General features: G+C 46.4%; 52 protein-coding genes and 1 pseudogene (1 of these 53 running past the window's edge). 21 read left to right on the top strand and 32 right to left on the bottom strand.

The features are described 5' to 3' along the window. Positions 1–2,151, bottom strand: the 5' portion of a protein-coding gene (locus ICN49_RS10460; RefSeq protein ID WP_216168011.1) for a hypothetical protein. The gene continues 1,497 nt to the left of window position 1, outside the view; only the first 2,151 of its 3,648 coding nucleotides appear in the window; its start codon is at positions 2,149–2,151; its stop codon lies off the left edge, out of view. Further along, entirely contained in the window at positions 2,151–5,204 is a 3,054-nt protein-coding gene (locus tag ICN49_RS10455; protein ID WP_216168010.1) for a hypothetical protein, read from the bottom strand. Before ICN49_RS10455 ends, ICN49_RS10460 begins: the two co-directional genes overlap by 1 nt. Positions 5,205–5,784: 580 nt before the next feature. On the opposite strand from ICN49_RS10455, the gene ICN49_RS10450 reads away from it, so the two are divergent. The 3 genes from ICN49_RS10450 to gcvH all read left to right on the top strand — a co-directional run bounded on the left by ICN49_RS10450 (position 5,785) and on the right by gcvH (position 7,679). After that, positions 5,785–6,939, top strand: coding sequence for a fatty acid desaturase (locus ICN49_RS10450; protein ID WP_255535507.1), 1,155 nt, complete (start codon positions 5,785–5,787; stop codon positions 6,937–6,939). Between the two features lie 40 nt (positions 6,940–6,979). After that, entirely contained in the window at positions 6,980–7,165 is a 186-nt protein-coding gene (locus ICN49_RS10445) for a hypothetical protein (protein WP_129560400.1), read from the top strand. A gap of 121 nt (positions 7,166–7,286) precedes the next feature. Continuing rightward, positions 7,287–7,679 carry a glycine cleavage system protein GcvH gene (gcvH, locus tag ICN49_RS10440; RefSeq protein ID WP_216168009.1) on the top strand — a complete coding sequence of 131 codons (393 nt, stop codon included), beginning with the start codon at positions 7,287–7,289 and terminating at the stop codon, positions 7,677–7,679. Positions 7,680–7,683: 4 nt separating this feature from the next. Here the strand turns inward: gcvH and priA are convergent, their stop codons facing one another. The 15 genes from priA to mnmG all read right to left on the bottom strand — a co-directional run bounded on the left by priA (position 7,684) and on the right by mnmG (position 22,660). Beyond that, positions 7,684–9,819 carry a replication restart helicase PriA gene (priA, locus tag ICN49_RS10435; RefSeq protein ID WP_216168008.1) on the bottom strand — a complete coding sequence of 712 codons (2,136 nt, stop codon included), beginning with the start codon at positions 9,817–9,819 and terminating at the stop codon, positions 7,684–7,686. A 263-nt stretch (positions 9,820–10,082) separates the two neighbouring features. Then, complete coding sequence (gene hemE / locus ICN49_RS10430) at positions 10,083–11,201, bottom strand: uroporphyrinogen decarboxylase (RefSeq protein WP_216168018.1); 1,119 nt, start codon at positions 11,199–11,201, stop codon at positions 10,083–10,085. A gap of 9 nt (positions 11,202–11,210) precedes the next feature. Beyond that, positions 11,211–11,627: a F0F1 ATP synthase subunit epsilon gene (locus ICN49_RS10425; protein ID WP_216168007.1), complete on the bottom strand. Its 417-nt coding sequence runs from the start codon at positions 11,625–11,627 to the stop codon at positions 11,211–11,213. Between the two features lie 21 nt (positions 11,628–11,648). Further along, a complete protein-coding gene (gene atpD, locus ICN49_RS10420; RefSeq protein WP_216168006.1) occupies positions 11,649–13,049 on the bottom strand; it encodes a F0F1 ATP synthase subunit beta in 1,401 nt (466 codons plus the stop codon). A gap of 55 nt (positions 13,050–13,104) precedes the next feature. Continuing rightward, complete coding sequence (gene atpG / locus ICN49_RS10415) at positions 13,105–13,974, bottom strand: F0F1 ATP synthase subunit gamma (RefSeq protein ID WP_216168005.1); 870 nt, start codon at positions 13,972–13,974, stop codon at positions 13,105–13,107. 17 nt (positions 13,975–13,991) lie between these two features. After that, on the bottom strand, positions 13,992–15,533 hold the full coding sequence (gene atpA / locus ICN49_RS10410) for a F0F1 ATP synthase subunit alpha (RefSeq protein ID WP_216168004.1): 1,542 nt from the start codon (positions 15,531–15,533) through the stop codon (positions 13,992–13,994). Positions 15,534–15,578: 45 nt separating this feature from the next. Next, positions 15,579–16,115, bottom strand: coding sequence for a F0F1 ATP synthase subunit delta (locus ICN49_RS10405; RefSeq protein ID WP_216168003.1), 537 nt, complete (start codon positions 16,113–16,115; stop codon positions 15,579–15,581). 1 nt (position 16,116) lies between these two features. Next, complete coding sequence (locus tag ICN49_RS10400; RefSeq protein ID WP_216168002.1) at positions 16,117–16,587, bottom strand: F0F1 ATP synthase subunit B; 471 nt, start codon at positions 16,585–16,587, stop codon at positions 16,117–16,119. A gap of 63 nt (positions 16,588–16,650) precedes the next feature. Then, complete coding sequence (atpE, locus tag ICN49_RS10395) at positions 16,651–16,917, bottom strand: F0F1 ATP synthase subunit C (protein ID WP_028818346.1); 267 nt, start codon at positions 16,915–16,917, stop codon at positions 16,651–16,653. 43 nt (positions 16,918–16,960) lie between these two features. Continuing rightward, entirely contained in the window at positions 16,961–17,851 is an 891-nt protein-coding gene (atpB, locus tag ICN49_RS10390) for a F0F1 ATP synthase subunit A (RefSeq protein WP_216168001.1), read from the bottom strand. A gap of 34 nt (positions 17,852–17,885) precedes the next feature. After that, positions 17,886–18,356: an ATP synthase subunit I gene (locus ICN49_RS10385; RefSeq protein WP_216168000.1), complete on the bottom strand. Its 471-nt coding sequence runs from the start codon at positions 18,354–18,356 to the stop codon at positions 17,886–17,888. A 10-nt stretch (positions 18,357–18,366) separates the two neighbouring features. Further along, positions 18,367–19,263 carry a ParB/RepB/Spo0J family partition protein gene (locus tag ICN49_RS10380; RefSeq protein WP_216167999.1) on the bottom strand — a complete coding sequence of 299 codons (897 nt, stop codon included), beginning with the start codon at positions 19,261–19,263 and terminating at the stop codon, positions 18,367–18,369. Positions 19,264–19,287: 24 nt separating this feature from the next. Next, positions 19,288–20,058 (bottom strand): ParA family protein, encoded by a 771-nt coding sequence (locus tag ICN49_RS10375; RefSeq protein WP_216167998.1) that lies wholly within the window; start codon positions 20,056–20,058, stop codon positions 19,288–19,290. 8 nt (positions 20,059–20,066) lie between these two features. Continuing rightward, a complete protein-coding gene (gene rsmG / locus ICN49_RS10370; RefSeq protein WP_216167997.1) occupies positions 20,067–20,744 on the bottom strand; it encodes a 16S rRNA (guanine(527)-N(7))-methyltransferase RsmG in 678 nt (225 codons plus the stop codon). Further along, positions 20,741–22,660: a tRNA uridine-5-carboxymethylaminomethyl(34) synthesis enzyme MnmG gene (gene mnmG / locus ICN49_RS10365; protein WP_216167996.1), complete on the bottom strand. Its 1,920-nt coding sequence runs from the start codon at positions 22,658–22,660 to the stop codon at positions 20,741–20,743. Before mnmG ends, rsmG begins: the two co-directional genes overlap by 4 nt. 207 nt (positions 22,661–22,867) lie before the next feature. Here mnmG and ICN49_RS10360 point away from each other — a divergent pair, with 207 nt between their 5' ends. Genes ICN49_RS10360 through ICN49_RS10350 form a run of 3 tightly spaced genes read left to right on the top strand, consistent with a single transcriptional unit; the run spans position 22,868 to position 25,834 of the window. Then, positions 22,868–24,037: an acyl-CoA dehydrogenase family protein gene (locus ICN49_RS10360; protein WP_216167995.1), complete on the top strand. Its 1,170-nt coding sequence runs from the start codon at positions 22,868–22,870 to the stop codon at positions 24,035–24,037. Further along, positions 24,037–24,807 carry an SDR family NAD(P)-dependent oxidoreductase gene (locus ICN49_RS10355; RefSeq protein WP_216167994.1) on the top strand — a complete coding sequence of 257 codons (771 nt, stop codon included), beginning with the start codon at positions 24,037–24,039 and terminating at the stop codon, positions 24,805–24,807. Before ICN49_RS10360 ends, ICN49_RS10355 begins: the two co-directional genes overlap by 1 nt. A 19-nt stretch (positions 24,808–24,826) precedes the next feature. Then, complete coding sequence (locus tag ICN49_RS10350; RefSeq protein WP_216167993.1) at positions 24,827–25,834, top strand: phosphotransferase family protein; 1,008 nt, start codon at positions 24,827–24,829, stop codon at positions 25,832–25,834. 15 nt (positions 25,835–25,849) lie between these two features. Here ICN49_RS10350 and ICN49_RS10345 read toward each other — a convergent pair whose 3' ends face one another. From ICN49_RS10345 to dnaA, 10 genes are all read right to left on the bottom strand, one after another. After that, positions 25,850–26,806 (bottom strand): branched-chain amino acid ABC transporter permease, encoded by a 957-nt coding sequence (locus ICN49_RS10345; protein WP_216167992.1) that lies wholly within the window; start codon positions 26,804–26,806, stop codon positions 25,850–25,852. Further along, on the bottom strand, positions 26,803–27,687 hold the full coding sequence (locus ICN49_RS10340) for a branched-chain amino acid ABC transporter permease (protein ID WP_216167991.1): 885 nt from the start codon (positions 27,685–27,687) through the stop codon (positions 26,803–26,805). Before ICN49_RS10340 ends, ICN49_RS10345 begins: the two co-directional genes overlap by 4 nt. Positions 27,688–27,690: 3 nt before the next feature. Then, positions 27,691–28,893, bottom strand: a complete 1,203-nt coding sequence (locus tag ICN49_RS10335; RefSeq protein WP_216167990.1) for an ABC transporter substrate-binding protein — start codon at positions 28,891–28,893, stop codon at positions 27,691–27,693. Between the two features lie 29 nt (positions 28,894–28,922). Then, a complete protein-coding gene (locus tag ICN49_RS10330) occupies positions 28,923–29,627 on the bottom strand; it encodes an ABC transporter ATP-binding protein (RefSeq protein WP_216167989.1) in 705 nt (234 codons plus the stop codon). Continuing rightward, positions 29,624–30,385: an ABC transporter ATP-binding protein gene (locus ICN49_RS10325; protein WP_216167988.1), complete on the bottom strand. Its 762-nt coding sequence runs from the start codon at positions 30,383–30,385 to the stop codon at positions 29,624–29,626. Before ICN49_RS10325 ends, ICN49_RS10330 begins: the two co-directional genes overlap by 4 nt. A 112-nt stretch (positions 30,386–30,497) precedes the next feature. Next, on the bottom strand, positions 30,498–30,719 hold the full coding sequence (locus ICN49_RS10320) for a DUF3717 domain-containing protein (RefSeq protein WP_216167987.1): 222 nt from the start codon (positions 30,717–30,719) through the stop codon (positions 30,498–30,500). 14 nt (positions 30,720–30,733) lie between these two features. Then, entirely contained in the window at positions 30,734–31,228 is a 495-nt protein-coding gene (locus tag ICN49_RS10315; protein WP_216167986.1) for an SET domain-containing protein, read from the bottom strand. Positions 31,229–31,231: 3 nt separating this feature from the next. Continuing rightward, the gene (gene gyrB, locus ICN49_RS10310; RefSeq protein WP_216167985.1) at positions 31,232–33,730 is read right to left on the bottom strand and encodes a DNA topoisomerase (ATP-hydrolyzing) subunit B; all 2,499 of its coding nucleotides are present in this window, start codon (positions 33,728–33,730) and stop codon (positions 31,232–31,234) included. A gap of 11 nt (positions 33,731–33,741) precedes the next feature. Next, a complete protein-coding gene (gene dnaN / locus ICN49_RS10305; protein ID WP_216167984.1) occupies positions 33,742–34,857 on the bottom strand; it encodes a DNA polymerase III subunit beta in 1,116 nt (371 codons plus the stop codon). Positions 34,858–35,121: 264 nt separating this feature from the next. After that, positions 35,122–36,561 carry a chromosomal replication initiator protein DnaA gene (gene dnaA, locus ICN49_RS10300; RefSeq protein ID WP_255535506.1) on the bottom strand — a complete coding sequence of 480 codons (1,440 nt, stop codon included), beginning with the start codon at positions 36,559–36,561 and terminating at the stop codon, positions 35,122–35,124. Between the two features lie 223 nt (positions 36,562–36,784). Between dnaA and rpmH the strand changes: the two genes are divergently transcribed. From rpmH to mnmC1, 7 genes and pseudogenes are all read left to right on the top strand, one after another. Further along, on the top strand, positions 36,785–36,919 hold the full coding sequence (gene rpmH / locus ICN49_RS10295; protein WP_114636164.1) for a 50S ribosomal protein L34: 135 nt from the start codon (positions 36,785–36,787) through the stop codon (positions 36,917–36,919). Positions 36,920–36,931: 12 nt separating this feature from the next. After that, positions 36,932–37,252 carry a ribonuclease P protein component gene (gene rnpA / locus ICN49_RS10290; RefSeq protein ID WP_216167983.1) on the top strand — a complete coding sequence of 107 codons (321 nt, stop codon included), beginning with the start codon at positions 36,932–36,934 and terminating at the stop codon, positions 37,250–37,252. A gap of 1 nt (position 37,253) precedes the next feature. Further along, positions 37,254–37,487, top strand: coding sequence for a membrane protein insertion efficiency factor YidD (gene yidD / locus ICN49_RS10285; protein ID WP_216167982.1), 234 nt, complete (start codon positions 37,254–37,256; stop codon positions 37,485–37,487). A gap of 14 nt (positions 37,488–37,501) precedes the next feature. Next, positions 37,502–39,172, top strand: a complete 1,671-nt coding sequence (yidC, locus tag ICN49_RS10280; protein WP_216167981.1) for a membrane protein insertase YidC — start codon at positions 37,502–37,504, stop codon at positions 39,170–39,172. 45 nt (positions 39,173–39,217) lie between these two features. Continuing rightward, a complete protein-coding gene (mnmE, locus tag ICN49_RS10275; RefSeq protein WP_216168016.1) occupies positions 39,218–40,594 on the top strand; it encodes a tRNA uridine-5-carboxymethylaminomethyl(34) synthesis GTPase MnmE in 1,377 nt (458 codons plus the stop codon). An 88-nt stretch (positions 40,595–40,682) separates the two neighbouring features. Beyond that, positions 40,683–42,548 carry a phosphoenolpyruvate carboxykinase (GTP) gene (locus tag ICN49_RS10270; protein ID WP_216167980.1) on the top strand — a complete coding sequence of 622 codons (1,866 nt, stop codon included), beginning with the start codon at positions 40,683–40,685 and terminating at the stop codon, positions 42,546–42,548. A gap of 39 nt (positions 42,549–42,587) precedes the next feature. Next, positions 42,588–43,589 (top strand): annotated as a pseudogene (mnmC1, locus tag ICN49_RS11685) (FAD-dependent 5-carboxymethylaminomethyl-2-thiouridine(34) oxidoreductase MnmC1); the annotation flags it as partial. Positions 43,590–43,648: 59 nt separating this feature from the next. On the opposite strand, the gene ICN49_RS10265 reads toward mnmC1, so the two are convergent. Both ICN49_RS10265 and dprA read right to left on the bottom strand, forming a co-directional pair. Next, positions 43,649–46,321 carry a DNA topoisomerase III gene (locus ICN49_RS10265; protein ID WP_369411532.1) on the bottom strand — a complete coding sequence of 891 codons (2,673 nt, stop codon included), beginning with the start codon at positions 46,319–46,321 and terminating at the stop codon, positions 43,649–43,651. Between the two features lie 158 nt (positions 46,322–46,479). Then, entirely contained in the window at positions 46,480–47,205 is a 726-nt protein-coding gene (gene dprA / locus ICN49_RS10260; protein ID WP_216167979.1) for a DNA-processing protein DprA, read from the bottom strand. Positions 47,206–47,277: 72 nt separating this feature from the next. Here dprA and def point away from each other — a divergent pair, with 72 nt between their 5' ends. The 7 genes from def to ICN49_RS10225 all read left to right on the top strand — a co-directional run bounded on the left by def (position 47,278) and on the right by ICN49_RS10225 (position 55,996). Further along, a complete protein-coding gene (gene def / locus ICN49_RS10255; RefSeq protein ID WP_216167978.1) occupies positions 47,278–47,793 on the top strand; it encodes a peptide deformylase in 516 nt (171 codons plus the stop codon). A 9-nt stretch (positions 47,794–47,802) separates the two neighbouring features. Further along, positions 47,803–48,798 (top strand): methionyl-tRNA formyltransferase, encoded by a 996-nt coding sequence (gene fmt, locus ICN49_RS10250; protein WP_216167977.1) that lies wholly within the window; start codon positions 47,803–47,805, stop codon positions 48,796–48,798. A gap of 1 nt (position 48,799) precedes the next feature. Further along, positions 48,800–50,116 (top strand): 16S rRNA (cytosine(967)-C(5))-methyltransferase RsmB, encoded by a 1,317-nt coding sequence (gene rsmB / locus ICN49_RS10245; RefSeq protein ID WP_216167976.1) that lies wholly within the window; start codon positions 48,800–48,802, stop codon positions 50,114–50,116. Continuing rightward, positions 50,113–50,694 (top strand): DUF4390 domain-containing protein, encoded by a 582-nt coding sequence (locus tag ICN49_RS10240; protein WP_216167975.1) that lies wholly within the window; start codon positions 50,113–50,115, stop codon positions 50,692–50,694. The genes rsmB and ICN49_RS10240 overlap by 4 nt, the downstream gene beginning before the upstream one ends. Continuing rightward, complete coding sequence (locus ICN49_RS10235) at positions 50,691–53,000, top strand: ATP-binding protein (protein WP_216167974.1); 2,310 nt, start codon at positions 50,691–50,693, stop codon at positions 52,998–53,000. The genes ICN49_RS10240 and ICN49_RS10235 overlap by 4 nt, the downstream gene beginning before the upstream one ends. 2 nt (positions 53,001–53,002) lie before the next feature. Beyond that, positions 53,003–53,686, top strand: a complete 684-nt coding sequence (locus ICN49_RS10230; protein WP_216167973.1) for a response regulator — start codon at positions 53,003–53,005, stop codon at positions 53,684–53,686. Positions 53,687–53,791: 105 nt separating this feature from the next. Then, positions 53,792–55,996: an OsmC domain/YcaO domain-containing protein gene (locus ICN49_RS10225; RefSeq protein ID WP_216168014.1), complete on the top strand. Its 2,205-nt coding sequence runs from the start codon at positions 53,792–53,794 to the stop codon at positions 55,994–55,996. Between the two features lie 406 nt (positions 55,997–56,402). Here ICN49_RS10225 and ICN49_RS10220 read toward each other — a convergent pair whose 3' ends face one another. The 3 genes from ICN49_RS10220 to ICN49_RS10210 are packed head-to-tail and all read right to left on the bottom strand — an operon-like array spanning position 56,403 to position 57,240. After that, positions 56,403–56,642 (bottom strand): hypothetical protein, encoded by a 240-nt coding sequence (locus tag ICN49_RS10220; protein ID WP_216167972.1) that lies wholly within the window; start codon positions 56,640–56,642, stop codon positions 56,403–56,405. A gap of 14 nt (positions 56,643–56,656) precedes the next feature. Then, a complete protein-coding gene (locus tag ICN49_RS10215) occupies positions 56,657–56,803 on the bottom strand; it encodes a hypothetical protein (RefSeq protein ID WP_216154265.1) in 147 nt (48 codons plus the stop codon). After that, positions 56,800–57,240, bottom strand: a complete 441-nt coding sequence (locus tag ICN49_RS10210) for a DUF6641 family protein (protein WP_216167971.1) — start codon at positions 57,238–57,240, stop codon at positions 56,800–56,802. The genes ICN49_RS10215 and ICN49_RS10210 overlap by 4 nt, the downstream gene beginning before the upstream one ends. Positions 57,241–57,460: 220 nt before the next feature. Here ICN49_RS10210 and ICN49_RS10205 point away from each other — a divergent pair. Beyond that, the coding region (locus ICN49_RS10205; RefSeq protein WP_216167970.1) for a hypothetical protein at positions 57,461–57,671 on the top strand (211 nt) is incomplete at its 3' end.

Here is a 57,671-nt window from a genome sequence, read left to right as displayed (position 1 = left end):
AGGCTCGAGCAGAGCTTGGGCTGGCAAGATACGAACTGAAGAGTTTGACTTTAAGCGGCGATGTTTCCACCACTGCAAGGAGATTTCAGTGGGCCATTCTGCTTTGATATGGACATGTCCGGTAGCTAGTTTGAGCGCCTCTGATCTACGCATACCCAAGCGATAACCTAAAGTGAAAATTAATAGGCAAGCGTTCTTATATTCAGGCGGCTGATTCCTACAGGCGGTGGTGTAAAGGTCAATTTGCGCCCATCGAAACTCTAGTTCGGTTACATACCCAACATCAACTTCTGATTCAGACCGAATGCCCTTTTCTTCTACTCCCCGCTGGCTTTTACGTAAGCTTTCCCAGGCTGCCCCAAAGGTCTTCTTATCTTTGGGTGCCATCATCTGGGCGTCAAGCTCTACAAATGCTTCTCTCCAATCTTCGGATGTCAGCGCATGTAAATCCTCATCCAAATCCCAATCCGCCATGACTAGTGGCAACACTAACTGGAGTTGGCTCACGAGCATTTCTTGCGAAAGACTTTTGGCTGCCCAGTCTTGCGCAATTAAATGGCGAATCCACCTCAATAAACTAAGAGTGAGCCCTTGCTTGGAAAGTTGATACCGCTTTTCTATTTCCTCAATGACATCCATACACCGCGCTTGACTTGCCGCATCTTCGTGACTTAAATGAGAGATCGCCTCAAGGATTTGCTCAATCCACTGCATCGCTACTGGAGAGGGTTCGCAGCTTTCAAATTGATCCCTTTGCTCTTTAGACTCACCTTCACTTTCGACCCAGGACTCATCAAGATTTTCTTTCGCGATTGTGGCCGTTGGCCTCTGGGCATCTGACATACCTAGCTGCAGCAAGCTCTCTATTTGCAAATCCTGGGTGGTGATTTTTCCTGCCAAGTACCGGGCAATAAAAGTGGGCAAGGTATCCTCTTGCCATGATTGCGTGGCATACATCAATGCCGTGCGCGTAGAGATTTGATCAATTGCTTTAAACAAGGTTTCTTGATCCATCCCCATTTCATTGAATATTTTTTGAATGCGCAGCGCATCCTTCAATGCGCCCATAAATGCGATTAAACACTCGCTATCAAACTGAGGTCCCCGGTCGGTGAAGACCCAATTTTCTCGGTAACGGGCATGTAAGGCAGCCGTCAGCGGATCAGCAATCCAGCGCGATAAATTGGGGCCGTACTCTTTCGTATGCCTAGGCGCCTTATTCTTATTTTTCTTGCGCGCCTTTTCAAGCGCAACATAGGCGGCATCAATTGGGAGCCGAAGATTGCGAGGCAAGAGAAGGCTGGAGTAGGGTGCATCTAACACCTCTTTAGCCAAGCTGAGCTCTACAATTTGCTTAAGTTGCTGGAAATTTTGCACTCCAGAAAAAACGATGGCGCTAAATATATAGCCGCCAAACTGGGCCTTCGGATCTAATGCCTCCCAATCAAACTTGCCAAAGCGCTGATTGGTAAAAGCTGCAATTAAGAGGCGAAGGGCGATTGCCTGCCCAGCTTCTCGCTCCAGTTTTTCTTTTCTGGCTCCCGCCGGCAAACCTTCCCCCGCTTTTTTACTGTCAAAGTGTCGATAGGGATTGGGCTCTGGCAAAACAATATCAATGCTTCCTAGGCCGGGCCACTCTAGTTTTTGCGCAACACATAAGTCAGCAAGATCAGCCTCAAGTACATCAAATAGCCATTTTTTCCAACTCAAAAAACCATCGGCTAAAGTAAAAACGTTATTAAATAGTGTTTGCACACCCTGCATGTAATCGGCGGGATCGACCAATCGCAGCGTGTCCACGCCGCGCAATTGTTGATCCGGCAATAAGACGTCCAGTGATGCCTTCTGCAAAGAATCATTTAAGGCCAACCTGGAAATACCCAAGATAGCGCAGCCAACCTCAAGCAACTCACCTTTGGCTAGATATTCCTTTCCAATACACTCGCGAATCTTGGAGCAAATCATTGCGCCAATCTGCTCTACAGATACGTCCAGCATTTGGCTGGCATCCTGGTGAGGACGAGTGATTTGCGAAATAATTTTTAGTAAGCGAGGATCCGTTGGTTGTGCGCGCAATTGACTGACCAACCGCTCTTGCGCTTCCTTGATAACACGTGCGACCTCTGTATTGGCGCTCGGTTTGGCGGCCACTAAGCCTTATCCTTTGGCCACACCGGCATTGCTAGCGTAATAACTTCAAAACCCAAATCCTGGATTACTTTTTGAAGCGGTATTTCGATCCGCTCGATGTACTCCAAATAGCTATGGGACCCAAATTGATGAAAGGGCGCTGTACCGATTTGCCAGTGTCCGTGCCACGTACTGATATCGGTCTGACTCACTCCGGCATTTTTTAATAGGGCGGGAATGAGCTTACGGTGAAAGTTAGGCTGCGCAACAATCGATGTCGCAATGTATTTTCTAAAGTGCCCCCGCATTTTGTCCTGACTCCATTTTTCAATCATTGGCGGCAAAGCCACAGGGGTGGGCACACTCTTTTTGCTTCCTTTTTGTTTTTTGGATTGTGATGCTGCTTCAAGCCAAATTAATTCTCCATACAAAGCATGCTGAGTAACATCAGGGACTATTTTTCTAAGCAACTTGCGGCGCAATTGCTCATATACCCACATTTGCTTTTGCAATAGCGGGCTTAGCCAAACCACTCGCAAGCGATCCCCTGCACGGTTAGTTTTATCGCCCATGCGCGTGAGTCCCAAACAAGGATCGACTGAGGCAATATCTACATATGGCAGGTGATGTGGACGCTGCGAGGTTTCACAAGCAAACCAAAGGGCGCAATATAAGGTGAGCTGATTAAAGGCTTCACAAAATAGTTCGTGATCTTGAGCTCTGCCGTTAGCTAAGCGCGGTATGTCAATGTGCTGCTTTAACTTTTGCACCTGCTCAATCAAAAGTTGTGGATGCCCTTCTTGACTTATTGCAATCAAACCGGTTGCGCCCAATACACTCGGCCTCATGGTCTTAAATGCAGCGGCTTCACCTTTACTTCCAAGCAATTCTGTTTTGCTTGAAAGTAGGTCGGCGAGGCTTGGCCTGGTTTGTCGAGAGGCAGAGGCCGCTTGAATATCGCCCACATCCACACTCGTTGCCAAATAGCTATCTAGAGAACCTAGTTGTTTTGTTCCTTTATAAACATCGTGGGTGTAGTAATGAGAATCCGATCTAAAGGCCCCCGGAGTATGGGGATCCAAAATATCTAGAAGCTTTGGATCGTATTTTTTTCCAACCATTTGGTGCTTACTCCACTCCCTTAACTTCAAAAAAGTCAGGGGGCGCTTCGCTTTGTATAAATCCATATTTTGATTAAAGTTCGCAAGCAGGCCTTGGCACTGCCTCTCAATTTCAAGATACTCGCCAGGAGGAAATATGGGTGAGGATGCCTCTGATATATGAGCGCTTTCCTTAATTAATTGATCGGCTAACCCGGATTGATCCTGAAAGACGATGGCATTGAGGTGTGGCGCATATTGATCTGCCTTTACATTAACTAGCTCAGACCAAGCGTAATTCGGAACGGACAGCCTCCATAAATAAATATGACTTGTCTTGTCCTCTGGCAATCCCTTGGCTTTTATTAGATGCAAGGTTTGATTGGCCAATGAGGACTTATTGCTTTTGATTGACTCATCCCCAACATCAAAATTCGTATTCCCACTGCGCCAACCCACTCGCTCGCGCAAAATAACCTGGATCGCTAATGCTGTTTTTATATCGATGCCCAAGATATACACCAGTCGCAATACCTGAATTGCTCTTAAGCATGTGGACCGCTCTGACGCATCGGGCTTACTAACTGCCAGCGCACTCTGTAGCTCATCCAAGTAATTTTTAAATTGGTCAATCTCTTTCCACGAGGCCACATTGGCGCCCCAATGCAATCTCTGATTGAGCTTTGCTATAAAACGTTGCGCATAACTAGAGTCTCTTTCAAGCTCTAGCCTGCTTTTACCCACCTGTGGAGCAACCCATTTCAGCTTCGGCGAATCCGAGCGATCATCCTCGATCTCTTCCGCCACATCATCGCCCGGCTCTACCAATTGCTCTATGTACTCATCGGTGATGGTGGCCTCTTCGATTGGAATAATCTCCAATTCATTGCCCCTAAGATCACCCTCACTAAACCAAATCTCTCGATAAAGGCCGCGATATTGAATGCCTAGATTCGTTATTTCTGCCGATCTGCGCTCTTTCTCTTTTTCTTTCCCCAAATCTGGATCGCGACTTAACTTTTCCCTGCGGGCGCTACTAGAAAATGCTCTGCAAACTATTTTGAGGTTTTTTTGATTCTTACTTAATTCATTTTTTACTGTATCTGGCGCGCCTTGTAGGCGCACATACTCCTTGGCGCACTCTTCCTTAAATTTTGGGTAGGGCAGCTTGGTCCAATTTAATAGTTTTTTTGCCGCATTATTGCCATCCCAATTGAGCGACCATCCACGAAAGATCTGCTCGATTTGCTGAAAGTAGAGGTGATAGCGATCCTTGGAAACGTCTTCGCTCTGAAATGACATGGAGTCTGTGAACTTTTGCTGCTCCGCAGTAATCTTGACTGAAATCGACTTGTCCACACCAACAACGGTTTGGTTTGTGCGGGTAATGTCCAGTAGCTCTTGATTTCGAATAATGGAGAATCCAGCCAAGCGACGCATTGCTACCGTATAGGGGTGCATTTGCCTGTCTGCCGAATTTATTGCCCCTGACAACCAAATATCGTTGCTAAGTATTGAATAGAGCGGGTATATCCGTGACCCATGAAAGAGCATTGGATTGGCAAGAGGACTTGTATTTTCATTGTTCAGATCATTTGAGCCTGCCCCATCCAATTCGCCCATATCTTTAAAAAGTAGGGGGCTTGCACGCTGCAATGGAATGGCTAGTCGATAAATCTCATTGGCCACTCGCAAAAGAAGTGGCCAGTCTATTTTTGGGATGTCAGGCTCTGCCTTTTGCATTTCGGTACTAATCGCCGCAAGCCGACTAATCGCTGGTGCTAATGCCCGAAATTTAGGCTCAGGTCTAATTAGCCACAAGAAGTAATTGAGGTCTTTTCGGGAAAGTCCGTCAGCTTGATTGACGGATGGGTTCGCCTCGAGCGGAAAGAGCTCTCTTAAAAGCTTAATTTCAGGGCTGTTGTCATAAACCCGAATGACTGATTTGCTGGTTTTTTCTGCTGCTTTAACCATCCACCATTTAAACCGATAGCAGGGCGTTTGTAAGAATTAATTCAATTTGCCTGGTTTTGATTAATACTCAATTCTGATTTGCGCGCCCTTAGCATTCAATTTTGAAGGCATGGGTCCGAGCCCAGAAACCAAAAATCGCTGTGGCCCGATTGGGGGGTTTATTTCCCGCCAATCAAATCTGAGTTGCTCTGGCTCTTTGATACCCCATTTTTCCAGGGGGTTAGCAAAATATTTACGTGCCCCATTTAACGTAAAATAAGGGGGTTCTCTAGGCAGGCTAGGTATCCAAAAAGTCTATTTTGCGAATTATGTGGGAAATATTTACACATAATTTAATCAGCCTTAAATGATGCTTTAAGTCTTTGTTATAGCCTAATTTACAACATATATCCCTTTGTTTATATAGAGTTATGTCGTTTTAGGCAATCTTTAGTTGTTTAAAGTATTTGTATGTTTTTTGTCGGTTGAGGTCTCCGAAGCGTCGCAGGTTCGATTCCTGCCGGGCGCACCAAAAGCAAAGGGTTTTTGACCTACGTCATGCGACAAAACGCAAAAACCGCTATCATTTGCACCTAACTTATTGATTCTTATCGTGTCTAATTCTCTAAATACAGCGCTCCCCGAGCCATCCATTACCAATCCTTTGGCGCCAGATGCGCCATTACCTCACCGAAAAATCATCCGTAGCTGGCTTGTTCCAATGGCTCAGGGTGAGACCGGTCGAGCATTATTACTTTTGGCAATTGATGCCGCTTTATGGCTTGGCTGTATTGCTGGCACCGTTTTTGTAGAAAGCGTCCTGCTGAAAGTCATATTTGGCCTGCTTGCAGGTTTTGTGACTGGTCGCATCTTCATTCTTGGTCATGATGCCTGCCACCAAAGCTTTACCCCAAACCGTGAATTGAATAAGGTTTTGGGTCGAATTGCTTTTCTGCCATCGCTGACCCCATACAGTCTTTGGGATGTAGGTCATAACGTAGTTCACCATGGCCAGACTAATCTCAAAGGGTTTGACTTCGTCTGGGCGCCTTTATCCAAAGCAGAATTTGATGCCTTGCCTTCATGGCGAAAAGGCCTTGAGCGCCTTTACCGTAGTGGCTGGGGTCCTGTTTTCTATTACTTAATTGAAATTTGGTGGAGACGCGAGTACTTCCCAAATGCCAAAAATAAACCCGGTAATCGTCCAATATTTCTTAAAGACAACCTCTTGGTCACTGGCTTTGCCATTCTTTGGATTGGCTGTTTAGTCGCCGGCGCTCTAGCGACTGGCCAATCCATCTGCATTGGCCTGCTTACTGGCTTTGCAGTGCCATTCCTATTCTGGAACGGCATGATCGGCTTTGTGGTCTATGTTCATCACACACACCCATCTGTTTCTTGGTATGACAAGAAATCTGAGTGGCTACGCGCCCAGCCCTTCGTATCAACCACCGTGCACCTCACTTTCAACTGGATTTGGGGCTCCCTGATGCATCACATCATGGAACACACGGCTCATCACGTTGATATGAGTGTTCCCCTGTATCGCCTCCAAGAGGCCCAAAATACCCTAGAAACCATCCTTCCAGAGCGTATTTTTATCCAAAAGTTCTCCTGGACCTGGTATTTCGACACTGCCCGCAAATGCAAGCTCTACGACTTTGAAAACAAGGCTTGGCTTGATTTTGATGGCAATAAAACGGCTGATTCTGTCAGAGTTGTCCTAACCCCAGCCCCAGCGGGACAAAACGGGTAAAATAGATCTTCTGTTTAGATTTGGCTTACCCGGATTGCCCATGACTACCTCGACTCCAGCTGCAACCCAAGACACTTCCCAGAGCCTGAAATTTTGCTCTTCTTGCAGTCGCGAAAAGCGTCTAGAAGGCGGCACCTGGATTCCCACAAGCAATCGTAAGCAACGCTGGATTTGCGCTAGCTGTCTGTACAACCGCACACATCGCACTGGCTCAGCAAAAACCTAATTTGCGTTTTCGTTGTACGCACTGCTTTTAAGTTCCACCCACAACGTACGGATTTGTTTGGCGCTCATTACCAAAAGCAGCAATTGGTCCGCGCCTTAGTACAAATTGCACATTAGCGAACATGAATACTCAAGACACATTTAAATTTGCACAAACTCATGAATGGGCCAACCTTGAGAACGATGGACTTATTTGGGTTGGCATCAGCAATCATGCGCAAGAGGCCTTGGGTGATGTGATGTTTTTTCAGGCACCAAAGATAGGACAACAGGTGAAACAAGGCGAAGCAATCGCTGCGATTGAGTCTGTTAAGGCTGCAAGTGATATTCATGCGCCGGTCAGCGGTGAAATTGTTGCACTCAATGAGGAAGTAGATTTGGCACCAGAGCTTGTAAACGAAAAACCATACGCTGTTTGGCTTTTTAAAATCAAGCCTGTGTCTACTGCAAGCCTGGCGGCCGAGCTAGAACATTTAATGGGCTTAGATCAGTACAACTCCACTGTAGGCGCCTAAGCTATTAGATGGCAATTGGGTCGCGCTCTATTAACCAGCGAATGCGTGATGTTTTACTAATGCGTCCTTGAGAGTCAGCTCTCAAATCCTGATCAATGAGCTCGAGCACTTCTTGCAATAGTTTCCGACTTTCGGATTCAATCACCAATTGAGCTCGCTCCGATCCCGCCACTCGCATTACGGCCTTTGGCACGGGATCATAGACTCGCAACTCTTTGCTCAGCAATCCTTTATTTTTTAGGCGCCCCTTAAGGCCACTTAAAAACTGAATAGCCTTATCCAAAGTTTTTCCTTCTGCATGAATCAGCCCTTGATAAGAGTAGGGCGGCAATTGCGCCTCTTCTCTTTCTCTAGCGGTGTGGGATAGAAATCCATCAACATCATGTCGAAGTAAATATTGGTAGACCGCTGCTTCTGGATATTGTGTTTCGATATAAATATCGCCGCCTTCTTGCCCGTCTGTCCCAGATCTTCCGGCGCGCCCTGCCACTTGAACCAGTTGGGCAAATAGTCTTTCCGCAGCCCTAAAGTCCGGCGAATACAACCTACTATCTGCATCGAGCACAGCAACCAAACCAATATTCTGATAATCGTGCCCCTTGGCAATCATTTGGGTGCCCACGACGATATCTACTTTTCCATCATGTATTTCTTGAAAGAGTGTTTCTGCACCTTTGCTTTTTCTGCTGGAGTCCGTGTCTACACGAAGCACTCTAGCGTTCGGCCACATCTCCTCTATGGCATCCTCTAGCTTCTGGGTTCCCTGCCCCAAAGTTTTCAGATCTGCGTTTCCACAATCTGGGCAAAAGCTTGGTATAGGCTTAACAAGTCCGCAATGATGGCAACTGAGTACTGATTTTTTACCAAGAGCTCCTGCCTTGTGCATCACCATATGAGAAGAGCATTGCGTGCACACCGACAACCAGGTGCAAGCATTGCAGCTCAACACCGGTGCATAACCCCTGCGATTTATTAATATCAAACTCTGCTTACCAACTTCTAGATTTTTACTAATGGCATTAGCCAATGTTTTAGTAATTAAGCTCTTGGTCTTCGGGCTGTTTTTGTCGCCAGGGCTAAATTGGTTTTGAGGATCTCGTGAGTTCACAAGGTGTACTTTAGGTAGTAGGGCGCCTTGAGCTCGCTGATCGAGGCGCAGGTATTCATATCGACCGGCCTTAGCTGCCATCCAAGTTTCTAACGATGGTGTTGCTGAAGAAAGCAATATCGGAATTTTCTGGTCATGGGCGCGCCAAATAGCCAGGTCTCTTGCAGAGTATCTTGTGCCTTCTTGCTGTTTGTATGAAGGATCATGCTCTTCATCCACTACGATCGCTCGTAAGTTTGGGATAGGAGTTAGGGCGGCTAAACGCGTTCCCAATATGATGCGGGCCTTTCCTGTCATGGCCTCATACCAGGCAACACCTCTCTCTTTTTCCGTTACTCCACTATGCAGCACGGCCAATATTTCATTTGGGAAATATGCGCGCACCCTGCGCTCTAATTGCGGGGTCAAATTAATTTCAGGCACGAGCAATAAAACCTGGGCTGTCTCATCTTGCAGAATGCTCGCTAGCCAATTTAAAAATACTGCCGTCTTGCCGCTTCCGGTTTGACCTTGCATCAAAATTGCCCGGAAGCCATTCTTTTGCTTATTTGCCTCGCCTACCAAGGACTCCAATGCATTGGATTGCTCTTGATTCAATTGATCTGCAGTGATGTACCCCTCTACGAATTCACCATTTTTTTCTTTTGCTTTTTTCTTTGCCGCACTTTCTAATTTTTTGGGGATTTTGTCCCAGTCCTCTGACTTCCGCCACATCTTGGGAATGCTAGGCATGATAGTTTCGCCAAGCGCGTGTACGTAATATTGGCTTGCAAAGTTCATCAGCTTCAGTAGCGCCCCATCCAATAGCGGTAGGGGGGCTATTTTTTCAATAGACCTTAATTTATCGAACTCATATTCAGAGTGAGCGCTCACCTTTGTGACGATGCCCACTTCTTTGCCCCTGCCGAAAGGTATTTCAACAATATGGCCAATCTGTGGCAAACAACCTAACCTAGCCTCATCCCATAAATAGTCAAAGCCCTGGGGTAAGGGCTTATCGACGACTATTTGGACCACGATGGGGGTTGTCATGATTTACTTCTATTTTCTTATTAGCCTGTGGATAAGTCTGTGGATATCATCTGATCATTCTGATTTCTAAGCTAATTTACCAGCATCTAATCAATGCCCAGTTTTTAGTCATTATGTATAAAAACTAATATAATCAATAACTTATAATGCTTTCTAGAAGTTAAAGATGACTTTCGTTCTCAATCCCACTGAATTTAGCCCTATACCCATAACTGTGCATAACTTTCGTCAAAAATTAAGACTAAGTTAGCAATTACTTTGATTTATGACTTAGATCTAAGAGTGCGCGAGGTTTTTATTACAGACTCTGCCAAAGCGGTGACGCTCTCGGGCGGGGTGAATTGAGAAATTCCATGGCCTAAATTGAAGATATGGCCATCTAGCGGATGAAGGCCTGCTTTTAAGGCAGGCGCCTGAGCGAGATCCTCTAAAAGGGTGCTTGCTGCTTTGGCAATCTGCTGCGGCTCAGAAAACAAAATGAGAGGGTCAAGATTGCCCTGCAGAGCCAAGGGTTTGTTAATGCCCAGCAATTGCTTTCGCGCGCGACTTAATGACATCGTCCAATCGAGCGCTATGACATCAGCGCCAACTTGCGCCATATCGTTTAGCCAAATACTGCCACCCTTGGTGAACATAATGACGGGAATTTTTTTACCCTCATACTCACGAGGTAGGCGTGCAATCACTTTTTGCATGGCAGCTAAAGACATTGTTTGATACCAACCATCTGGGAGTAAACCACCCCAAGTATCAAAGATCATTAGTGCTTGTGCGCCTGCTTTTACTTGCTCCGTTAAGTAGGTCGCAACGGATTCAACATTGACATCCAAAATATGTTGCAACAAATCTGGCCTACTAAACATCATTGTTTTGGCGTGACGGAAATCATCAGAACCAGAACCGTCAATCATGTAACAAGCCAAGGTCCATGGGCTTCCAGAGAAACCAATCAATGGAACGCGTTGCTTGCCATCCTGAATCAGCGCTTTACGGATTTCTGAGACAGCATCGAAAACATATTGCAGCTGAGACATGTCGGCTACACGTAATTTTTTAACAGCCTCTTCTGTGCGCAAAGGGTGCTCAAAACTAGGGCCTTCACCTGTGGTGAATTTCAAGCCCAATCCCATTGCGTCTGGAATAGTCAAAATATCTGAAAATAAGATAGCCGCGTCCAGTGGATAGCGGTCCAAAGGTTGCAGCGTTACTTCAGTTGCATACGCGGGATTTTTAGCAAGGCCGAGAAAACTGCCAGCTCTTGCTCTGGTTGCGTTGTATTCAGGAAGATAGCGCCCAGCTTGGCGCATGAGCCAAAGCGGTGTTTGATCAACCGCTTCACCCAAGCAGGCTTTTATAAACCGGTCATTTAACAGCAAGGAGATGGCCGACTTTTACTTTTTACGACGGAAGCGAGCAATTGCAGCCAATTGAGCTGCTGCCATCGCAAACTCAGACTGGGCCAAGGCCAAATCAAAGTCGGTGCCACGATTTTGCATTGCTTCTTCAGCACGCTTCTTAGCTTCGGTGGCTTTGGCCTCATCCAAATCATGGCCACGAATAGCGGTATCCGCTAAAACAGTAACACGATCAGGTTGAACTTCTAAATACCCACCAGCAACGAAAACAAACTCTTCATCACCATCAGCCTTTTCAATACGAACTGAACCTGGGCGGATGCGCGTAATTAAAGGTGTGTGGCCGTGCAAAATACCGAGCTCACCACTTTCACCGGGGAGAGCAACAAACTTGGCTTCCCCGCTGAAAATAGATTTTTCGGCACTGACTACGTCGACGTAAATGGTTGACATAATTTCCCTAGATGAATTCGATTAAAGCTTCTTAGCTTTCTCAATGGCTTCATCAATTGAACCCACCATGTAGAACGCTTGCTCAGGCAAGTGATCTAACTCACCGCTACAAATCATCTTGAAGCCACGAATGGTTTCTTTCAATGTGACGTATTTACCTGGTGATCCAGTAAACACTTCAGCAACGTGGAATGGCTGGGACAAGAAACGTTGAATCTTACGTGCACGTGATACAGCCAATTTGTCTTCTGGAGACAATTCGTCCATACCCAAAATAGCAATAATGTCGCGCAATTCTTTATAGCGTTGCAATGTCATCTGTACATCACGGGCTACGTCATAGTGCTCTTGACCAACCACTTGTGGGTCGAGCTGACGGCTGGTTGAATCCAGTGGATCAACCGCTGGGTAAATACCCAAAGCAGCAATATCACGTGACAACACAACTGTGGAGTCCAAATGCAAGAAGGTAGTTGCTGGTGATGGATCGGTCAAGTCATCCGCAGGAACGTAAACGGCCTGAATAGAAGTAACAGAACCAGTCTTAGTAGAAGTAATACGCTCTTGCAACTTACCCATCTCTTCAGCCAATGTAGGCTGGTAACCCACAGCGGAAGGCATACGTCCGAGCAAGGCAGAAACTTCGGTACCTGCCAATGTGTAGCGGTAGATGTTGTCAACGAAAAACAAAATATCACGGCCTTCGTCACGGAATGCTTCAGCCATTGTCAAACCTGTCAACGCAACGCGCAAACGGTTTCCAGGAGGCTCATTCATCTGACCGAACACCATCGCCACTTTGTCAATAACGTTTGATTCTTTCATCTCGTGATAGAAGTCATTACCTTCACGAGTACGCTCACCAACACCGGCAAACACAGATAAACCTGCGTGTTGCTTAGCGATGTTGTTAATCAATTCCATCATGTTCACGGTCTTACCAACACCCGCACCGCCGAACAAGCCAACCTTACCGCCTTTAGCGAATGGGCAAACTAAGTCAATAACCTTAATACCGGTTTCGAGCAAGTCAACAGAAGGAGAAAGTTCATCAAACTTAGGCGCTGGCTGGTGAATGGCGCGACGCTCTTCAGTTGCGATTGGACCTGCATCATCAATTGGGCGGCCCAAAACATCCATGATTCGACCAAGTGTTGCTGGTCCAACAGGAACAGAAATTGGCTTTCCTGTAGATTTAACTTCCATGCCACGACGCAAACCATCGCTTGCGCCCATAGCAATCGCGCGGACTACGCCGTCGCCGATCTGTTGCTGAACTTCAAAGGTCAAACCTTTTTCAGCAAATGATTTTTCACCGCTATCAACTAATGTCAATGCATCATAAATGTTTGGCATTTTGTCGCGTGGAAACTGAATATCCACCACTGGACCAATACACTGTACAATATTTCCGTTACTCATCGCATTTCTCCGCTTTTAATTCCTGAATTCTGTCGTATTCCTAAACGCTGGCCGCTTAAACAGCAGCTGCTCCGCCAACAATCTCTGACAACTCTTTGGTAATAGCAGCTTGTCGTGTTTTGTTGTATTCCAATTGCAATTCGCCAATCACATTCTTCGCATTATCTGAAGCGGCCTTCATTGAGACCATGCGTGCAGATTGCTCGGATGCCATATTTTCAGCAACAGACTGGTAAATCATTGCCTCAACATAACGCTTAAGCAGGCCATTCAAAATGGACTCTGCATCAGGCTCGTAGATGTAATCCCAAGATGGGCCTGCTTTTTCTTCTGGAGTTAAAGCGGCTGGCTCTAAAGGCAGGAGCTTTTCTAAAATCGGCTCTTGTTTCATCGCGTTCACAAAGCGGGTATATGCCAAATAAACAGCATCAATCTCACCGCGCTCAAACGCCTCTAATTGGGCAACAATCGCACCAATCAAGACATCCATATGTGGTGTGTCGCCAATATGGGTTATTTGAGAAATCAACTTTGCTTTTGAACGATTCAAAAACTGCAAACCCTTTGAACCAATTGCGGTGTACGCAATCTCAACATTTTTTTCTTGCAGATCGCGCACTTGGTTTGTAATCAGACGCAAAACGTTGGTATTTAAACCGCCGCACAGGCCTTTGTCTGTTGTAACCACGATAGTGCCGACTTTCTTAAGCTCGCGAGTTGCCATGTAAGCAGGGCGAAACTCAGGATTAGCTTTTGAAAGGTTGGCAACAATCTCACGAATTTTTTCAGCATATGGACGCGCATTACGCATGCGCTCCTGGGCGCGACGCATCTTGGATGCGGCGACCATTTCCATTGCCTTCGTGATCTTGCGCGTGTTTTGCACGCTCTTGATCTTTGATCGTATCTCTTTTGTGCTTGCCATGATTTATGCGAGCCCTCTTAGAAAGAGGCTGAACGCTTGTAATCCTCAATTGCAGCGCGCAAAGCAGCTTCGTCATCTTTGCTCAAATCTTTGGTGTCTTCAATACGTGCAACTAAGTCAGCGTATTTAGATTTCAAATGATCTTGCAAACCTTTTTCGAATGGCAATACGTTTTTCACTTCGAGGTCATCAAAGTAACCGTTATTTACGGCGAAAAGTGAAGCGGCCATTTCCCAAACCTGGAGTGGCTTGTACTGCGCTTGCTTACATAATTCAGTAACGCGACGGCCACGCTCTAACTGCTTACGTGTGGCTTCGTCAAGGTCAGAAGCGAACTGAGCAAACGCTGCCAATTCACGATATTGCGCCAAGTCAGTACGAATACCGCCAGACAATTTCTTAATGACTTTAGTTTGAGCTGCACCACCAACGCGTGAAACAGAAATACCCGCGTTAATAGCAGGGCGCACACCGGCGTTGAACAAGTCAGTTTCCAAGAAGATCTGACCGTCAGTAATCGAAATCACGTTAGTTGGCACGAATGCAGAAACGTCACCAGCTTGAGTTTCAATAATTGGCAACGCAGTTAAAGAACCTGTTTTACCTTTTACTGAACCATTTGTAAATTTCTCTACGTATTCAGCATTTACACGAGCAGCGCGCTCAAGCAAACGTGAGTGGAGGTAGAACACGTCGCCAGGGTAAGCTTCGCGGCCTGGTGGGCGACGCAAGAGCAATGAAATCTGACGGTATGCAACCGCTTGTTTTGTTAAATCGTCATAAACGATCAAAGCGTCTTCACCGCGGTCGCGGAAGTATTCGCCCATGGTGCAACCAGCGTATGCAGAGAGGTACTGCATTGCTGCAGATTCAGATGCACTCGCTGCAACAACAATGGTGTAATCCATTGCGCCGTTTTCTGAGAGCTTGCGTACAACGTTAGCAATCGTGGAAGCTTTTTGACCAATCGCAACATAGACGCAATAAACGCCTTTGCCTTTTTGGTTAATGATCGCATCAACCGCAACAGCTGTCTTACCAGTTTGACGGTCACCAATGATCAACTCGCGCTGACCACGGCCAATTGGAACCATTGCATCAATCGCCTTCAAACCAGTTTGAACTGGCTGACTTACTGATTGACGTGCAATAACGCCTGGAGCAACTTTTTCAATAAAGTCAGTTAATTTTGCGTTGACTGGACCTTTGCCATCAATTGGCTGACCCAATGCATTCACTACGCGACCAAGCAATTCTGGGCCAACTGGAACTTCCAAGATGCGGCCAGTACATTTCACTGGATCGCCTTCTTTAATGTGGGTGTATTCGCCCAAAACCACGGAACCAACTGAATCGCGCTCAAGGTTCAATGCTAAGCCGATAGTGTTGCCAGGAAATTCCAACATTTCCCCCTGCATCACACCAGACAAGCCATGAACGCGGCAAATACCGTCGGTCACTGAAATTACAGTGCCTTCATTGCGACTCTGGGTATCAACACCCATTTCGCTAATTCGGCTTTTGATCAGCTCGCTGATCTCGGAAGGGTTGAGTTGCATTACTTACTCCTGGGTCTTATTTCGTATGTTCTTAATTGGGATAACTTATGCGCCAAGACTTACTTGCATTTGAGCCAACTGTGCCTTAACTGAACTATCCAAGACTTCATCACCAACTTGAATGCGTACTCCGCCAATCAATGCTGGATCAACTTGAATAGTTGGGCGCAATTCTTTACCCCCAAAACGCTTCTTCAAACTTGACAACAAATCATTTAATGCGCTTCCCTCAAGAGGAAAGGCACTGGTAATCATTACTTCTGCTGCACCTTCGCTTTTGTTCTTCATTGCCTCAAATTGACGTGCAATTTCAGGAACGGCAGCCAAACGATGGTTTTGATTCACAAGACTCAAAAAGCTAGCGATCTTGCCGGCCAGCTTTGTTTTCACCATGCCAGAAAGAAGCTTCGTCAAATCATCCGCAGATACTTTTGGATTATTTGATAAGACGGCAATCTCTGGCTGCTCGGCAAGCTGAGCCAGCTCACTTAACTGCTCCAAAATGGTAGCAAGTTCAGCAGGCTTGGCGCTTTGAAAAAGCGCTTCAGCGTAAGGGCGGGCAATCGTGGCTAACTCAGCCATATCAAAGCTCTGCCTTTAATTGATCGAGCAAAGCGCCATGCGCTTTTGCATCAACCTCGCGGCGCAAAATTTGCTCAGCGCCTTTAACAGCCAAAACAGCAACCTCAGCACGCAAGACTTCGCGAGCACGAGTAACTTGTTGATCAGCATCTTCTTTGGCTTGCGAAATAATCCGGGTAGCCTCAACTTGCGCATTGGCTCGGATTTCTTCTGCAGACATTTGCGCACGCTTTTCAGCGTCAGCAACACGAAGCGCACCTTCTTGGCGTGCCTTAGACAGCTCTTGTTCCGCAGCATTATTTGCGAGAACTAATTCTTCTTTTCCGCGCTCGGCCGCAGCCAAACCATCAGCAATTTTGGTTGAGCGTTCGTCCAATGCCTTAACTAGCGGTGGCCACACAAAACGTGCAACAACCCACCATAAGACAAAGAAAACGATCATTTGCGCGAATAGGGTCGCGTTCAGATTCACGATATTCCTTTCAGTATTGTTGAGAACGGTTGGATGACTGGATAGTCATCCACGCCAAAACAATTACTTAATAACTGCTAGCAGTGGGTTTGCGAAAGCAAACAACATTGCAACACCAACGCCGATCAAAAACGCAGCGTCGATCAAACCAGCCAAAAGGAACATCTTGGTTTGCAATTCATTGATCAATTCTGGTTGACGGGCAGCGCCCTCAATGAACTTACCACCCATTAGGCCAATGCCCAAACAGGCTCCTAATGCGCCGAGGCCGATGATGAGGCCAATACCGATAGCGGTTAGTCCTTGAATGTTGGCTAAGAATGCTTGCATGTTTACTCCTAAGTATTGAAGGTGAGGTTAAAAATAAAAAAGGTTAATGGTGACTATGGGCTTGCCCAATGTAAACCAAGGTCAACATCATGAAAATAAATGCTTGTAACAAAATAACTAAGATGTGGAAGATCGCCCAAGCTGAGCCAGCAATAACGTTGCCCACGAAACCAAGCATGTACAAATCTAAGTTAAAGGTCCACATACTACCCAAAAGGGCGATGAGCAAAAAGAGTAATTCGCCTGCGTACATATTGCCGAAAAGTCGCATACCGAGCGAAACGCCTTTAGCAATATATTCAATGATATTCAAAATGAGGTTGAAAGGTGCTAGGTACCACTTCGCACCAAACGGGGCCGAAACCAGCTCATGCATAAAGCCCCCTAAGCCCTTCACTTTGAAGCTATAGAAGAACACTAATAGGAGAACTGAAAACGATAGGCCGAAGGTGGCATTCAAATCAGTAGTAGGCACTATCTTGTGATGGGGAACGTGAACACCGAAACTACCAATAAATTGATTTACGCCAAAGATCCAATCTACAGGCACTAAGTCCAAGGTATTTAAAAGAATGATCCAGCAAAAAACAAACAGGGCTAGTGGCGCAATGAAGCTGCGATCGCCATGAACAATGCTCTTGGTTTGGTTATCTACCATCTCAACGAGCATCTCAACTAAACATTGAAAACGGCCAGGAACCCCAGGGGATGCTTTACGAGCAGCTAGAACCAACAGAAAAACAGTGATCAACCCCATTAAGGAGGTCCAAAAGATGGTGTCTAGATTAATGATGCTGAAATCAATAACTGAGGTTTGCGCCCCGCCAATGTTATTGAGGTTTTGCAAGTGCTCAGCAATATAAGCAGTGGGTGTAAGCGGTTCGCTAGCCACATGATGGGCTACCTCTGCTGCTGCGTTGACTTCGCTAGACATCTCTGAACTTGTCCTTATCTATATTGACTGCTTGTTACTTCCAAAACCACCCCAATAAATAACATTTGAGCGTGGCTAAATAAGTGACAAGCAATGGAATCCATTTCAAATCAGGTTGCTTTAGAGCAAAGCCAATAAACAGGAGGATGGTTGCTAGAATTTTAATAAATTCGCCAGAAACCACTGCTGTTAAATAACCGCCAGGACTTGATTTGACATTCTTTTTTGCTGCCTCTAATCGCAGTAAAAACAACGCAGAAGGCAAAAACCCAATCAAACCGCCCACTAAAGCCGAGTAAGTATAAACGTTTCTCTCTGTCAATTCGCCAAAAAGGTAACAAAAGCTGGCGATTATCAGGGTAAGCACCACCTGAATACCGACAATGAGCCACCCATTAATTGAAGAAAAGCTTTTGGGCTTTGCTTTACGCAAAGCATCCATCTCTGCTTTGCTAAGGGCCTTGTATGAGTCATCTTCCTTCTCATCCCAATTGCCAGTATTCATTGGTCGATCTTTAATCAAGCCCAATACCCAACTTTTTTAGTAAAGAATCGAGCTCATCAAATTGGCTAAAGCGAATTCTGAGCTCGCCCCCCTTGCCCTTGAACTTAAATTCAGCGCTTAAACCAATTAAATCTGCGATTTCCTGCGTTAAACGACGCATATCCGGGTCTCGGCCCGTACCAGCAGCTAATTCACTCTTGCCTTTGCTCTTTTTGTCGCCAATCTGCCCGCCTGCCCGCGCCAAGGCTGTAGACATTCTTTCCGCCTCGCGCACCGATAGTCCTTGTGCAGCAATTCGTTGCGCCAAAGCCACCTGGCTTGCGCCAGGCAGAGGGAGTAGGGCACGTGCGTGGCCCATATCAATATCACCAGCCAACAACATGGCCTGTACAGGTTTTGCCAACTGGCTCAATCGCAACAGGTTGGTAATGGCGCTACGCGATTTGCCAACTGCTTTGGCTGCTTGCTCATGCGTGAAACCAAACTCTTCAATTAAACGCGCCAAACCCTGTGATTCTTCGAGAGGGTTTAAATCCTCACGTTGCATATTTTCGATTAAGGCCATCGCTGCCGCGGCCTGATCATTCGCGCCAGAAACCAGAACGGGAACCTCTGTAAGACCCGCTAATGTGGCCGCACGAAAACGGCGCTCTCCCGCAATAATTTCATACTTGCCGGCAGAAACTAAGCGCACCAACAATGGCTGCATCACACCTTGCTCGCGAATGCTTTCGGCCAGCTCTTGCAATGCACCGGCCTCCATTTTTTGGCGGGGCTGATATTTGCCTGCCTGCAATGCTGTCAATGGCAAACGATTAATCTCGGCTGGCGAACTTTCCTTCTGGGCCTTTTCACCAAGCAGTGCATCGAGCCCGCGACCTAAACCTTTTTTCTTAATGGCAACCATGATTTCCTAAACTGTTTCCAGTAATTACATTTGTTTAATACGTTCGACCATTTCAGCACCGAACTCTAAATACGCCTTTGCTCCTCGTGAGGTCTTATCAAAAGCAACCCCAGGAAGCCCGTAGGACGGGGCTTCAGCAAGTCTTACATTACGCGGAATAATTGTTTTAAACACCTTGTCGCCAAAATGCTCTAGCAACTGATCTGATACTTGCTGCTGAAGTGTCATACGCGGATCAAACATCACGCGCAACAAACCAATAATCACAAGATCTGGGTTTAGGTTTGCGTGAACTTGTTTAATCGTATTCACTAGATCAGATAAGCCTTCTAGTGCAAAGTATTCACACTGCATCGGTACTATCACGCCATTAGCAGCACACAAGCCATTTAATGTGAGTAGCGATAGGGCCGGCGGACAATCGATCAAAATAAAATCATAATCATTGGCTACCTCAGCCAGCGCATCTTTTAAGCGCTGCTCACGTGAATCTAAATCAACCAATTCAATTTCAGCGCCGGCTAAATCTCGATTTGCAGGTAGCACATCAAAGCCAGAACTCTCACAACGTTGTACGCTATCTTTAACGGCGGCCAACCCAATCAGCACTTGGTATACGCTGTTGTTGAGATTCGCTTTTTCTATGCCCGAACCCATCGTTGCATTGCCTTGTGGATCCAAGTCCACCAATAAAACACGCTGCTTATGACCAGCCAAGCCCGCAGCTAAATTAACAGCCGTAGTTGTTTTACCAACTCCGCCTTTTTGATTTGCAATACAGAATATTTTTGCCATAGCTAGTCTTAATGGTCCTGCTCTAAAGGGGTAATTTTCTCACGGGGGCTTAGTACTAAAAGCCGTCTTTCTGCTGCCAAATGGGGTATTTGCAAAGGCGCATCCAAGACTAGGCGCCAAGCATCCAAGCAAACCTCTTGCATTTCTTCGTCGGCCTTCTTGCCCTTCATGGCAAAAACAAGACCGCCGGGCTTCAATAGGGGTAATGACAGCTCTAAAAAGCGCGCCAAACTCGTAAATGCGCGCGAAATGACGGCATCAAACTGAGCTGGTTGCTGCACTGCAACAACTTCCACGCGCTCACTCAGCACTTCAATGTTTTTTAATTTCAACCTGCCGCGTACATGCTGCAAAAAAGCAGTCTTTTTGCGTACAGCCTCAATTAAGGTTAAACGCCACTCTGGTTGCAATATTGCGATGGGAATAGCCGGCAGCCCACCACCCGATCCCAGATCAGCAATTTGGGGTGATGTGCCCTGCAAAAATTCTCTCATAACTGGCAAAACTGCAATAGAATCAATTAGATGCAGTCGTATTGATTCTTGCTCGCCCTCAATGGCTGTGAGGTTGTGGACCTGATTCCAGCGGGCCATTTCATGCAAAAACAAATCTAAATTAGCAATATTTTCCCGGCTTAAATCCAAGCCCAATTCCTCAATACCCAGTGCCAGCAAATCCTGGCTCACGCGATCTCCTGAGAACGGCCCAAGCCTTTTTTAAGGTGTACTAGCAGTAGTGATAATGCGGCCGGCGTAACGCCGGATATTCGTCCAGCCTGACCCAATGTTTCTGGCTTATGCAAATTTAACTTCTGCTGGACTTCTTTGGATAGTCCCACCACTTGTGAATAGTCCAAAATTTCCGGCAAAGGAAAGCTCTCGTTATGTTCTTGACGTGCGATTTCCACCGCCTGCCTATCTATATAGCCCTGGTACTTCACTGAAATCTCAACCTGATCTGCAATCTGGCTAGCTATACCTGAATCCTCGTCCAACGCCCCAGGTGACCACATGCCATGTGAAAGACCAGTAATAGCTTGATAGGTGACTCCAGGGCGCCTCAAAATATCTGCCAAACTGCATTCGTGGGATAAATCTTGGCCCAATAAGCCTGAAACTGCCTTTGCAGACTCGTGCTTTGGTCCTATCCAAATATCCTGCAAACGAGATGTTTCACGTGAAACAGCCTCTTGTTTCCTGCAGAAGATATTCCAGCGATGGTCGTCTACCAAGCCTAAATCGCGGCCTATCTGAGTTAAGCGCATATCTGCGTTGTCTTCCCTCAGGCTTAAACGGTATTCTGCGCGACTGGTAAACATTCGGTATGGCTCTTGAACGCCCCTTGTAATGAGGTCGTCCACTAGCACGCCAATATAGGCCTCGCTACGTTTGGGCAACCATGGCTCTTTACCTTGAGCAGCAAGGCCGGCATTAATTCCGGCGAGCATGCCTTGGGCGGCCGCCTCTTCGTAGCCGGTTGTGCCATTAATCTGACCCGCAAAGTAGAGCCCAGCTATGGCTCTGGTCTCTAGGCTATGGCGCAATTGGCGCGGATCAAAAAAGTCATACTCAATTGCATATCCTGGGCGGACGATAACGGCAGCCTCCATCCCCCGAATACTTCGCACTAAATCCCATTGAACATCGAAGGGCAGGCTAGTGGAAATACCGTTTGGATAGAACTCATTCGTTGTCAGGCCCTCTGGCTCCAAAAAGATTTGGTGGCTATTTCTAGAGGCAAAACGATGAATCTTGTCTTCAATCGAGGGGCAGTAGCGTGGACCAACACCTTCAATCACACCGGTATACATCGGGGAGCGATCTAAACCGCCCCGAATAATGTCGTGTGTTTTTTCATTGGTATGAGAAATCCAGCAGGGAACCTGTCTAGGGTGTTGTTCCGGACGGCCTAAATAGGAAAAAACGGGTACCGGATCTAGGTCTCCAGGCTGCTCAAGCATTACTGAAAAATCAATAGTACGGCCATCAATTCGGGGTGGGGTACCAGTCTTAAGTCTGCCCTGGGGTAGCTTTAACTCTTTCAGGCGCGCCGACAAAGAGACCGCAGCTGGATCGCCAGCACGACCGCCAGCATAATTATTGAGGCCCACATGAATTTTGCCGTCTAAAAAGGTGCCTGCCGTGAGGACAACCTTCCTGGCCGTAAACTCCAAACCCATTTGGGTAACAACGCCTTGGACCTCATCACCCCTCACCAGCAAGTCATCAACAGCAGCCTGAAATAGGGTGAGGTTTTCTTGGTTCTCTAGGCGGCGGCGAATGGCCGCTTTGTATAAAATTCGGTCGCCTTGAGCGCGCGTAGCCTGAACCGCAGGCCCCTTGCTAGAATTTAAAGTCCTAAACTGGATACCGGCTTCGTCTGTTGCTGCAGCCATGGCGCCGCCCATGGCATCAATTTCTTTTACCAGGTGACCTTTGCCTATGCCACCAATAGATGGGTTGCAGCTCATGGCCCCCAAGTTTTCAATACTATGGGTAATTAATAGGGTGTCGCAACCCATGCGAGCTGAAGCAAGGGCGGCTTCAGTCCCAGCGTGACCACCTCCAACCACAATGACATCGAAACTCTTGGAATAACGCATGATTTGCCTCTGATAGGGCGATGATCATAGCATTTTGTTTGTTTCACGTGAAACAAAACCACATGATAAGTCTGTATAAAAATTATTATTCATCATAAGTTATTGATTTTATTATATAAAAGTCTTTTAAGGCCCTAAAGCTTACAACATTCAAAGCCCGCACAGACGCTTAGATATGACATCTTTATCAGCTATTACAATGAATAAATGGACCTATCTTTATCAGCAAAACTATTAGAGCTACAAGAGCGGACACGATCGTTCATACGCGATCAAATCATTCCTCTTGAAAACGACCCACGCCAAAATGAACATGGTCCATCAGAGGAGCTCAGAAAAGAACTCATAGAGCTTGCTCGCACTGCCGGTCTTTTAACGCCTCACGCTTCGATAGAGATGGGGGGGCTAGGGCTTAGCCATTCTGAAAAAGCCATTGTTTTTGAAGAGGCTGGCTATTCTTGGCTGGGGCCAACCGCGATGAATATTCATGCGCCTGACGAAGGCAATATTCACCTGCTAGAAGAAATTGCAACGCCAGAACAAAAGGAGCGCTGGCTCAGGCCATTGGTGGCAGGCAAAACACGTTCTTGTTTTGCAATGACTGAGCCCGACCCAGGCGCTGGATCCGACCCATCAATGCTCATGACAACCGCCACCAAAGATGGCGATGACTACATCATCAATGGCGTGAAGTGGTTTATTACTGGTGCCGACGGAGCAGATTTTGTCATCATCATGGCACGGGGTGAAGATGGATCCGCAACGATGTTTCTCTCGGATATGAAAGAGAAGGGTATCGAGCTCGTGCGCAATATGGACGCGCTTGATAGCTGCTTCACTGGGGGTCACGGTGTTCTTCAATTTAATAAGCTACGCGTACCAGCAAATCAGATATTGGGCGAGCTTGGTAAAGGGTTTAAGAATGCGCAGGTCCGATTGGCGCCTGCTCGACTTACACATTGCATGCGTTGGCTTGGACAAGCCCGACGAGCTCAAGATATTGCCATTGCTTATGCAAAACAAAGACAGGCTTTTGGTAAATCTTTGGGCGAGCACGAAGGTGTTGGTTTTATGATTGCAGACAATGATATGGATCTGCAAACTTCTCGACTCCATATTTGGCACACTGCATCGGTTTTGGATCAAGGTCAACGCGGTAACTTTGAGTCCAGTCGTGCCAAAGTAATTTGTTCTGAAGCTGAGTGGCGCGTTGTGGATCGATGCGTACAAATTTTAGGTGGCCAAGGCGTCACTGGCGAAACACAGCTCATGAGAATATTTAAAGATATGCGCGGCTTTCGTATCTATGATGGGCCAAGTGAAGTGCATCGTTGGAGCATGGCACGCAAACTCATTGGCAATAAAGAAACAAAGTAATGGGACTCGATCAGCTTTTTAGCCTAGACAATAAAACGGCCCTAATTACTGGGGCTTCGAGCGGCATCGGAAAGCATTGCGCATTACTACTTGCTACAGCGGGGGCTAAAGTAGCCCTTGCATCTAGACGTGTTGCCCAACTGCAATCCACCGTCGATGAAATTACAAAACTTGGTGGGCATGCAAAAGCTTTTGAATTAGATGTCACCAATAAAAAAAGTGTTGTTAAATGTTTTGATCAAGTTCTTGAGTGGTCGACCCCAACGATCATTATCAATAATGCGGGTGTCAGCACCAATGGAAAGTTACTTGACCACAGTGAAGAAGATTGGGATCAAGTAATTGATACCAATCTAAAAGGCTCTTGGTTGGTAGCCACCGAGGCTGCAAGGCGATTAATCGCAACGAGCAACTCAGGAAGCATTGTCAATATTGCCTCCATACTCGGGGAGCGTGTGATTGGTGGTGCGGCGCCTTATGTCATCTCTAAAGCAGGGGTGATACAAAGCACTAAGGTCATGGCTCTTGAACTTGCGCGCCACCAAATTAGAGTGAATGCGCTATTGCCAGGCTACGTAATTACCGATCTCAATCGTGAATTTTTACTGAGCGATGCCGGCCAAAAAATTCTGACGCGGATACCCTCGCGGCGCTTTAATGATTTAGAAGATTTAAATGGCCCCTTATTGTTGCTGGCCTCTGATGCCAGCAAAGCCATGACTGGCGCAACCATAGCGGTAGATGGCGGCCACCTTGTTAGTGGCCTGTAAGTCGGCGTAAATAAACGCAATGCCCAACCCCTCATTTAAAGAACCGCTTGCTCAATATTTAAAAGGGCTTGGCCTTGTCAAAGGTCCGATACAACTCAGCCAATTAACTGGCGGCCAATCCAATCCCACCTTCAAAATCAGCTGCAGCAATGAACACTTTGTCCTCAGAAAAAAACCAGCTGGGATCTTATTACCTTCTGCGCATGCTGTTGATAGAGAGCATCGAGTGATGAGGGCGCTAGCCAATACAAATGTTCCCGTTCCTCGAATGTTGGCCTATTGTGAAGATGAAAACATTGTTGGTACCGCATTTTTTATCATGGAGTATCTTGATGGGCGAGTCTTTGTTGACCAAACCTTGCCGGAATTACCAGCTAGCGAACGACATGTCATTTATGAGCAAATGAATAACACCATCGCCGCAATACATCGCCTTGACTACACCTCACTTGGATTAGAAAGTTTTGGTAAGCCCGGCAATTATTTTTCTAGGCAAATCACACGCTGGTCTCGTCAAGTTCGCGAGGCAAACATTCCCATTCCTAATTCGCTCAACAAGTTGATGGACTGGCTTCCAGAGAACATCCCCAACGAAGATGAAACCTCACTGATTCATGGTGATTTTCGGATGGATAATCTCATTTTTCACAAGACCGAACCGCGCGTTATTGGGGTCTTAGATTGGGAGCTCTCAACCCTTGGCAACCCCTTGGCTGATTTTGCGTATCAATGCATGGCTTGGAGAATTGCTCCGAGTTTGTGGCGAGGAATACAAGGGGTGGATTTAATGGGTCTAGGAATACCGAGCGAAGCTGAATATATCGCCCTGTATGAAAAAAAGATTGGGCGCCCAATTGCAGAGCACTGGCCATTTCTGATGGCCTACAACCTATTTAGAATTTCAGCAATTTTGCATGGCATTAGCAAGCGTGCTATTGATGGCAATGCAAATGCCAGCGATGCAATTGAAAACGGAGAAAAGGCGGGGGCTCTGGCTGACCTAGGTTGGGCTTGCGCGTCAAACTAAATTCGCAAGACTTTATTACTTCTTAATAAAGATTCCAACCAGGCCGCGACGAAAAGCCATCACACAAAGGACGAAGATTAATCCGGTAACGATGGTAACCGACTCGCCCAAAGAGTTAAACCAAGACACCCCTGTTATTTGAGCTAAGAAAGTTCCAATTTCACCAACGCGGTGCTCAAGCAGAACAATCACTAATGCGCCCACAAAGGGGCCCGCAAAAGTACCAACCCCACCAACTAAGGTCATTAATATGACTAAGCCAGACATTGTCCAGTGAACATCTGTAAGGGTTTCAAAGCCCAACACCAAGGCCTGAACGCCACCAGCTAAACCGGCAAGCGCTGCAGACAATACAAATACTAAAAATTTAAAGCGATTTACTTTGTACCCCAAGGAAATCGCACGTGGCTCGTTCTCTTTAATGGCTTTAAGTACTTGTCCAAAGGGAGAAGAAATGATTCTCTGAATAAATAAAAATCCACCAAGCACAACTACTAAAACAAAATAATAAAGATTCAAATCGTTTTGAAGATCAATCAAACCGAATAGCTCGCCTCTTGGGATGCTCTGAAAACCATCCTCACCACCTGAGGCTGGGGCTTGCAGGCAAATAAAATAAAACATCTGCGCCAACGCCAAAGTAATCATGGAAAAATAAATGCCTTGACGACGAATGGCTAGTCCTCCGATAAGCGCACCTAAAGCCGCAGCAAAAACCACGCCGAGCAGGATACCAAGCGCTGGACCGGCGCCCATGTCGCGCATGAAATAACCAGCGCAGTAACCGGCGCCACCAAAAAAGGCGGCATGGCCAAAAGACAAAAGGCCAGTAAAACCAAGTAATAAATTAAATGCTGCGGCAAAAAGCGCAAAACATAAAATTTTCATTAGAAAGATTGGGTAGGCCGTAAATGGAGCTGCTATTGCAAGCACAATCATCACCATCAAAAACCAATGCTTAGGTAGCCTCATTTTTCACGCCCAAACAAGCCTGCCGGCCTAAACAACAAAACAATCACCATGATGGCAAACACCACAGTGCTTGAGGCTTGGGGATAAAACACTTTTGTTAAACCCTCAATCAAACCTAAGCCAAGGCCGGTGATGATTGAGCCCATGATTGAGCCCATACCGCCAATAACCACAACAGCAAAAACAACAATGATCAGGTTGGACCCCATCAAAGGAGAAACTTGAATAATCGGCGCAGCAAGCACGCCAGAAAATGCAGCAAGCGCAACCCCGAACCCATAAGTTAAGGTTGTCATCAGCGGGAAGTTCACACCAAACGCCTGAACTAATTTAGGGTTTTCAGTGCCAGCTCGCAAATAAGCGCCGATGCTGGTTTTTTCTATTACGTACCAAGTTGCAAAACAGACTGTTAGCGAAGAAAACACCACCCAGGCGCGGTAGTTTGGCAAGACCATGAACCCCAGATCAGTAGAGCCACTTAATAACTCTGGAGCGCTGTAAGCGAGACCAGATGCTCCATAAATAGAGCGAAGCACGCCCTCAATAAATAAAGTTAAACCAAAGGTCAGCAAGAGGCCGTACAAATGATCGAGCTGATACAGATGCCTCAGCAGTAGGCGCTCAATCACAATTCCAACTAAGCCGACGACTATTGGTGACAACAACAGCATTACCCAATAATTAATTCCAAAATACTGCCCCGCCATCCAAGTCACAATGGCGCCCAGCATAAACATCGCGCCATGTGAAAAGTTGATCACATTTAAAAGGCCAAAAATGACCGCCAACCCCAAACTGAGGATGGCGTAAAAGCTGCCGTTAACCAGCCCCAAAAGGAGCTGGCTTAACAGAGCGGAACTAGAAAGGCCGAAGATTTCCAAGATTTACTTATTCAACAAAGCACACTTGGAATCAGGTGGAATGGTGAAGGCTTTTTCCCCTGACAAGGTAGACACTAGCTTGTAATAGTCCCATGGGCTTTTAACTTCGCTTGGGGTTTTAACCTCAAAGAGATACATGTCATGCACCATGGTTCCATCTTTACGAATGTAGCCATTTTTTGTAAACATATCGTTAATTTTGGTTTTACGCATCTGAGCCATCACTTTGTCTGAGTCATCAGTGCCGGCAGCTTTAACCGCATTGAGGTAAGTCATGGTGGATGAGTAGTTACCCGCCTGAACCATGCTAGGCATACGCTTCATTTTTTCCATAAAGCGGCCAGCGAACTTACGCGATTGATCGCTCTGATCCCAATACCAAGCCTCTGTTGCTAACAGCCCTTGCGCATTCTTAATGCCAATAGCATGAACATCGGTGATAAACACTAGCAAGCCGGCAATCTTCATGGTCTTGGTGATGCCAAATTCGTTAGCAGCTTTCACGGAGTTGATTGTGTCGCCACCCGCATTAGCCAGCCCAAGAACTTGGGCTTTTGAATTTTGTGCCTGAAGCAAGTAAGAAGAAAAATCGCTGGCGTTTAATGGGTGCTTAGAGGTTCCTAAGACCTTTCCGCCGCTAGCATTAATCACGTTGGTTGCGTCCTTCTCAAGCGCATAACCAAACGCATAGTCAGCAGTTAAAAAGTACCAAGTCTTAAGGCCCTTGTCCATCATTCCCTTGGCAGATCCATTTGCTAAGGCAATAGTGTCGTAGGTGTAATGAATTGTGTAAGGGCTGCACTGTTCGTTCGTTAATGCAGAGGTGCCCGCACCATTATTAATATAGATACGTTTTTTCTCTGCGGCTACTTTAGCGGTTGCTAATGCAGTGCCAGAGTTCGTGCCGCCAAAAATCACAGTGACGCCATCTTGATCAACCCACTCTCGTGTTTTAGAGGCTGCAATATCCGCTTTGTTTTGGTGGTCTGCTGAAACAATTTCAATTTTCTTACCTAAAACAGTGCCACCAAAATCTGCGACTGCCATTTTGATCGCCTCTAATCCCCCCTGACCATCAATGTCGGCGTACAAACCAGACATGTCAGTAATAAAACCAATTTTTACTGGGGCTTGATCAGCCGCGCCAACGCCACCAGAAACCGCAGCCAGAGCTGCTACCGCCAAAGAAATTAAAGTCCGCTTCATGATTTATCCTTTAAAAAATAAAAACCCAATCAAACCCCTAAATACCCATTCAACAATTCCGCTTTAGCTTTTAGCTCAGAACGTTCAACCACTTCAACTATCAAGCCACCCTCTACAACATAATGCCTATCTGCAAGTCCTGCTGCAAATCTGAAATTCTGTTCGACTAGAACAATCGTAAAACCTTTGTTTCTTAATTTAGTAACGACTTCGCCCAGTTTTTGAACAATAACGGGCGCAAGACCTTCGGTAATCTCGTCTAGCAATAAAAGTTTGGCGCCAGTTCTCAAAATTCTAGCCATCGCCAACATTTGCTGCTCGCCGCCAGATAGCCTTGTACCCGGACTATTGCGACGCTCATACAGGTTGGGGAACATCTCATAGATTTCTTCTAAACCCATACCACCTGAAGATATTTTTGGCGGCAGCAATAGGTTTTCTTCGGCACTTAAACTCGCGAAGATTCCCCGCTCTTCAGGGCAATACCCAATCCCAAGACGCGCAATTTGATAGGTAGGGAGAGAGGTGGTCTCCGTTCCAAATACAGAAATTGAGCCCTTCCTCTTACTAGTAAGGCCCAGTATGGTTTTCAGAATGGTGCTTCTGCCGGCGCCATTTCGGCCCAAAAGAGTCACAACTTCACCGTCTCGCACGGCAAAATTAACGCCGTGCAAAATATGCGATTCGCCATACCAAGACTCTAGATTTTTGACTTCGAGCGCCATATTACTCATAAGGACTCGCCCCCGTGGCTGCCCATATAGGCCTCGACCACCAAAGGATTATTGGACACCTCTTGGTAAGAGCCTTCCGCCAAAACTGCTCCACGCTGTAGCACGGTAATACAGTCAGCAATCGAAGAGACGACCTTCATGTTGTGCTCAACCATTAGGACAGTGCGCCCCTTAGCTACTCGGCTAATCAGCTCTGTGACCCGCTCCACGTCCTCATGACCCATTCCTTGGGTTGGCTCATCTAAAAGCATTAACTCTGGCTCCATGGCCAGGGTGGTTGCAATTTCTAGAGCCCTTTTCCGGCCATAGGCCAAATTGAGAGTTTCTTCATTTGCAAACTCTTCTAAGCCAACCTCATGCAAAAGCTCTAAGGCGCGGTCATTCAGAATGTTTAGAGAATCAATAGATTTCCAAAAGTGGAATTCTGTTCCTAGTCCTCGCTGCAGCGCAACACGAACATTTTCCATGACGGTCAAATGTGGAAAAACAGCAGAAATTTGAAAAGAACGAATAATCCCGCGTCTTGCAATTTGAGCGGGCTCCTCATTGGTGATATCAAAACCATTAAATAGGATTTGGCCGCTACTTGGCTCTAAAAATTTTGTCAGCAAGTTAAAGCAGGTTGTTTTCCCTGCGCCATTGGGGCCAATCAGGGCGTGAATGCTGCCTCGAGCAACCTTTAGGTTGACATCGTTGACCGCAGAAAATCCCTTGAAGGACTTTCCCAACCCTATTGTCTCTAGTATTGTTTCTTGCAAACTAAGCCCTTAATCGTGCGCCAAGGTAAGAAATTGAGAATACCTTAAGATGAGCTTGCCATATATAGCGATAACCCTAGCGATAACCCTAAACTAAACAGGGAGAATTCACCTAGTTTGTGTGAACTGTTTTTAGATAGCCTTGCATTGCAACCCTGGCCGCCTCGTCCATAACATCGGCTGGAATACGTTGGGCCCCCTGCACAATCATGAGTGCATATGGTTTAGCAAGCGTTGTGACTTCAAGACATAGGCGCAGCTCTTCGCCAAACGCGGGAGACTGTCCACGCCAAAAGTTGATGGCCGCCTCAATCTCTTGAATAGTAAAAAACATGGGGTTGAATTTAATTACTTGTTGTCAAGCGCCAGCATTGTGCCGCGACATTTTTTAGCACCACAACGACATTCGTAATCTTTTTTCAGCTGTTTGGTAACTTTTCCCTCTACATCAAGAGAGTAGTCGTAGAAAAGCTCTTCACCTAACTTCAAGCTTCGCTTTGCGTAAACGAAAACACGGGGTTTACCATCAAATGAGTCTTCTTTCGTTTCACAGTTTGGCTTGCATGAATGGTTAATCCAACGCGCAGCATTACCGCCGTACTTAGCATCAATCACGCGACCATCTTCTAATGAAAAATAGAAAGTGTGATTTGGGTCTTTGGGGTCGTGGGGGTGGCGCTTTTCTGCCAACTTCCAGCTAATGCGCTCGCCTTTGTATTCAATTAGGGCGTCGCCTTTTTTAACGGGCTTAGCAGCGAAAACACCTTTCCCATGGATGGGGGAGGATTTCACGACAATATTAGAGCGATCCACCTTCGGTGGTTTTAATTTCTTGTTCTTCATAATTTAAACGTCTAGGTTGCGGGCAATCAACGCATTCTTTTCAATGAATGCTCGGCGCGGCTCTACTTCATCACCCATCAACGTTGTAAACACTTGATCAGCAGTAATGGCGTCCTCGATCTTTACTTGCAACAGGGTGCGAGAATTTGCATCCATAGTGGTTTCCCACAACTGTGATGGGTTCATCTCACCCAAACCTTTATATCGTTGACGACTAAGCACTCGCTCTGCTTCTGATAACAGCCAGGAAAACGCGGCGCGGAAGTCTTGTATGGATTGTTCTTTTTGGTTTTTGTCTGGATCACCCCGACGCACCTTGGTGCCCGGTAAAACCTTTCCAGATAAAACTGCTGCAGCATTGGACAGGCTTTGGTAATCATCGCCATGAACAAAATCTGAGTTAATGGAAGAGAGTTTTAGGTTTCCATGAATGCGGCGTGATAGCAATAACTTAAAGCGCTCGGTCCGCTCATCTTTTTGCACAATGATTTCTGGCGGCAGAGCCAAAGGATTTGTGGATTTCGCTAAGACGGTACGTAAACGATCGGCAGACTCGTTTGCTGACGCCTCAGTATCAAGGTTGAGCTGTGTTCCATCGGCAATAGCGCGCAAAGCGTCTTCGTCGATTGTTCTGGATAGGCGATCAACAATGGATTGAATCACTTGGTAGTGTTTAGCTAGGTCTGCTAAGTCAGCCCCCTCTATTAACTCGCCAGATGGCGTCTGCAGCGAAGCGGACTCCAGTGCGATTTTTAGTAGAAGCTGGTTTAGCTCTGCATCATCTTTAATATATTGCTCGTTTTTACCAAACTTCACTTTATAAAGAGGTGGTTGGGCGATATAAATGTGTCCACGCTCAATAAGCTCTGGCATCTGTCTATAGAAGAAGGTAAGCAATAGCGTTCTAATGTGGCTTCCATCAACGTCGGCATCGGTCATGATGATGATGCGGTGGTAGCGCAACTTATCCGCCTTGTACTCTTCGATACCAATACCGGTTCCCAACACCGTGATGAGCGTGACAACCTCTTGACTAGCAAGCATTTTGTCGAAGCGCGCTTTCTCAACGTTTAAGATTTTTCCTTTTAAAGGAAGAATTGCTTGGAAACGCCTATCGCGGCCCTGCTTAGCAGAGCCCCCCGCTGAGTCGCCCTCGACAATAAACAATTCAGATTTTGTGGGGTCTTTCTCTTGGCAGTCCGCCAATTTACCAGGCAAACCTAAACCATCAAGCACGCCCTTGCGGCGCGTCATATCGCGCGCCTTGCGAGCTGCCTCGCGAGCACGCGCAGCGTCTACGATTTTTCCACAAAGTATTTTCGCGTCCGCCGGCCGCTCTTGGAGATAAGCGCTTAAAGCCTCAGCAACAATTTCTTCTACGGGCCCACGAACCTCGCTGGAAACTAATTTATCTTTTGTTTGACTAGAAAATTTTGGCTCAGGCACTTTTACAGATAGGACGCAAGCTAGACCCTCGCGCATATCGTCACCGGAGATTTCTACTTTAGCTTTTTTGGCAACCTCATGCTCATCAATATATTTGTTGATGACGCGCGTCATTGCCGCGCGCAAACCAGTTAAGTGAGTTCCGCCATCTCGCTGTGGAATGTTGTTGGTAAAACAAAGCACTTGTTCACTAAAACTATCATTCCACTGCATTGAGACTTCGGCAGTAATGTTGCCACCCAAGTCTGAAGGCCGCATACCTTCTGCATAAAAAATATTTGGGTGTAAAACGTTTTTAGTTTGGTTGATGTACTCAACAAAACCCTTAACGCCGCCAGAAAAAGCAAAATCTTCTTCTTGGCCAGAGCGCTGATCAATTAACTTGATGTGTACGCCATTATTTAAGAATGAGAGTTCCCGGATGCGCTTAACCAAAATCTCATAATGAAATTCCACATTTCCAAAAACGGTTTCGTCGGCTAAGAAATGAACTTCTGTTCCTGAATGCTCGGTATCGCCTATTACAGAAATTGGCGAAACACTAACGCCGTTCTCTTCTTCAATATTCCGATTTTGAATAACGCCACGTGCAAACTCCATATAGTGAGCTTTGCCATCACGACGAATAGTTAGCTTTAACCATTTTGATAGCGCATTGACACAACTAACGCCAACGCCGTGGAGACCGCCAGAAACTTTATAGCTGTTTTGGTCAAACTTACCACCAGCGTGCAACTCGGTCATAACGATTTCAGCGGCACTTCTTTTGGGCTCGTGTTTGTCGTCGTACTTAATGCCTGTAGGTACACCGCGGCCATTATCAACAATAGAAATTGAGTTATCAGTCTGAATGACAACGGTGATCTCAGAGCAGTGTCCGGCTAAGGCCTCATCAATAGAGTTATCAAGAACTTCAAATACAAGGTGGTGTAGGCCGGTGCCATCAGATGTATCACCGATATACATACCAGGGCGTTTACGAACCGCCTCAAGGCCCTCTAGAATTTGAATCGATGATGCGCCGTATTGCTCTACTACTTTTTTTTCTTCAGTCATTTTTTTCTAAATTAAATGCGCATTGGCATCACAACATACTTAAAGTCTTCGGAGCCGGGTAGTGTTACAACAGCACTACTATTTGCATCACCTAAACTGATTTGAATATTTTCATTTTTTAGATTAGATAAAACATCTAACAAATAGCTGACATTAAAACCAATTTCAACAGAGTCACCGCTGTATTCAGTTTCAATTTCTTCTTGAGCCTCTTCCTGCTCAGCATTGGTAGATTGCACAGTAATGCGATTTGGTGATAAAGAAAAACGTACACCTTTGAATTTGTCTGTAGTTAAAATCGCCGCGCGCTGAAGTGCTGCTTGTAAAAGATCCCTACCAACAATTAATGAATTTTTGTGGCCCTTAGGAATAACGCGCTGAAAATCTGGGAACTTACCCTCGACCAACTTTGAAATAAGCTCAATATCTCCAAATGAAAATTTCACCTGGTTGGAAGTTAGACTAATTTCAAGTGGCTCCTCAGAGTCTTCAAGTAGGTGTTGACACTCTAAAATAGTTTTACGGGGAATAATAATTTCTTGTTTTTGTCCAGATCCAGATGGTGCCTCTGCCAGCTCAACTTGTGAGTAAGCTAAACGATGACCATCGGTTGCAACAGCAATTACTTGCTTTCCCTCAACAACCAACAACATTCCGTTTAAGTAATAACGAATATCTTGCTGCGCCATTGCAAAATGCACTTGGCTAATGAGTTGGCGAAAGCTCTTTTGCGACATCTTCCAGGTTGCCGTAACCTCTCCAACACTTTGCATCACCGGAAATTCATTGGCAGATAAAGTTTGTAGGGAGAAGCGACTCTTCCCACTCTGCACAACCATTTTGTTGTCTTTGAGATTAAGCGCTACAGGACCCTCTGGTAGTGCGCGCAAAATATCTAATAATTTTCTTGCTGCAACCGTTGTAGTTACATCCTCAGACCCAACACCAAAGTTTGCATTGGTCGTTATTTGAATCTCAATGTCTGTAGAAATAAAAGAAACCTTGTCACCCTGTTTTTTAAAAAGCAGGTTTGCCAAAATTGGCAGAGTGTGGCGACGTTCAACAATTCCACTAACGACCTGAAGGGGTTTTAGTAAGCTGTCACGCGAAGTGTTAACGAGTTGCATTGCTTTTAAATCCTTGTATATATCTTATTAGTAGTAGTAATAAGGCTTGTGATTTCAGTGGATAACTCAAAAACCTTATATAAAACAACACATTAAAGACCAAAAAACCTGTGGAAAACTTTTGTATAAACGCTGGATAGATCTTGGATAACTTTCTATCAATACCCTATTTTTGCATGAAGCGGACACTTTCCACAATTTATCCACACACAATCCCCAAAGTTATTCATTGAGCTGTCCACAACCTTATCCACAGGAAAAGAACTAAGCTTTTAGGGTTTGCTCTATAACGTGAATCTCATGGTTAAGTTGCCCATCATGTGAGCGCTCCTCACCAATCTTACGAACGGCATGTAAAACGGTTGTGTGATCACGCCCCCCAAACAACTCCCCAATTTCTGGAAGGCTTTTTTGGGTTAACTCTTTAGCCATAAACATCGCAATTTGCCTTGGGCGAGCAATATTTGCAGGGCGCTTTTTGGAGTACATGTCCGCCACCTTAATACTATAAAAATCCGCAACAGCCTTTTGGATATTCTCCACAGAAATTTGCCGATTTTGGATGGAAAGCAGGTCTTTAAGCGCGGTGCGAGCTACCTCAATCGTTACTTCTCGACCGTGGAAGCGCACATAAGCCAAAATTTTGCGCAACGCCCCTTCGAGCTCTCTCACGTTTGAGCGCAGGTGTTTGGCCACAAAAAATGCCACATCCTCACTCATGGGGATGCCTTCGCTGATTGCTTTTTTCATCAAAATGGCAACCCGCATCTCTAGCTCTGGCGGCTCGATCGCCACAGTTAGACCTGAGTCAAAGCGGGAGATCAGTCGATCATCAATTCCCGCCATCTCTTTGGGGTAGGTGTCACTAGTAATAATCACCTGGGCTTTATTGCTTAATAAAGCCTCAAAAGCGTAGAAAAACTCTTCTTGTGTCCGGGATTTACCGCTAAAAAACTGAATATCGTCAATTAATAGGAGGTCTAGGGAGTGGTAATAGCGCTTAAAACGGTCAAATGCCTTTTGTTGGTATGCACGAACCACATCCGAAACATACTGCTCAGCATGAATATATCGAATCCGCGCATTTGGTTTTTCCTTCAAAAGGTGGTTGCCAATTGCGTGGATCAGGTGTGTTTTGCCTAGCCCCACCCCACCATATAAAAACATGGGGTTGTAGGATGTGCCTGGATTGTGGGCCACTTGAATGGAAGCGGCCCGAGCAAGTTGATTTGCTTTACCAGTTACAAAGGTGTCGAAAGTGAGGTTAGGGTTTAGTTTTGAGTGGTCTTCAATCTCAAACGAACGCTCTTCCGTTAATACTTCGTCTTCTTGGCTGGCTTGGGTTAAATCAGGCTCTGAATTGATTGGGCTTAGGGCTAGAACGGGGGCCGTCAAACCCAAATCTGGGGCGCCCGCCTCAACATCCAAAACAAAGCTTAGGTTTACAGGAAAGCCAAAATAGTGCTCAGCCAATTCTTGAAAACGATCGGCAAAAGTTTTTTTGATCCAATCAAGTTTGAATCTATTTGGTGCTCCAATTGTAAGTGATTGATCACTTACATCAAATGAAATCAACCTCAAAGGTTGAATCCAAGTTTTAAACTGTTGGGGAGACAGCTCGCGGGACAGGATGCCAATAGCACCATCCCAAAAACCCAGGGGGTTTAGTGAATTCAAGGCGGGGGGATTGTTTAAGTTGCTCATATTTTTAGAGGATCCATTGTAGCGAGGCTACAAAGTTATCCACAAGCTAGAAAATCGTGGAAAACCTGTGGATAACTTGTGTACAAAATCAAAAAAACCTTACAAATTAGGTATTTGTAGGAAAAACCCATAAAAAATATAGAAAAACACCTATATATCAATAAGGATAGGTTGACCTTTTGCTCTGCAACAAGGAAAATACATGGCTTCCTTAGGATCTATCATGAAAAGAACATACCAACCCTCAGTAGTACGTCGTAAACGCACCCATGGATTTCGTATTCGTATGAAAACCAAGAGTGGCCGCGCAGTTTTAAATGCACGCCGCGCAAAAGGCCGTAAACGCTTAGCTGTTTAATTGATTTAGCTTTTGAATAGCGCCAGGATTTCTGAATTACTCAAAACACGCCCCAAGACAAGTTTGTATTGGGGTTTGTATTTGGCTTCGACAGAGGCTGGTGCGCAAGCTGATTTAGGAATTGCTGTAGCCAAAAAACTGGCAAAACGCGCTGTTGATCGCAACAGAATAAAGCGCATGATTCGTGAATTGGTTTGGACGGCACAAACAACCCATCTCAATAGCAGCGATGTGGTTGTTAAGTTGAAAAAACCGATTGGTCGCGATACGCGTGGCAGACTACGAAAAAAAGAAAAAATACTACTGCGCTCACAGTTTGCAGGGTTGATCTAGCGTGCACGTCCTAAATAAAGTGGCGATTAAATTGCTCAGGCTGTATCAGTTGCTGTTAAGCCCCTATATGGGGATGCAATGCAAGTTTGTACCAAGCTGCTCCGAGTATGCTTGCGAGTGTTTTAATCATTATGGTTTTGTAAAAAGCCTTGGCTTAACAATTTGGCGCATTGCACGCTGCAATCCATGGTCACAAGGTGGTCATGATCCCGTAGTAAAACAAACAACTCATTAAGTAAACAAATGCAAATGGACTTTAAAAAAACAATTCTTTGGGCTGTGTTTTCCTTGTCGGGGTTGATGCTTTATAACAATTGGATGGTCCATGAGGGCAAGCCTTCTTTATTTGGGGGCGCTCCAGCAACAACCCAGCAAGCAACAAGCCCTACCGCTGGTAAAGCAGACGTACCAACACAGATGTCGGGAGCAGCGCCAAAGGCAAATACAGTGGCGCCTATGGCAGCCGGAGCCACGTCAGATGCTGGCGAAAGATTCGTATTGCAAAACGATGTATTGGCGCTAGAAATTAGTGGCAACGGCGCAAATGTGGTCGATGCAAAACTATTAAAAGAATTAACAGCAGACAAAAAGCCGGTTGAGCTCTTTCAGCAGACAGCAACACATACCTATATTGCCCGTTCAGGCTTAATTTCTATGGGTAATACTGAGTTGCCAAACCATACCAGCGTATTTAAGGCGACCCAGTCTGGTAAAGATGGGTCTGGCAGGCCATTCATTGTCTTGTCGAGCGAGCGAAATGGCGTAAAGCTAGAGAAAACTTTTGTGCTCACCCAAGGCAGCTATGTGGTGGATGTTGGGCACCGCGTAACACAGAGCAGTGCAAGCACAACGCCGTTGGTGTTGTATACCGAAATTTTGCGCGATGGTAGCCAAGAACAAAAAATTGGACCATTTGGCGGCGCGTTTTCTGCGAGCACTTTTACTGGTCCAGCGGTTTACACCGGCGTCGAAAAATTCAACAAGCTTGAATTTACCGCCATGGATAAAAACAAAATTACTATCCCAACCCAGGTTCCTGCTGGTGACCCAGCGTGGGTTGCAATGGTGCAGCATTACTTCGCATCAGCTTGGATCCCTGGGGATAAGCTTGCTAGAGATATTTACGCTGGCAAGGTTGATTTAAATCTCTATCGCATTGGTATTCAAACCCCGCTTGGTGTTGTTGCTCCCGGTACCACTGTCGTAGAAAAAACAAAACTATTTGTAGGCCCTCAGGAAGAGCGCCTCTTGGAGGGCATTGCTCCAGGCTTGGAGTTGCTCAAGGACTATGGTTACCTCACCATTTTGGCTAAACCCATTTTTTGGTTGTTAGAGAAGATTCACTCTTATGTTGGTAACTGGGGTTGGGCAATCATTCTTTTGACAATCTTTATTAAATTGGTTTTCTTCCCACTATCTGCTGCCAGCTATAAGTCTATGGCGAGAATGAAGGAGGTCCAACCACGCTTGGCTCTCATGAAAGAGCAGTTTAAGGGCGAGCCACAAAAGCTAAATCAAGCGATGATGGAGATGTATCGCAAGGAAAAAATTAATCCACTGGGCGGATGTTTACCTGTGGTGATTCAGATTCCCGTGTTCATTTCTTTGTACTGGGTATTACTCTCATCTGTTGAGATGCGTGGCGCGCCTTGGGTGTTGTGGATTCAAGATTTATCAATCCCTGATCCGTACTACATCTTGCCAATCATTATGGCGATCTCGATGTTTGTACAAACTAAATTAAACCCAACACCACCAGACCCTATTCAGGCAAAAGTGATGATGTACATGCCGATTGTTTTTTCGATCATGTTCTTCTTCTTCCCCGCCGGCTTGGTTTTATATTGGGTAACAAACAACCTTCTATCTATTGCGCAACAGTGGCAAATTAATCGATTGTTTGGAAAAAAAGCTGCCTAATAATTTAGGCGCTGCCATTTATTTTATATAAAGCGCATAGCAATGATGACGAGAAAAGTGCCCATCATTGCTGTAGCTACCGCCCCCGGTAGGGCCGGGGTTGGCGTCATTCGCATCAGCGGCGCCGACTTATCGCCAATTACCAAAGCACTTTTTCAAAAAGTACTCAAGCCTCGTGAGGCACATTTACTGACCCTGCGGGATGCTGTTGGTGCACCCATCGATCAGCTTATCGCGATTCACTTTATTAGCCCAGCATCCTTTACAGGCGAGGATGTTTTGGAGCTTCAGTGTCATGGTGGCCCCCAACTGCTCGAGTTGGTGATGAAGCGTTGCCTAGAGCTTGGTAAAGATAGTGGCCTAGTGATTGCTGAGCCGGGGGAGTTCACCCTCCGCGCCTACTTGAATGACAAAATTGATTTGGCCCAAGCTGAAGCCATCGCTGATTTAATTGATGCGCAAAGTGAGGCGGCGGTAAGGGGTGCTGCCAGATCGTTGCAGGGCTCATTCTCTGACGACATTAATGATTTGATTGAGGAAATTACGCAACTCAGAATTTTGGTTGAGTCGACTCTAGATTTTCCAGAAGAAGAAATTGAGTTTTTGGAAAATGCGCATGCGCGTGAACGGTTAAAAAAAGTGAGTGATAAATTGCTGGCGCTGCGCAGCAGTGCAAAGCAAGGCAAGATTTTGCGTGACGGCATTCAGCTGGTTTTGGCTGGTGCGCCCAATGTCGGCAAGAGCTCTCTACTAAATCGACTGGCTGGCGAAGAGGTTGCTATTGTTACGCCAATCGCTGGGACGACGCGTGATCGAGTGAAGGAAAGCATCAGCCTTGATGGCGTGCCCATGCACATCATTGACACCGCAGGGCTTCGAGAGACGGATGATTTGGTCGAAGCCAAGGGCATCGAAAGATCGTGGGATGCCATCCGACTGGCTGATGTGGTGATCTTTCTGAAGGACTTCAATTCAGAAGCGTCTCCAGAAGCCGCCACTGAAGAAGCTTTAAGAAAGGCAATCTTGCAGGCACTTCCACCCAAGTGTGAGGTGTTAGAGGTTCTTAATAAATCAGATTTGTTAGCGACGGCCGATAGCTCCACGCGCGGTGGCACTTTATTAATTTCGGCTAAAACTGGCGATGGAATTGATGGCTTAAAGAAAAAGATCTTGGAAATTGCTGGTTGGGGCGGCTCACATGAGGGGGCCATTATTGCTAGGCGTAGGCACTTAGATTGCCTTGATCGGGCAGCAGAACATATAGATAAATCACAGCAATTCGCTGCAGATGGGAACATTTCCTTGGATTTATTTGCAGAAGAGCTCCGTTTGGCGCAAGATCAGCTTGGACAGATCACTGGAAAGTTGTTGCCTGATGACCTTTTGGGAAAGATATTTAGCCAGTTCTGTATCGGCAAGTAAAGGGTTTGCGCCCATTGGGGTGAGCATATAAATATGTCCGAAATGTTAAAATCATTGGATTAAAAATTAATTCATTCCAAGGGATCCTATGACCACAAGTACTAATGGCCAAATCAATGTCAATGCGCCAGATTATGTAAAAAATACCAAATTAATTCAATGGGTTGCAGACATTGCCGCACTTACTAAGCCTGACAGTATTCACTGGTGTGATGGCTCTCAAACCGAGTATGACAAGCTTTGTGAGCTATTGGTTGCCGCAGGAGTGTTCAAGCGTTTGAACCCTGCAAAACGCAAAAACTCGTTTTTGGCACTGTCAGACCCAGAAGATGTAGCGCGCGTAGAAGATCGCACCTTTATTTGTTCAGCCAAAAAAGAAGATGCAGGCCCAACGAATAACTGGGTAGAGCCAAGCGAAATGCGTGCAACGCTGCAGCCTTTGTTTGACGGTTGCATGCGTGGCAGAACGCTGTATGTGGTGCCATTTTCAATGGGCCCCATTGGCTCCCCAATCGCCCACATTGGTGTTGAGCTCTCAGATAGTCCGTATGTCGCCATCAACATGCGCTTGATGACCCGTATGGGCAAAGCCGTGATTGATCAGTTGGGCGCGAATGGTGAATTCGTACCCTGCATACACACAGTTGGTAAGCCACTCGCTGCTGGCGAAAAGGACGTTGCATGGCCAAACAATAAAAACAAATACATTGTTCACTACCCAGAGACGCGTGAAATTTGGTCCTTTGGATCTGGTTACGGTGGCAACGCATTGTTGGGTAAAAAATGCTTTGCTTTGCGCATTGCCTCCAATATGGGTCGCGACGAAGGCTGGCTGGCTGAGCACATGCTGATCTTGGGAGTAAGCTCACCTGAAGGTAAGAAATACCACATTGCTGCAGCATTCCCATCCGCCTGCGGAAAAACCAACTTCTCTATGATGATCCCTCCAAAAGGATTTGAGGGTTGGAAAGTGACCACTATTGGTGATGACATTGCCTGGATCAAGCCACGCAAAGACCCTATTACTGGCAAGACCCGCCTGTTTGCTATCAATCCTGAGTCAGGTTATTTTGGTGTTGCCCCAGGAACCAATAAGCAAACCAATCAAAACTGTATCGACTCATTAAACCAAGACGTTATCTTTACTAACGTTGGTTTGACGGATGATGGTGATGTTTGGTGGGAGGGTTTGACAGAAACGCCGCCAGCACACTTAATTGATTGGCAAGGCAAAGACTGGACACCAGCAGATGGCGCAGCAGGACGCAAAGCCGCACATCCAAATTCTCGCTTCACTGTCGCAGCAACAAACAATCCAGCGGTTGATCCAAACTGGGACAACCCTGAGGGCGTTGCAATTGACGCATTCTTATTCGGCGGTCGCCGCTCCAATACAGTGCCTTTGGTTAGCGAGGCGCGTGACTGGGTAGAAGGTGTTTACATGGCCGCAACCTTGGGCTCTGAAACTACTGCTGCGATTACCGGTCAAGTTGGTGTCGTGCGCCGCGATCCATTCGCAATGATTGCGTTTGCCGGTTACAACATGAGCGATTACTTCCAGCACTGGTTGAATGTTGGCAACAAGCTTGCAGCCGAAGGGGCAGTCTTGCCAAAAATCTATTGCGTGAACTGGTTCCGCAAAGATGAGAACGGTAAGTTCGTATGGCCAGGATTTGGTGAGAATATGCGCGTTCTGTCTTGGATCCTTGGGCGCGCAGAAGGCACGGCTAAGGGCCTAGAAACCCCATTTGGTATTTGCCCAGAGCATACCGATATGCATTGGGGTGGTCTTGACTATTCAGCAGAAAAATTTGAGAAAGCCATCACAGTCGGTGTTGATGACTGGAAGAACGAGCTCAAATTACACACTGAATTATTTGAGCACCTTGGCGAACGTTTGCCAAAAGAATTACTAGAGACTCGCGCAAAAATTGAGAAGCGCTTAAACGCCTAATTCCGCATTAGCGGTTTTGTTCGTCTAAGATCAAACAACATGCCCATACCCCAACACCATGAAATAGTGGTGATTGGGGCTGGTATTGCAGGTGCCACCATTGCAAATGAACTACTGGCGCGTGGGCAATCTGTTTGTATAGTCGATGCAGCGAATTCACCAGCAAGCGCTTGTTCAAGCCATGCATACGCAATAGCCCATCCCCATATAGGTAGAGGCTCGCCTCGCCTCTTACGATTAACGCGCATCGCTTTTCTAATGGCCGAAGCACGTTGGGGAAAACAGTGGAATCAACACGGCATATTCCAGCCGACTAAAAAAGATAAAGCATTTGATCGCGAAGAACTGCAAAAGCATTTACAGGCACTTGATCTTGATAACGATATGGCCAGGCCTTTGGATGCCGGTGAAGCGCGGATACTTTTAGGTGTTGAGCAAAGCGGCGTGTGGTTGCCACGAGGCGCATCCCTTAGCTTAGCTAAGGCTGCAAATGATTTATTGCAGAAACACAAAAGATTGACCTGCTTTTGGAGCGTACACATTAGCCGTCTTGAGGCATGTAATGGGAGATGGCTTTTGTTTGATGGCGCAGGCCAGCCAATCATCAGTGCACAAAAAGTGATTGTGGCTGCTGCAATGGAGGCCAAGACCTTAATGGCTAGTGTTGATATTCGCTTGCCGCTAAAACCAGTGCGCGGCCAGTTGAGTATTTTTTCAATCGCCAAGAACGATCCTTGGGCCGCGCAATTACCACGAGTAGGCATCTCTGGCGATGGCTATTGCTTGCCTGCCGAAGAACTTGCGGATGGTAGCCACCGGTGGATAGTCGGCTCAAGTTTTGATGAGGGTGAGGATGACTTGGAGGCTCGCGAGAGCAGCGATATGTTCAATCGTGAGCAGGCCCAAGGATTGCTGGATTACAGAGAGGGCGATAGCACTTCATTAAAAGTTGCCGATTGCTTTGTCGGAATACGTTGTGTTGCCGGTGATCGACTGCCGATCATTGGCGCCCTCACTCAACGCCCTGGCATTTTTCTGGCTACTGCCTTGGGGTCGAGAGGAGTGCTTTGGTCTGCGTTAGCGGCCAAATTAATTACCGCTCAGGTGCTTGAGGACGACTTTGCCTTGCTCGCACGTTTGGGTTTTGCCGCAGACTTAGTTGCCGCGCTTGCACCAGCGCGCTTTTTCGCCGGTGCCTTAGCAGCGCCTTCAGCTTTGGGGGCCTTAGCTTCAAACTCAAAACCAATTTTCCCGTCAGACCCTAAAGCTAAGTAAGCCTTAAAGCCGCGTCCAGTGCGGTTTGATTTGAAGTTGGTTAACAGGTCGGTTTTTCCTTCGGCCAATAACTTCTGCACTTGTTCGGTAGAAATTTCTTGTTGCAGAACAACCTTGCCAGTTTTGAAGTCACAAGTTTTACTTGGGCCAGTATTGTTTTCGCATAAATACCGCATGCCATCTTCATATACCGCGCCAGAACATTTTGGGCAGACGCCCAAAGTTTGTCGACCAGTAAAGTCAATCGCTTCAGTTTCATCATCTTGCGAATTACCAAAATCAAACTCGAGCTTAAAGCCAGCATTTGGATAGTCGGCATCATCTTCTGGAATTTCGCTTAACTTAATGATGGCGGCAAATGGGCGCCCCATTTTGCTGCGAAAGCCTTGTAGTGGACCAATGGTCTTTTCACGCAGTAGCTCTTCTACTTCTGGGTATTCAAAAGCACGCCCACCAGGGGTCTTGCTAATATTGAAGCCGCATTTCTCGCACGCAAAACGGCGATAATTTTCTTTAATGGGGCCCTTGCAATGCGGGCATGGGGTGGACATCGTTGCGTAGTCACCCGGTATGGTGTCACTGTCATATTCTTTAGCGCGCTTCACAATGCGCTGTGTCATCTGCGCAATTTCTTGCATGAAGGTATCGCGATTCATCTTGCCTTGCTCAATCAGCGATAACTTATTTTCCCAGTTACCAGTAAGGTCTGGACGGGTTAACTCTTCAACGTCTAAACCACGCAACAAGGTCATCAACTGAAATGCTTTTGCAGTAGGGATGAGTTCGCGGGCTTCGCGCACCATATATCTTTCAGCTAGCAAGCCTTCAATAATGGCAGCGCGAGTAGCTGGAGTGCCTAAACCTTTTTCAGCCATAGCTTCACGCATGTCATCGTCATCCACCCACTTGCCAGCACTTTCCATTGCTGAGAGCAATGTCGCCTCGGTGTAGCGTGCCGGGGGTTTTGTTTTGAGCGGAACAGCTGCAATCGATTCGCTCTGAACGGTTTCACCCTCTTTAACGGCAACCAACTCATCATCGGCTTGATTGGAGCGGCCGTAAACGGTTAGCCAGCCTGGGTTTACGAGCACTCTACCTTCAGTTTTAAAGTGATGGCCAGAGGCCTCAGTGATGCGCGTGGTGACTCTAAATTCAGCTGCAGGATAAAAGACTGCCAAGAAGCGACGCACCACCAAGTCATATAACTTGAACTCGGGCTCGCTTAATGTTTTGGGCGCTTCGAGTGTTGGAATGATGGCAAAGTGATCAGAGATTTTTGAGTTATCAAAAATGCGTTTGTTGGGTTTAATCCAACCGGCACCTACTTTTGCTTTTGGATCTTTGGGATCCCCCTTCAAAATTTGCTCGGCAAATGGACGGTACTCTTGCGAATGCTTCGCCAAGTTTTCCATTGTTTGCTTGACGGTATCCAAGTAATCTTCAGGGAGCGCTTTTGCATCTGTACGCGGATAAGTCAGCACCTTATGACGCTCATAAAGCGCTTGGGCTAGGCCTAGTGTGTTTTTTGCAGAAAAACCAAAGCGGGCATTGGCCTCGCGCTGTAAGCTGGTTAAGTCAAATAACTGGGGCGCAAGTTGAGTGGCAGGTTTAGCCTCTTCAGTAACGGTCGCCTTTTTATCGCGACAGGCAGCCACAATACTTTGCGCAGCAGCCTCGCTCCAAAGTCGATTTTCACGAGCATCTGGAGCAGCCGGATCTTTTTTGAACTTCGGGTCAAACCAGCGACCCTCATAAATGCCAGCCGAAGCGATGAACTCTGCTTTCACTTCCCAATAGTCTTTTGAAATAAATTTGCGGATCAGCTCTTCACGTTCCACAACGATGGACAGGGTGGGCGTTTGTACTCGTCCAACGGTCGTCAGAAAGAAGCCACCACTCTTACTATTAAATGCAGTCATTGCCCGAGTGCCGTTGATACCAACCAACCAGTCTGCTTCAGAGCGGCAACGGGCTGCGTCAGCAAGCGGCTTCATATCATCGTCGGAGCGCAGTGAGGCAAAGCCTTCGCGGATAGCATTGGGGGTCATGGACTGCAACCAGAGTCTCTGAATAGACTGTGGCGCTTTAGCGTGTTGAGCAATCAGGCGGAAAATGAGCTCACCTTCGCGCCCCGCGTCACAAGCATTAATCAGGGCATTAATGTCTTTACGCTTAATCAGTTTTTGTAAAACCTTTAAGCGAGATTCTGTTTTGACAATAGGGCGAAGGTCGAAATAAGGGGGGACCACCGGTAGGTTGGCAAAAGACCATTTACCCCGCTTCACTTCATATTCTTCTGGCGCAGCTATCTCCAAGAGGTGACCAACAGCCGATGAAATAACGAAATCATCGCTCTCAAAGTAGTCCTCATATTTTGTAAATCCACCGAGTGCCTTAGCGATGTCGTTGGCTACTGAGGGCTTCTCGGCGATGATGAGCGCCTTTGGGTGGTCCACTGTTGAAGTTTTAGAACTGCTTTTGGTAGATGCTTTAGCCACGCGTTTGCCTAAATTTGAGCCTGAAATTAAGTATTTAATGGGGGAAAAGGATGATCAATTTAAACCAAATCAGGGTTCGGCCGATCATTTACCCCTTTTTTATTATTAACCGATAAATTGACAAAAGTCCAAAACCCCTTGATTTAGAGTTCCATAGCTCATGATTTTTTTCCTAAAAAAGCCATTCCAGGGCCTTTAAAAGGGGTTTTTGACCCCGTAATGATATCTTCCAGAACTTCGCCCGGGGAGACCACAAGCTTCGCCCCCTCCTGAATAAGGCGGTGACAACCTCTGTAAAGAGGGTCTTCGGCCGGTCCTGGCAAGGCAAAAACCTCCCTTCCGAGCTCTGCAGCAATTCGAGCGGTAATAAGGGAGCCAGATTTATCGGCCGCCTCAATGACGACCACTCCCAACGCAAGGGCGGCAATTAAACGGTTGCGCCTTGGAAAGTGAAATGGTTTGGGCCCAGTTCCTGGGGGGAATTCAGAAAGCAGCAGCCCCCTTTTGGCAATGTCGTTGGCAAGATTGGCGTGCTCTCGTGGGTAAACGACATCTATGCCAGTACCGCAGACAGCCAAAGTAAGCCCATGATCTAGCCCAAGGGTGGCTTGATGGGCCGCACCATCGATGCCGCGCGCCATCCCTGAGAGCACCACCAAGCCAGCCTTAGAGAGGGCTTTGGCAAACACCGAGGCATTCTCCATGCCTCTAATACTGGCTGTCCGAGAACCCACTATCGCAATCATGGGTTGATGCAGCAGCGCAATGTCACCATATATATAGAGGACCTTTGGGGGATCATATAAATCATTCAAGCGGATAGGGTAGTTTTTATCCTGGCGGTGGATTGCTATGATGCTATTCGTGGTTTGGGGTAGGTGCATCGGTTGATTCTTGAGCTTAGGAATATTTTCAACAATCGGGACAGTCTGATTACTCTGTTGGATAATTCCTACATGGCTTTATTACCCGTACTTTGCTACCCAGACCCCCGTCTACATCGAATTGCCAAACCTGTTGCGGCGGTGGATGCTCGTATTAAAAAAATCGTAGCGGATATGGCCGACACAATGTATGAGGCTCCCGGGGTTGGATTGGCTGCAACCCAAGTGGATATTCATGAGCGGATTGTGGTGATCGACATTTCAGATAACCAAGACGAGCTGATGGTTTTTATTAATCCAGAGTTGGTATGGGCGAGCCCCGAAACAAAATCCTGGCGTGAGGGCTGCCTCTCTGTTCCTGAGTATTACGATGAAGTAGAGAGGCCAGACTCAATTCGAGTGAAGGCCTTAGATATCAATGGCAAACAATTTGAATTAGAAGCAGATGGTTTGCTGTCGGTTTGTTTGCAACACGAGATGGATCATTTGCAAGGCAAAGTATTTGTGGAGTACTTGTCGCCACTCAAGCGCAATCGCATTTCTCTTAAAATGAAAAAGCGCATCAAAGAGTTAGTGGGTCAGCGCTAAGCGCCATCCATGAAAATTGTTTTTGCTGGGACGCCTGAGTTTGCTGCGCAAGCAATGCGCGCGATCGATGCCGCTGGTCATCAGATTGTTTTGGTGCTGACGCAGCCCGATCGTCGTTCTGGTAGAGGCATGCATGTGCAGGCCAGCCCCGTAAAAACATTTGCACTAGAAAAAAATATTCCCCTTTTGCAACCGGCCTCTCTTAGGCGAAATAGCGCTGATCCTGAAAAGCAAGCCGAAGCTGAGGCTGCCTATCAACAGCTGTCTACGACAGACTTTGATGTGATGGTAGTGGTTGCATACGGATTAATTCTTCCACAAGATGTTTTGGATATTGCCGAGAGCAACCTACGTCATGGTTGTTTCAATATTCATGCTTCGATTCTGCCGCGATGGCGTGGTGCTGCGCCAATACAGCGGTCAATCGAGCACGGCGACAGCAAGACGGGTGTCAGCATTATGAAGATGGATGTGGGCCTTGACACTGGGGATACTGTTTTGGTTCGCGAAATTGCTATTGCTGACAATGAAACCAGTGCTTCATTGCATGATCGCTTGGCTAAGCTTGGGGCCGAGTCTATTGTTGAGGCATTAAGCACTCTGCAGCAGGGCGCAAGCTTAATCAAGACGCCACAAGCAGCTGAAGGCATTCGATATGCAGAGAAGATATTAAAAAGCGAAGCAGAGATTGATTGGCAGCTTAGCGCAACAGAAATTGATCATCGCATTCGTGCTTTTAATCCTTTTCCTGGGGCAACAAGCAATCTCGATGGCATACCAATGAAGTTTTGGAATTCTCGTGTATCGCATTCTGGGGGCTATAGTCAGACTGGTCAGATTGGTGAGGTCTTGGGATTTAGCAAAGAGGGCGCATTCATTCAATGCGGCCAGGGTGTGATTGAAGTATTGGAGATGCAAAAGCCAGGCGGAAAAAGAATGAATGCGGTCGCATATTTACGTACGCATGGCGCACCATCGAAAGCATTGCGCTTTCATAAGGAATAATTTGTCGGATCAAAAATCACCACGTAGTCTTCCCCTTTCAGAGGCAATCACGATCTCAGCGCAAGCTATAGGTGAGGTGATGGATGGGCGCTCTCTGACAGAGGTTTTGGATCAGTTAGATGCTCACGAAAGACCGATTGTTCAAAGTTTGACCTTTGATGCTTTGCGTAAGTGGATTCGCTCACATGAGTTGATTGCGCAATTTATTCCCAAGCCTCCGCCTGCCCCGGTTGAGAATCTGTTAAGCGTTGCCATTGCATTGTTTCTGCAGGGTAACCAAGATGGCAAGGGGTATGCAGCACATACCATTGTTGATCAGGCGGTAAATGCTTGTAGCGAGTACGAGCCGACCATGTATGCCAAAGGCCTGGTCAATGCCGTCTTGCGCAAAGTGAGTTTGACTGTGCAGCCCCCCGAAGGTGAGAAGCGTTATCCGCCAGATCCCATTCCAATGTTTGTGCCGCCTTGGTGGCGTGCAAGCCTCAAGAAAAATTACTCTAAAGTTTGGCAGGCGCTACTGATACAGCAGGCACAAAGGGCGCCCTTAATATTGCGCGTCAATGCAAGGCAACATACTCGCGGTCAATACCAAGAGCTATTAACGCAATCAGGTATTTCTTCTGCGCCAATTGATGATGTCGCTGGATTGAAGTTAGATGCAGCGCTTTTATTAAGTGAGCCAGTACCGGTATCGGATTTGCCCGGCTTTTATGGCGGGGCAGTATCTGTTCAGGATGCGGGCGCGCAAATAGCCGCAGTGCTTCTGGATCCAAAACCTGGCGAGCTTATTCTGGATGCTTGCGCTGCGCCTGGCGGCAAGACTGCCCATTTATTGGAGCTGGCAGATTCTGAAGTAGTTGCCTTGGAGTTAGATGGGGAGCGCCTCGGAAAAATTGGCGGTAATCTAGATCGGCTGCGTTTGCAATCAGATAGAGTCAAAATTACTCGGGGAGATGCATCCAAAGCAGCGTGGTGGGATGGCAGGCTCTTTGACAAAATTTTGCTCGATGCGCCGTGCTCTGCTTCTGGAATTGTGTCGCGTCACCCAGACATTCCGTTTCTCAGGCGCGAAGCTGATGTGAAGTCTTTGCAGCAACGACAACGCGGGATTTTGACTCAGGCCTGGAAGATGCTAAAGCCCGAGGGACTGCTGTTATATGTCACCTGTTCGGTATTTCCAGAGGAGGGCGAGTCTCAAGCCGTTTGGTTTGCAGCAGAGCATAGCAATGCGTTACGATTGAGCGCTCCGGGGCAGATTCTGCCTTCGGCAACAAATGATGGTTTTTTCTATGCTTTGTTTAAGAAAAAAGGGCCATGAGCCAAAGAATTAAACAACTCATTTTCTGTTGCTTGTTTGCGCTGAACGTTTTTTCTGTTGCAGCTAGCGCAGAGGGCATCAAAATTACATCCGTAGAGTTAGAGCGGTCGGACAACGACTGGCTTTTAAATGCTGCGCTTCAGATTGAGTTATCCCCCGGGTTGGAAGACGCCGTTCAAAAAGGAGTGGTGCTTTATTTTCAGACAGAGTTTGAGCTGACCCGTTCGCGCTGGTATTGGTTTGAAGAGAAGCCAGCAAGTGCGCAAAGACAAACCCGACTTTCTTATCAGCCTTTAACACAGCAATATCGCATTGCCTCGGAAGGCTTTACCTTTTCTGCAAAGACAATCTCGGAGGCTTTGCAAGCCATTGGTAGCATCGGGGGTTGGCGCGTTATCGACAACAACCAAATTGATCCTGCCAAATCCTATATCGCAGGATTGCGTATGACCTTAGATCTGAGCAAGCTACCAAAACCATTTCAAGTAAACGCATTAAATAATCGTGACTGGAATGTTTCAAGCAATTGGTTGCATTTTCCATTTTTACCAAATGGCACCAATCTGATTAAGCGATGATCAACCCTAGCGCGCTCTTTCAGTCTCAGTTTTTCCAAAAAGAAGTATGGAAAAATCGGGCGCTTCCTATTGCCGCCACATTCATTGGTGCTTTTGCTCTACTGTTGCTCATCATGCTGTCGATTGCTTCTTCCAATACAGAATTCTTCGATAACTATTTTATTTGGCTTTACGCAGCTAACGTAGTGATTGGTATCTGCCTCGCGCTAGTCATTTTGACCTTGGTTGTCGTGATTGCGATTCGTTGGCATAAAGGACGCTTTGGTACGCGCTTGATTGCTAAATTAGCCATGATTTTTGCTTTGGTTGGTGTTGTTCCAGGATTAATTCTCTATGGCGTTTCTTTGCAGTTTGTTTCAAGAAGTATTGAAACTTGGTTCGACGTTCAAGTCGAATCTGCTTTAGAGGCTGGCTTAGAGCTTGGGCGTGCCACTTTGGGCGCTTCCCTGCAAGAGCTGCAGGATGAGGGCCGCATTGTTGCAAACCAAATTCAGGCCTTGCCAAATCAAGCCAGCCCCGCAGAGCTGACGCTCTTGTTGTCACGCCTGCGCGACCAATTTGGTATTCAAGAGATCACCATTTTTGATGGGCGGCAAATGGTTGTGGCTACTGCCGCATCTGGCGCTTTGCTTGCCCCTTCCCCTCCACCAAGCCCAGAGGTAATGAGCCAGGCTACTAAAGTGAATGGCGCTGGTTTTATTGATGAGCCACTCAATACAACCGAACCGCAACAATATCGCTTACGCGCTGTGATTCCCCTAGCAAAAGAGCGCTCGTTAGCAGGTCGTGGCTTTGGCCTAAATGTTCAATATCAAAAAGAACTTTGGTATTTACAGCTGGTGAAGTCAGTTCCTGAGGGAATTACTAAAAATACCCTGGCAGTTCAGGCAGCTTATAGTGATTATCAAGAGAAGTCCTTGGGGCGCACAGGTTTGCGCAAAATGTTCGTTGGCACACTTACCCTGACACTCTTTTTTGCTTTGTTTGTAGCGGTGACCTTGGCGCTGATATTGGGGCGGCAATTAGCGAGACCCTTGCTGATGTTGCTCAAAGGCACCCAAGCTGTTGCGCAGGGCGATTTATCGCCTAAGCCAGAGTTGGATACGGGCGATGAGCTCGGCATGCTCACGCGTCAATTTAATGTCATGACGCGGCAACTGGCCGATACCCGCACTTCGCTGCAGGAATCCAAAACCTTTTTAGAAACCGTTCTTGGCAACCTTACTGCAGGTGTTTGCATTTTCGATAAAGCTTTTAATGTAGTTTCTAGTAATGCTGGTGCAGATCGTATTTTTGGCCAGGACCTCACGAAGCTAGATGGCCAAGCCCTTAGCAAGATTCCTGCATTAATGGAGTTTGAGCAGGCCTTAAAAGATGGTTTTGCAACCATGAAGCTTGCGGTTACAGAGGGCGTCACACAAAGTCAACATAAAGAGACTGCGGTCTGGCAAAAGCAAATTCAATTACACACAACCAATGAATTTGAGAATGAGTTGGGGGTTACCTTATTTGTGCGAGGAACAGAGTTAACAACCGATCTTCGCATGGTGGTGTTTGATGACATTACAGACGTAGTGAGTGCGCAGCGCTCTATCGCCTGGAGTGAGGTAGCAAGGCGCCTGGCGCACGAGATTAAGAATCCTCTTACCCCCATTCAGTTGTCAGCCGAAAGATTGCAACATAAGCTCGCTGGCACGCTTAGCCCAGAGCAAGAAGAAATGATGAATCGCAGTACTGAGACCATTATTGGTCAAGTGCAAGCTATGAAACAGATGGTGAATGACTTTAGGGACTTTGCTAAGACACCTAGCCCACAGTTAAAGCCCGTTTCTATCAATGTTTTGACACAAGAAATTTTAGGTTTATACGAGGGCAGCCCCTTACGTACCCTGCTGGATGTTAATTGCCCAGACATCATGGGAGACTCAACTCAGTTGCGCCAGGTGATACATAATTTATTGCAGAATGCTCAGGATGCCACATCAGAAGGCACCCATCAAAGTGAGCCAGTTGTAGTGAAAACAGAGCTAGTGCCCTATGGCGAACTCAACGGCATTCAACAAAATGCGGTGCGATTAACAATAAGTGACTCGGGATCTGGATTTCCAGCTAAGATATTGGCAAGAGCTTTCGAGCCTTATGTTACAACCAAGAGTAAGGGAACCGGTTTAGGTTTGGCGGTAGTGAAAAAAATCATTGATGATCATTCTGCCAAAATAGAAATTCGGAATCGCATGCAGGGAGAAGAAGTGATCGGTGCACAAGTTTCAATTTTGTTTATGAACCTAGCAAAAGAGGCGGCGTAGGAATGGCTAGTATTTTGGTGGTTGATGACGAGATGGGTATTCGTGAGCTTCTTAATGAAATCCTCACCGATGAAGGCCATACTGTTTACGCTGCGGAGAGTGCGGTTCAAGCAAGAACGATTCGCGAGCAAATGCGACCTGATTTGGTGTTACTCGACATTTGGATGCCAGAAACAGACGGCATTACTTTATTAAAAGAGTGGTCTAAGACTGGACAGCTCACAATGCCCGTAGTCATGATGTCTGGGCATGCAACGATCGATACCGCTGTTGAGGCAACCCGTATCGGGGCCCTGAACTTTTTAGAGAAGCCGATTGCCTTACAAAAACTCCTCAAGACCGTTGCCAAGGCACTCGAGAGCTCTCCAAAATATGTAGAGCCCGAAGAGGGTCGCGTAGCTCAGCCCTTGGTAGCCAACAGCGTTGCTCCAAAGACGGTGGCCACAGGGCAAGCTCCGGCGCCTCAAGAGGGTGAGTACATTAGCGGCATCGCTAAGACTTTCTATGACCTGCCTTTGCGCGAGGCAAGAGACCTCTTTGAGAAAGCCTATTTTGAGCATCAGATGCAAATCATGGGTGGAAGTATGACAAAGATTTCTGAATACACCGGCCTAGAGAGAACTCACCTCTATCGTAAGCTCAAGGCTTTGGGTATTGATACATCACGCAACAAGAGTGAGCAATAAGGCCTTCAGCCTGTTAAGTTAGCGTTTGTTGAAATCGTCGATGCATTACACGGTATCGGCGTTGCGATGGATAATAGCGCCCACACCATTTTCGGAATGATCCCCATGGAAATTAAGGTCAACTTTCTCGATAAGCTACGTCTTGAAGCCAAGTTTGATGACTTCACAGTAATTGCAGACCAGCCTATCCGATATAAGGGTGATGGCTCGGCTCCTGGCCCATTTGATTACTTTCTGGCTTCATCAGCATTGTGCGCAGCGTATTTTGTGAAGCTGTACTGCGACACGCGTAATATTTCCACCGAAAATATCCGCCTCTCACAGAATAATATTATTGATCCGGAAAACCGCTATCAGCAGATTTTCAAGATTCAGGTCGAGCTGCCTGAGGACATCTCTGCCACAGACCGCCAGGGCATTTTGCGCTCTATTGACCGTTGTACGGTTAAAAAGGTAGTGCAAGCTGGGCCGGAGTTTCTCATTGAAGAGGTAGAGAATCTGGACCTCGATGCGCAGACCTTGTTGACCTTGAAGCCGACTTCTGATGTTAGTACTTATATTGTGGGCAAGGATTTGCCACTAGAGGAAACGATTGCCAATATGTCAGGCTTGTTGGCAAATCTTGGCATTAAGATTGAAATTGCTTCATGGCGCAATCTCATTCCCAATGTGTGGTCTTTGCATATCCGTGATGCGCATTCGCCCATGTGTTTTACCAATGGGAAGGGGTCAACAAAAGAAAGCGCATTGGCATCGGCCCTGGGCGAGTATATCGAGCGACTGAGCAATAATCATTTCTATGCCGGTGCATTTTGGGGTGATGACATCGCTAATGCAGCGTTTGTGCATTACCCGAACGAACGCTGGTTCAAGCCAGGCCCTAAAGATAGACTGCCGACAGAAATTCTGGATGAGTATTGTCTGAAAATTTTTAATCCCGATGGCGATTTGCGTGCCTCACATCTGATCGACACCAATTCTGGAAATGTAGAGCGCGGCATTTGTTCATTGCCGTATGTGCGCCAGTCAGATGGAGAGACCATTTATTTTCCATCTAACCTCATCGAAAATCTTTACGTCAGCAACGGCATGAGTGCTGGCAATACGCTGGCAGAAGCACAAGTGCAATGTTTGTCGGAGATTTTTGAGCGGGCTGTCAAACGCGAAATTTTAGAACGCGAAATCGCCTTGCCGGATGTGCCGCAGGAAGTGTTGGCGAAATACCCCAGTATTCTGGCGGGCATACAGGGACTGGAAGAGCAGGGCTTTCCGGTGCTGGTAAAGGATGCCTCGCTGGGTGGGGTCTATCCGGTGATGTGTGTCACCTTAATGAATCCGCGAACAGGTGGTGTGTTTGCATCCTTCGGCGCGCACCCGAGTTTAGAAGTGGCGCTCGAACGCAGTTTGACTGAATTATTACAAGGGCGCAGTTTAGAAGGTCTCAATGATTTACCTCCACCCACTTTTGCAAGTGAAGCGGTAACGGAGCCAAATAACTTTGTTGAACACTTTATTGATTCCAGTGGCATTGTGTCATGGCGTTTTTTCAGCGCAAAATCTGATTACGAATTTGTTGAGTGGGACTTCTCTAGCAAAGGTGAAAACGCCAATGCCGAGGAAGCTACAACTTTGTTTGGCATTCTGAAAGCCATGGGCAAAGAAGCTTACGTCGCGGTGTATGACCAATTAGGCGCGACAGCATGTCGGATCTTGGTGCCGGGCTATTCCGAGGTTTATCCAATAGAAGATCTGATCTGGGATAACACCAACAAGGCACTACTATTCCGTAGTGACATTTTGAACTTGCATTCTCTGGATGATGCAAAGCTAGGCGCGTTGCTTGAGCGCTTAGAAAATAACGAGTTGGATGAGTACGGCGATATCGCTACATTAATTGGTATTGAGTTTGACGAGAACACGGTTTGGGGGCAGCTAACAGTTCTGGAGCTAAAGCTGTTGATACATCTTGTTTTGAAACAACATGAAGAGGCGCATGAGTTAGTGGGCACCTTCCTTCAATATAACGACAATACGGTCGAGCGCGGATTGTTTTATCAAGCCTTGAATGTAGTGCTAGAAGTTCTACTAGACGATGATTTAGAGATCGATGACTACGCAGTCAACTTCTGCCGGATGTTTGGCGATACTCGAATGGACGCCGTAATGGGCTCAGTGGACGGCAGCATACGCTTCTTCGGCTTGACGCCAACCAGCATAAAACTGGAGGGTCTCGACAGGCACCACCGCATGATCGACAGCTATAGAAAATTGCATGCGGCTCGAGCCAGAATGGCAGCTACGGTCTGTTAGACCATTTTTCAGCCTGGAATGCAGTTTCATTTATAATTCCAAGTCTTGGCCTGGTAGCTCAGTCGGTAGAGCAGAGGATTGAAAATACTCCTACGGTAGTCAAAAGCCCAATGTTTATATGCTTCGCAGGGCGATAGCAAAGTGGAGCGTGACACAGTGTGTGACACAGTGACTCTAAAAAACTTACACAGTAAAAATATTTTGTAGCAAGCGTGGATGACAGCGCAGAGGATTATTTTTTATGTGGTGTGTTGTAAAAGTGTTTAAGTAAAAGCAAAAACCCTGCGTTTACTTAAACCCACCCTCTGCTTGTAAAAAGTATTTTAGCTATGCCTCTCATTCGTCTTCCAGCATTTTTATTTTCTACATATATTTCGCTATAAACCCAGCGTTTTCGGCGTGATTCTTACTTAAAAGTTTTTAGCGCATTGCTTTTACGCTGTTGCTCTTTGCGCCTACTCTCGTTATCACGCTGTTGTCGCTGTCTATCTTTCTCATTGCGTAGCTGTTGCTTGTCACGCTCCACAGCACCCTTTAGCCCCTTTATCCGTGCTTGTGCGGGGGTTAGTGGGGGTACGGGTTTAATGGGGCGTAGGGTGAACTCGTAAAAGCGCATACAGTATTTACGCAACCAAACAAAAAACATAACCCCCACTACATTTAACTCACCTCTGTGTAGTTCAACACATTACCCACACCATACATATGCTCACCCAACTGTTTTGCTGTGTAAGCATTCTCCGCATACACAATCGTATCGGCTGTTTGTAAACTGTTTATACGCACCCATAGTCTGTACTGTTTCATTTAGCAAAACCCTCACGCAGTTTTAATGACGCATTTTCAATAGCAACATCAAGCTCACCAGCCTCAACTGCTGTTTTAATGATTTGTAATGTAGGTACAACATCGTTAGTGCTTGCTACTTCAATAGCGTACTTGCCTTTTGCTAACTCCAATATCTTTGCGCCGTATCTAACAGCAATAGCTAACTTTCCATTGTCACCAACAAATACCCAACTCTTTAATCGCTTGTTTGTTTCAATCTGTTTGCGTACTCCACTTTCTTTGTCTGTGTAGCTACGGAACTTGGGTACGGAAAACTTCGTGCCGTTTTGTTCTGCTTTAGCTAACTCAATCTGTTCCCATAATCGTTTTGCTAACTTTGTCCTACGCTGTACAACGCTTGGTACTTGCGTTGGCTTTTTAGTTGCTGTTAGTTTTAGTGTGTTTAATGCGCTCATTTATAGCTCCTATTTGTTGTAAGTAGGGTTTAACAAAACGCAGGGTTTTATTGCTACAAAAACCCTGCTTTTCCATAAACCTATATAAACAGTAGCTTCAGAGGCTATAAATGGACAACCAAAACAGCGCAATCAAACGCATTTGTCCAAAAACACCAAAAAGCACCAAATAGTGCGCCAGATTTAAGAAGGTATTGTTTGGTGCTAACTAAATAAATGTATGGACGATTTAACTTACAGCATACAAAAGCAAACACGCAAAAACGAAAACCAAACAAGTACTTGGTTAAAACAAAATGGTATTTCACCAGAACATTTTGCTGAAACGAAAATCTACTTACTACAGGCGCAAAAGGTAGCAACTAACTTATTAAAAAATCACGCAAAACTATTGGAACAAAATCAGGCTCATACATTAAACAACTACTTAT

The sequence above is a fragment of the Polynucleobacter finlandensis genome (assembly GCF_018881755.1).
GTDB classification, from domain to species: Bacteria; Pseudomonadota; Gammaproteobacteria; order Burkholderiales; family Burkholderiaceae; genus Polynucleobacter; species Polynucleobacter finlandensis.
The sequence above is the reverse complement of the archived record's forward strand: the minus strand, read 5'-3'. Positions and strand labels throughout refer to the sequence as shown.

Bases quoted from the DNA above. Each gene is read 5' to 3' on its own strand.
- ICN49_RS10345 (WP_216167992.1), bottom strand. From the start codon at position 26,806: ATGAGGCTACCTAAGCATTGGTTTTTGATGGTGATGATTGTGCTTGCA.
- ICN49_RS10380 (WP_216167999.1), bottom strand. From the start codon at position 19,263: ATGGTTGCCATTAAGAAAAAAGGTTTAGGTCGCGGGCTCGATGCACTG.
- ICN49_RS10215 (WP_216154265.1), bottom strand. From the start codon at position 56,803: ATGAAACAGTACAGACTATGGGTGCGTATAAACAGTTTACAAACAGCC.
- mnmG (WP_216167996.1), bottom strand. From the start codon at position 22,660: ATGCGTTATTCCAAGAGTTTCGATGTCATTGTGGTTGGAGGTGGTCAC.
- ICN49_RS10445 (WP_129560400.1), top strand. From the start codon at position 6,980: ATGACTACCTCGACTCCAGCTGCAACCCAAGACACTTCCCAGAGCCTG.
- atpD (WP_216168006.1), bottom strand. From the start codon at position 13,049: ATGAGTAACGGAAATATTGTACAGTGTATTGGTCCAGTGGTGGATATT.
- def (WP_216167978.1), top strand. From the start codon at position 47,278: ATGGCTTTATTACCCGTACTTTGCTACCCAGACCCCCGTCTACATCGA.
- ICN49_RS10425 (WP_216168007.1), bottom strand. From the start codon at position 11,627: ATGTCAACCATTTACGTCGACGTAGTCAGTGCCGAAAAATCTATTTTC.
- rpmH (WP_114636164.1), top strand. From the start codon at position 36,785: ATGAAAAGAACATACCAACCCTCAGTAGTACGTCGTAAACGCACCCAT.
- ICN49_RS10355 (WP_216167994.1), top strand. From the start codon at position 24,037: ATGGGACTCGATCAGCTTTTTAGCCTAGACAATAAAACGGCCCTAATT.
- ICN49_RS10385 (WP_216168000.1), bottom strand. From the start codon at position 18,356: ATGAATACTGGCAATTGGGATGAGAAGGAAGATGACTCATACAAGGCC.
- ICN49_RS10335 (WP_216167990.1), bottom strand. From the start codon at position 28,893: ATGAAGCGGACTTTAATTTCTTTGGCGGTAGCAGCTCTGGCTGCGGTT.
- ICN49_RS10360 (WP_216167995.1), top strand. From the start codon at position 22,868: ATGGACCTATCTTTATCAGCAAAACTATTAGAGCTACAAGAGCGGACA.
- priA (WP_216168008.1), bottom strand. From the start codon at position 9,819: ATGACAACCCCCATCGTGGTCCAAATAGTCGTCGATAAGCCCTTACCC.
- ICN49_RS10220 (WP_216167972.1), bottom strand. From the start codon at position 56,642: ATGTTTTTTGTTTGGTTGCGTAAATACTGTATGCGCTTTTACGAGTTC.
- ICN49_RS10405 (WP_216168003.1), bottom strand. From the start codon at position 16,115: ATGGCTGAGTTAGCCACGATTGCCCGCCCTTACGCTGAAGCGCTTTTT.
- dnaN (WP_216167984.1), bottom strand. From the start codon at position 34,857: ATGCAACTCGTTAACACTTCGCGTGACAGCTTACTAAAACCCCTTCAG.
- atpB (WP_216168001.1), bottom strand. From the start codon at position 17,851: ATGTCTAGCGAAGTCAACGCAGCAGCAGAGGTAGCCCATCATGTGGCT.
- atpA (WP_216168004.1), bottom strand. From the start codon at position 15,533: ATGCAACTCAACCCTTCCGAGATCAGCGAGCTGATCAAAAGCCGAATT.
- ICN49_RS10315 (WP_216167986.1), bottom strand. From the start codon at position 31,228: ATGAAGAACAAGAAATTAAAACCACCGAAGGTGGATCGCTCTAATATT.
- ICN49_RS10225 (WP_216168014.1), top strand. From the start codon at position 53,792: ATGGAAATTAAGGTCAACTTTCTCGATAAGCTACGTCTTGAAGCCAAG.
- ICN49_RS10350 (WP_216167993.1), top strand. From the start codon at position 24,827: ATGCCCAACCCCTCATTTAAAGAACCGCTTGCTCAATATTTAAAAGGG.
- atpG (WP_216168005.1), bottom strand. From the start codon at position 13,974: ATGGCAAGCACAAAAGAGATACGATCAAAGATCAAGAGCGTGCAAAAC.
- ICN49_RS10240 (WP_216167975.1), top strand. From the start codon at position 50,113: ATGAGCCAAAGAATTAAACAACTCATTTTCTGTTGCTTGTTTGCGCTG.
- ICN49_RS10320 (WP_216167987.1), bottom strand. From the start codon at position 30,719: ATGTTTTTTACTATTCAAGAGATTGAGGCGGCCATCAACTTTTGGCGT.
- ICN49_RS10210 (WP_216167971.1), bottom strand. From the start codon at position 57,240: ATGAGCGCATTAAACACACTAAAACTAACAGCAACTAAAAAGCCAACG.
- ICN49_RS10235 (WP_216167974.1), top strand. From the start codon at position 50,691: ATGATCAACCCTAGCGCGCTCTTTCAGTCTCAGTTTTTCCAAAAAGAA.
- gyrB (WP_216167985.1), bottom strand. From the start codon at position 33,730: ATGACTGAAGAAAAAAAAGTAGTAGAGCAATACGGCGCATCATCGATT.
- yidC (WP_216167981.1), top strand. From the start codon at position 37,502: ATGGACTTTAAAAAAACAATTCTTTGGGCTGTGTTTTCCTTGTCGGGG.
- ICN49_RS10270 (WP_216167980.1), top strand. From the start codon at position 40,683: ATGACCACAAGTACTAATGGCCAAATCAATGTCAATGCGCCAGATTAT.
- ICN49_RS10375 (WP_216167998.1), bottom strand. From the start codon at position 20,058: ATGGCAAAAATATTCTGTATTGCAAATCAAAAAGGCGGAGTTGGTAAA.
- dnaA (WP_255535506.1), bottom strand. From the start codon at position 36,561: ATGAGCAACTTAAACAATCCCCCCGCCTTGAATTCACTAAACCCCCTG.
- atpE (WP_028818346.1), bottom strand. From the start codon at position 16,917: ATGCAAGCATTCTTAGCCAACATTCAAGGACTAACCGCTATCGGTATT.
- ICN49_RS10330 (WP_216167989.1), bottom strand. From the start codon at position 29,627: ATGAGTAATATGGCGCTCGAAGTCAAAAATCTAGAGTCTTGGTATGGC.
- ICN49_RS10230 (WP_216167973.1), top strand. From the start codon at position 53,003: ATGGCTAGTATTTTGGTGGTTGATGACGAGATGGGTATTCGTGAGCTT.
- gcvH (WP_216168009.1), top strand. From the start codon at position 7,287: ATGAATACTCAAGACACATTTAAATTTGCACAAACTCATGAATGGGCC.
- mnmE (WP_216168016.1), top strand. From the start codon at position 39,218: ATGACGAGAAAAGTGCCCATCATTGCTGTAGCTACCGCCCCCGGTAGG.
- dprA (WP_216167979.1), bottom strand. From the start codon at position 47,205: ATGCACCTACCCCAAACCACGAATAGCATCATAGCAATCCACCGCCAG.
- fmt (WP_216167977.1), top strand. From the start codon at position 47,803: ATGAAAATTGTTTTTGCTGGGACGCCTGAGTTTGCTGCGCAAGCAATG.
- ICN49_RS10455 (WP_216168010.1), bottom strand. From the start codon at position 5,204: ATGGTTAAAGCAGCAGAAAAAACCAGCAAATCAGTCATTCGGGTTTAT.